This window comes from Sphingobacterium endophyticum (assembly GCF_009733535.1).
In the GTDB taxonomy this organism is placed as follows: Bacteria; Bacteroidota; Bacteroidia; order Sphingobacteriales; family Sphingobacteriaceae; genus Sphingobacterium; species Sphingobacterium endophyticum.
The window spans coordinates 1-52,374 of record NZ_SMMI01000022.1; the positions used below are offsets into that span (position 1 = coordinate 1).

Below are 52,374 nucleotides of genomic sequence, written 5' to 3' on the forward strand. Positions count from 1 at the left end.
ACTCCTTCAGGAATGATAAGCGGCATTAAAGCTTTAAATGAATCGTGCATCTCTATATAAGTTCAAAGCACAAATATCTAATTATTTTTTATCCCCTCCACAACTTTTGTACATGATCCCCGCTACGCGGTTTTGTTGCCTTTGGACATCGTTTCAGGACCCTTCGGGCCCTGCTATAGACATATCACCGCTAGGCGGTTGAGGGTATGGTTCCGCTGGGTAGTTAACTATATAGTTCCGTTAGGTGTTTGATGGAATCCTTCCGGATATGGAAATATTATGCCTCGTCTAGCGCTTTTATAGTACTAAGGAACATCATTTCAGGCCTCTTCCGATATTCCATACAATTTCATCCTTTGTGATCCTAATGCACTTATAATTCTGCCATTCACCTTTCACATAGGCAATATACATTAAACAACTTTTCCTTATCAATTATACATTAAACAACTTTCACGGCTCTAATGTCTTATGTCTCATGTCTTTTGTCTAACTACTAACTACTAACTACTCCCTACTTTTTCCTATCTTTGCATTTACAATGGGTACACAACTTGACAATGGTATTAAGCCTTATAATCACTATGGGGCTTATTTGAAGGATAAATATGATGGACAAAGGGTATTTAAGGTTATCGTTGATGGTAACTTTACATGTCCTAACCGGGATGGGAGCAAAGGCTATGGCGGTTGTACCTATTGTAATGTGGATTCATTTACTCCGGATACGGCAAGAAAGATTCCATCCATTAAGGAGCAAGTTGAAAACGGAATTGCGCGTGCTAGAAATAGTTATGCAGCGGAGAAGTTCATTATTTATTTCCAGCCGAATACCAATACATACGCCCCGACACATTTATTGAAAATGATGTATGATGAAGCGTTAAGTATCTGTCCTGAGCATACTTTGGGATTATCAGTCGGTACGCGTCCTGATTGTTTGGATTTTGAGAAGATTGCTCTATTGGAAAGTTATACGGATCGGTATGATGTGGATCTTGAAATGGGAATGGAATCCATTTATAATGATACATTGGAGCAGATCAACCGTGGATGTTCGCATGATGAATTTATTTCAGCGATGAAAATGTTGGAGAATACTTCTTTAGATCTATGTGTACATACGATTTTTGGTTTTCCTTGGGAAACGGAGGAAATGATGCTGAAGTACGCGGATGAAATTAATAAGCATCCCAAAATAAAGTTTGTGAAATTGCATCATCTTCATATTGTTGAAGGATCAATAATGGGAGTTAAATTTAAGCGTGAGCCATTCAAACTTTTTACTATCGAAGAATACACAGATTTCTTAGCAAAATTTATCCCCTTATTAAGGCCAGATATCATTATACAGCGAATCTTTGGTATTGCTGATAAAGAGCTATTGATAGCACCGAATTGGGGCTTTCCAAAATCTGGTATACAGACTCAAATCGATAAAGGATTGGAGGAAAGAGGAGTCAAACAAGGATCTGCCTATAGAATTGCAGATTTGTCGATATAAAAAAATAATCCCGGATTGAATTCAATCCGGGATTATTTTTTTTACTATCTCTCAACGATAGACTTGAGGTCAGCTGGAGAGTAATAAATTGATTTTAATGTTTTATCGTCGCCTTTTCTGAAAACCAGGAATTTACCATCAATTTCTTTGTAGTAAGATTCTACACCTTTGGCAAGATAATGGTCTTGTGTATCGATAGCTTCTTGTTCAGTTTTGCAAGCTTTACTCATATTAGAGCGTTGTACTTCATTGAATAGGTCATTGAATTTATCTGCCATTCCAAATTCCAAAATTGCACCGGATAGTACATATTGAATATCACATAGGGCATCTGCAATTTCTACTAGGTCTTTGTCATCGATTGCTTCTTGTAATTCTTTAAGTTCTTCAGCGATTAGAGAAACTCTTAGTTTGCAACGAGCTTCAGAAGGAATAGTAGGTTGATCTAAAATCGGGTGCTGAAATGTTGTGTGAAATTCGGCAACCGAAGTTAAACATTTAGGGTCTGTCATATCAATTGTAATTTTGATAAAAATACGAAAGAAGGGGCAAATAAAAAAGGCGCAATGTCTATTGCGCCTTGAATATTATTTCATCAAATGTTTAAGTTGGATGATTTCTTTTTCTTCTAGGAATCTCCAACGTCCGCGAGGAAGATCTTTTTTGGTAAGATTTGCATACACCACACGGTCTAGTTTTTCCACTTCATAACCTAGGGATTCAAATATACGTCTTACGACCCTATTTTTTCCGCTATGAATCTGAATACCTATTTCTCTTTTTGAAGCGCCTACAACGAAGCTAAGGTCGTCTGGTTTGATTAATCCATCTTCCAGTTCAACTCCGAATTGTATTTTATTGAAATCTCCTTGGGTTAAATTCTTGTTTAACTCCACTTGATAGATTTTTGAAATGTTGTTTCTTGGGTGAGATAATTTCTCCGCAAGATTGCCATCATTGGTTAACAATAACAAACCAGTTGTATTTCTGTCAAGACGGCCAACAGGATAAATCCTTTCTCTAGTAGCTTTAGCAACTAAATGCATAACTGTCTTGCGTTCTTGTGGATCATCTGTTGTGGTGATATAATCTTTAGGTTTGTTCAAAAGAACATACACCATTTTCTCACGCTTTAAACGCTCGTCATTATATCTGATTTCATCCTTTGCAGGATCTACTTTTGAACCTAATTCTGTAACAACTACACCATTTACAGAAATTACACCTGCTTCAATAAGCTCGTCAGCCTTTCTACGAGAACAAATTCCTGAATTAGAAATATAACGGTTTAAGCGAATTAAGCCGTCATCCTCCGGATCATAGTTTCTTTCTGGTTTTGATTTCTTGAAATTATCTTTACGGAAATCTCTGTCAGAACGATCATCACGATCACGGTCTGAACGTCTATTTCCGAAATCTTTACCTTTTCCATCAAACTTTTTATAAGGTCTGTCCGAATTATATGATTTTTCAAACTTCCCGTCTTTATTGAATTTGGAATCTCTATCGCCTCTAGAGTCTCTACCAAATTTGGAATCTCTATCGCCTCTAGAGTCTCTACCAAATTTGGAATCTCTATCGCCTCTAGAGTCTCTACCAAATTTAGAATCTCTATCACCTCTGGAGTCTCTACCAAATTTAGAATCTCTATCACCTCTGGAGTCTCTACTGAATTTAGAATCTCTATCGCCTCTGGAGTCTCTACCAAATTTAGAATTTCTATCACCTCTGGAGTCGCCTCCAAATTTAGAATCTCTATCACCTCTGGAGTCGCCTCCAAATTTAGAATCTCTATCACCTCTAGAATCTCTTCCAAATTTAGAATCTCTATCCGGTCTAGAGTCTCTTCCAAACTTCGAGTCTCTGTCTGGTCTAGAATCTTTATTAAATTTAGAGTCTCTAGCAAATTTAGAATCTTTGTTGAATTTAGAATCTCTACCGAATTTTGAGTCTTTATTAAAACTACGTTTGTCGGAATTAGAATCGCGGTTAAATTTGTCTGAATTGCTTGTTCTCGAAGAGTCGAAGGATGATTTATCATCCTTTTTATTGTTTCTGAAGCCGTCTGAATTGCTTCTTGATTTTCTGGAGTTGTCGTCTCGACTGTTCCTTTTGCTATTGAATGGCATAATTCGAAAAAATGAGCCACAAAGATAGGTAAAATTTTCAGTGCTTTATTAAATAAATAACTATTGTATGATAAATATTAGAAAACTTCGACAAAGAACACGGTTTGGAATCATCATAATCCCTTTTTTATGTAAATAGTTAATAATAAAGGGATTATTAATATAGGTTCAGTTTTAATAAATGTTATGAACATTCAATATTAAATTGTGTTAAAATCTGATTTATTAGTTATTAAATTGACAATATATGTATATCTAAATTTGAACAGGCAGAGATTATGCTTATAAATGTTACAATTTTGGTGATCAAAATAAATCATTGTTTAAAGTATAATTAACGTTGAAAATTAAGGGTTTTAACTTTAATTAACTTTCTTGATTAATACTATTATTTGTGTCTTAAGATTATATGCCGTACTTTTGGAGCTTGATTTTTCACCAAGCTACTTTTTGATCGGATTTCACAAGTTCCGTGGATAGAGTAGCAGTAAGGGAATGCATGGTTAAAAAAAGAGTCTTATGTAGTAGTGCACTTTTGATGTTGATGTTAATGTCAAACTTGTACTCGAAACCCCAACCAGAGATGGCTGATCCTTTTAGAAAGGCGTTGGACCACTCGATGAAAGCCAATGTAGCGGAAACTATAGCGGCGAAAAAAGAGGCTGATCCTTACGGACATCTATCTTTTGCAGAAACTGAAATTCCATTGAAGGAAGTTACTGTACAAAAAAAACTAGACAAGTACCTGAGTAGGTTTGCTTATCTAAAAAAGCCCACTCATCACATTCACAAAAAAGCGGATCAATTACTTCCCCGCATTGCAAAAATCCTGAAAAGTTACGGCGTTCCAGAAGACTTCAAATACATCGCAGTAGTTGAAAGCAGTCTGAATCCAAAAACTACTTCTCATAAAGGAGCTGGTGGTTATTGGCAATTTATGCCTGCAACGGCGAGATTATATGGATTAAAGGTGAATGGGAGTGTGGATGAGCGATTAGACTTAATTAAGTCTACCCACGCCGCTGCTAAATATTTAAAATCACTTCATGATGAATTTGGTGATTGGACACTTGCAGCAGCAGCATATAATGTAGGTGGTGGAAGTTTAAGAGCTTCCTTAAGAAGACAGAAGAAAGACAATTATTATGACTTGAAATTGAATTCTGAAACAGCCGCATACGTTTATAAGATAATTTCCATGAAAGCAGTATTGGAAACTACTTAAGCTCAAAGCCTAATTTTATGAACAATACCAAATCAGGAAACCCACAGGTTTCCTTTTTTTATTTCTGAAAAGATCAACTTTATTAAAAATTTTAAATCCCTTTTAGTAATTTGATGTTTAACAATTAGAATTGATTCAGGAATATGAATTATGATGAAAGAGTTCTAATTGAATGTTAGTTTTTTTTGATTATCAATAAGTAAGCAAAAAAGCAAATCATCTACATGACCTAAGACTAAATTATGAGAAACCAAAAGCTTTATACGTTTTAGCTATACCCAATTAAAATTATTTAAAAAAGTGATTGAAATCACATTTTCTTGCTTCTCATTATCATTAGAATGTCATGGTTAGACTGGTAATTTTGAATCGTTAACTTAATATATAAGAATAATGCAGGTAGAGCAATTTAATTATGACAACAAGATTGTCAGAGATTTTGGAATCGCAACTGTAATCTGGGGGATCGTCGGGATGACTGTCGGGCTAATAGCAGCCTTGCAGTTAGTATGGCCAGAGATGAACTTTGGTCTTCAATATTCCACATTCGGACGTATCAGACCATTACACACCAATGCAGTAATCTTTGCCTTTGTAGGAAACGCCATTTTTATGGGGGCATACTATTCGATGCAGCGGGTGTTAAAGGCCAGGATGTTTAGCGATTTATTTAGTAAGATCCACTTCTGGGGATGGCAATTAATCATTGTAGCCTCAGCAATTACCCTTCCATTAGGGCTTACCAGTTCGCATGAATATGCTGAAATGGAATGGCCAATTGACTTAGCGATTACCATCATCTGGGTGGTTTTTGGTATTAACATGTTTGGTACAATCATCAAACGTAGAGAAAGACACATGTATGTTGCCGTATGGTTCTATATTGCTACTTTCGTTACGGTTGCTGTACTCCACATCGTTAACTCCATCCAAATGCCAGTAAGTTTATGGAAAAGTTATTATGTTTATTCAGGTGTTCAAGATGCATTAGTTCAATGGTGGTATGGTCATAATGCAGTTGCATTCTTTTTAACGACTCCATTCTTAGGTATGATGTATTACTTCTTACCAAAAATGGCTAACCGTCCTGTTTATTCCTATAAATTAAGTATTCTTCACTTCTGGTCCTTGATCTTTATCTATATCTGGGCTGGACCTCACCACTTATTATATACCTCGCTTCCTAGTTGGGTTCAATCTTTAGGGGTTGTATTTTCCATTATGCTTATTGCGCCAAGTTGGGGTGGTATGATCAATGGTCTATTAACTTTACGTGGTGCTTGGGATAAAGTAAGAACAGAACCTGTTCTTAAATTTATGGTCGTTGCCTTAACGTGTTATGGTATGGCCACATTCGAAGGTCCGATGCTATCCTTGAAACAAGTTAATGCAATCGCGCACTTTACGGACTGGATCGTTGCTCACGTACACGTAGGTGCTTTGGGTTGGAACGGTTTCATGACCTTTGCCATTCTTTATTGGTTAATTCCTAGAATTTATAAAACGCAATTGTACTCTAAGAAATTGGCTAATACCCACTTCTGGATTGGTACATTAGGTATTTTATTCTACGCTATTCCAATGTATTGGGCAGCAGTAGTGCAAGGATTAATGTGGAAAGATTTTACACCTGAAGGTGTATTAAAATATCCAAACTTCCTTGCTACAACATTAGAGATTCTTCCAATGCACATGATGCGTGCAGTAGGTGGTGTCTTGTATTTGTCAGGAGTAATCTTGATGACTTATAACTTGATTAAAACGGTTAAATCAGGCACATTACAGGCAAACGAACCAGCTGAAGCACCGGCATTGAAACCAATTGAAAAAGCTGAACCATCAGCACACCGTCGTCTAGAGCGCAAACCAATCCTATTTATGGTGTTGTCTTTGATCGCTATCCTGATTGGTGGTATCGTTGAAATGATTCCAACCTTTACGGTTGCGAACAATGTTCCGAAGATTGCTTCAGTGAAACCATATACAGCGCTGGAATTAACAGGACGTGATTTATATATCCGAGAAGGCTGTGTAAACTGTCACTCACAAACCATTCGTCCATTCCGTTCCGAAACGGCCCGTTATGGTGAATATAGTAAAGCTGGTGAGTTCGTATATGACCATCCATTCCTTTGGGGTTCAAAACGTACAGGACCAGATCTTCACCGTATTGGAGGAAAATATCCACACAAATGGCATTATGACCACATGTTGGATCCTACGATTACCTCTCCAGGAAGTATCATGCCGCCATATCCTTGGTTAATTGAACAAGATATTGACTTTAAATATCTAACTGGTAAAATGAACGTGATGAAGAAATTGGGTGTGCCATATTCAGATGCAGAGATTAATAATGCTTTAGCAGATGCAGAAGCGCAGGCACAAGCCATTGTTAAAGACTTGGCAGCAAATGATGTTGAGGTAGAGCCGAACAAGGAGATTGTAGCGATGATTGCTTACCTACAACGAATGGGTACAGATATTAAAGCTGAGCCTAAAAAAGCAGATGAAGCTGAAAAGGCAGCAGGAACAAATTAATGTAATACAAAAAAGAAAGAGCTATGTGGAAGCAAATCACAAACTTACATGGAGATGAGATCTATTTGATCATCTCGATGTTAATCTTCTTAACCTTCTTTATTATGGTGGGCATCATGATATTTACCATGAAAAAAAGCTTTGTGGATTACATGAAAGGATTGCCATTTGAAGAGTCTGAAAAACAGAATGATAATTTATCTGAATCTGAACGTATATGAATTTAGTATTAATAATAAGCAATGCAGTATCAGGGACGCTAGTAGCGATTGGTACAGGCAATTTATATAACGATCTCTTCTACCTGGCCGTATTTATCGTTCTGTTAGGAGTACTGGCGGCAGCCATCACGATCAACAAGGCATTAAGGTCCATGTTGAAAGTGACTATGCCAGAAGCAGTAAAAGAAGAAGAAAGACTTGCAGCTGAGAAAAAAGTTGCTAGAAAGAACTATTGGAAAAGCGCATGGAATTATTTCATGGGATTAAAACCAATTGAACAAGAAAAGGACTTAGTTATCAAAAACCATGAATATGATGGAATTGAAGAGTTAAATAATCCAATTCCAGTGTGGTTTAATGCATTGTTTTATTCGACGGTCGTATTCTCGGTAGTTTATTTATTGGTCTACCAGGTAACGGGAATTGGCTTAAACCAAGATCAAGAGTATGAACAAGAGATGGCCAAGGCAGAAGTTGCAAAGCAAGAGTTTTTAGCACAATCCGCAAACCTTTTTGATGAGAATAGTATTGAAGTGGATGAGACTGGAACCTTAGCTGCGAATGGAAAGGCTTTATTTACTACGAACTGTGCAGCATGTCATGGTGCTACGGGTGAGGGAACAATTGGGCCCAACCTGACCGATAGATTTTGGTTACACGGTGGTGAGATAAAAGATATTTTCAAAACCGTAAAATACGGTGTTCCAGATAAAGGAATGGTTCCATGGGAACAAACCTTAACTCCTGCACAAATTGCAGAGGTAAGTAACTTCATTATCACTTTAAGGGATACAAAACCTGCAAACCCTAAAGGTGCTGAAGGAGCTGAAGTGGTGAAGTATGAAAGTGAAGGAGGAGCTGGCGATGCTGCAGCGGAACCTGCTGCTGCGGATAGTACAGCAAATCAATAAACAATAAAAAATCATGGGAATAGTAGTAAATGACACAATCCAACCAAACCAACCTGATAACTCGAAAAGAAAATGGATTTACGCTAAAAAACCTAGCGGGAAGCTGTATAATTATCGACAGGTTGTTGGATACGGTTTACTACTATTCTTCTTTTTAGGTCCTATCCTAAAAATAAATGGAAACCCTTTTTTGATGTTCAACGTCATAGAAAGGAAGTTTTCCATCTTTGGAAATATCTTCTATCCTCAAGATTTTCATATTTTCCTTTTTGGAATGTTGATTGTCATGGTCTGTATCGTATTATTTACGGCGGTCTATGGCCGAATATGGTGTGGATGGACATGTCCGCAGACTATCTTTATGGAACTCATATTCAGAAGAATAGAGTACTTAATCGAAGGGGATTGGACACAACAGAAAAAGCTTAACGAAGGCCCAGATACAGATGCCAAAGCATGGAAGAAAGTTTTAAAGCATGGGATCTTTCTATTGATCTCGTTCATTATTTCAAATCTTTTTCTTTCCTATATTATTGGTTTTGATGCACTCGTTAAGATTGCAACAGACCCAATAGATCAGCATTTGGTTGGCTTTGTTTCAATCTTGGTTTTTACCCTAGTGTTCTATTTTGTTTTTGCTTATGTCAGGGATATCGTATGTACAAAGATTTGTCCATATGGTCGACTGCAAGGGGTATTGTTGGATGAAAATTCAGTAACCGTAGCCTATAATGTTGCTCGTGGAGAACCAAGAGGAAAACTGAAAAAGGGTGAAGTTGAAAATAAAAAAGGAGATTGTATTGATTGTCACCTATGTGTGCATGTTTGTCCAACAGGGATTGATATCCGTGATGGTATTCAGTTAGAATGTGTTTCCTGTACAGCATGTATTGATGCATGTGATGCAGTTATGGAAAAAATCAATAAGCCAAAAAGGCTGATTGGATTTTATTCCTCTGCAGAGGCTGAAGGAAAAGAAACAGAAAAAATTGGAAAGCAAAGAAACACTCGTGCCATTGTCTATACAGGAATTTTAGTGGTTCTAATGGCGATTTTTGGATTTATGATCTTTAGCCGTTCAGATGTTGATGGAAGGCTTTTAAGAGCAAAAGGTAGCAGCTACCAGAAACGAGATGATGGAACGGTTACCAACCTTTACACTCTAGAAGTCCTTAATAAAACCAACAAGGATTTGGATTTTGATCTTGTGAGTGCTACAGAAGGGATAAAAATTCAGGTTGTAAACCCAATTTCTCATTTGGCAAGAGAAGGAAGTGCTAAAATTAGTCTATTTTTGATTTCAGATTTGAAGTCCATTAAAAAATATAAGACGGACGTGAAGGTTGATATTAAAGTGGGGGACAAAGTTTTGGAAACTATGGAGACGACATTCATTGCGCCTCCAGCAAAAAAATAGAATGAACTGGGGATATAAAATAGTTTTTGGTTTAGGAGCATTTATGCTTTTTATCATAGGAGCAGGGATTTACATGGTAAGTCATGATTCAGATACATTGGTTGAATCCGACTATTATGAAAAGGGATTGAATTATGATGAAACCTTTCATAAAAAAGAAAACCTTTTGAATGACGATGCTAAGCCTAAGATTCAAATGTTAAAGGATACCTTGCTGATTAAATTTTCAGCAGAAGGAAACAAGGGCAGTTTGAATTTTAAGCGTCTGGATGATAAAACCCATGATCAGCAAATCCCATTTTTCACCAAGGATAATCAATTTAAATTACCAGTAAGCAGTTTTAAAAAGGGCAATTGGAATTTGGAGATTGACTGGGTGAATGCTGATAAATCCTATATATCAGATCACGCAGTATTTATTCAATAAGATGACGTATCATTATTTAGCGTTTTTTATGGGTCTATTGGGCAGTATTCACTGTGCAGTCATGTGCGGTCCACTATTGCTTGCAGTTCAAGCGGGGCAGCAGATCTCATGGAAAACAACGCTAAATAAGTTAATCTATCAATTAGGCAGAATCTTAACTTATGGTTTCCTAGGTTTAATTTTAGGGGCGTTAGGAAATGTTGCGGCTATTCAGGGCTGGCAACAAGGCTTTAGCTTAGTTACCGGAGTAATTTTGTTTGGTATTGGTTTATTTTACATTTTTGGTAAAAGTTCTTCGAGCTTAGCAAACATTCAAACAAAAGCAATTCAGCCTTTTGCAAAGTTTATGAGTAAATGGCTATACCGTCCAGGTGGAAGTTTTGTTGCAGGTGTTCTTAATGGAGTTTTACCATGCGGCATGGTTTATATGGCTTTAGCCTCTGCTGTAAATGCAGATTCCTTGGAAAATAGCTTTTTATTTATGGTGCTATTTGGTCTTGGTACCTTGCCTTTGCTGTTGTTGTTTTCGTTCGCGGGTAATTTTCCGAAAAGAGTATTTAAAAAAGGTTTCAGCACAGTACTTCCAATTTTGTTTATCCTCATGGGAGTATGGTTTATTTTGCGTGGGGCAAATTTAGATATCCCATATCTAAGCCCATTATTGCATGTTGAAGGTGCTATGAATTGTGCATAATCAAAGATTTTAGCTTCTTGAGTTTATTAATTGATTTTCTTTGCTATCTTGTATTGAAAGTTTATTGGCATGCACTAAAACATTGCCATTAAATATTGGTTATTCAGTGAAAGACCATCTATGCAGGAACACATTCAGGCTGTCATAAAATTCCTAGAGCTTTGGGGCTGGATCCCACTGACCATTATGTATGTGGGTGTAATCATTACCATTCTGATCGAAAATCGTAATCCAACTAAAACTATTTCCTGGGTATTAGTCATCGTATTTATCCCATTTGTTGGTTTAATTCTCTATTATCTTTTTGGGCAGAAGTTCTCAAAGGTCAAGAAATTGAAACGGATTAATCAAGAGCAGACGCTGAGATTAAAAAAGGAATTTCAAAGGTTGGAACCTTTGATGCAATGGTCGATCCGAAATATTCAAAGCAAAATCGGAGACTTGTCACGGGTTTATGCTTATCTAAAGAATGAAAAGCTATCTACACCGACGCTTAATAATGAAGTGACCTTATTGGTTAATGGGGAGCAGATGTTTCCATCATTACTTGAGGCATTGGCATCTGCAAAACACTCCATCCATATGGAGTTTTACATTTTCGAGGTGGATAATATTGGGATGGAAGTACTTAATCTGTTGGAGCGTAAAGCCTCAGAAGGAATTATCGTCCGACTGATTGTTGATAGTTTTGGTTCTCCTCAATTAGTGCGTTACATGCGTAAGAGAAAAAAGGAAACCAAGATAGAATTTGAAGTGTTTTTACCTGTTACCTTTACTTCTTTAGCCAACAGCAATTACCGAAATCACCGTAAGATAGCGGTAATTGATGGATTCACCTGTTTTATTGGAGGAATTAATATATCAGACAGATATAGGAATCCCAATGACTTTGGTCTTTATTGGCGTGATACCTCGGTTAAGATTGTTGGAAATGTTGGTACGATGTTTCAGATCAGTTTCTGGAATCAATGGAACCAAACAGATGGTAAGTCTTTCAAATTGGATGATGGATATCTTCGAGAAACGCCCGTTGTTACCGATCAGTTATCTGCAGTTGCTATCGCTTCCAGTGATCCGGGTTCATTAGGGCCATTTAATATGGAAGCCTTATTGATTAGTATCGGTGAAGCTAGCCACAGCATTAAATTATGTACTCCCTATTTTATACCTTCAGAAGAATTATCAACAGCATTAAAAACAGCCGCTGCAGCCGGTGTTGAAGTAGAGTTAATGATTCCGAAAGAAGGTGATTCTTGGTTTGTTCAGCATGCGACTTATTCATATCTTAAACCTTTACTCGAACGTGGGGTTAAAGTGTTTCTTTATGAAAAGGGTTTCTTGCATGCAAAAACTTCTGTGATTGATGGAAAAATAGCTTATGTAGGGACTGTTAACTTGGATTTCCGAAGCTTTTACATCAATTATGAGGTAGCTGCAGTTATTTCCAATAAAGATTTCTGCCAAGAAATGGAAAAACAGTTTGAAATAGATAAACAAAACTCTGAACTGATTTCTATCAAGGATTGGAAAAAAAGAAAAGCCTGGAAGCGTGGATTTGATTCGCTATGCCGATTGCTTGCTCCTTTGCTATAAGTATCTGTTAAATTTCCCTAACTGCATACCTTGTTCCCTAAAAATTCAATATATTTAGCTTTTTCAAAACTGAATATTGATGAATTTAATAAATCGTATACTTTTAGCCGTAGTACTATTTACCTCTATACTCCATATTGCTGAAGCTCAAGTAAAACCCACCATTCCAATCAATACTGCTGTTGAAAATGCTCAAAAATACTTTTCAATCTATCCGGTAGAGAAAGTGCATTTACATTTTGATAAGCCTTATTATGCTGTTGGAGATACATTATGGTTTAAAACTTATCTGAATACCAATCTTTTCAATTACGATCCTAGTAAAATTGTCTATGTAGATGTCATTAACAGTAAGGATTCTTTGATTCAAACCTTAAGGGTTCCGATGAAAGAGGGAGCTGGCAAAGGACAGTTAGTATTGGATCCTCAATTTTGGTCACAGGATAACTACCGTTTCCGTGCTTACAGCAAATGGATGATGAACTTTGATATGGGTTATTTCTATAATAAAGTTGTTCCAATCGGGGATGCAATCAACAAGAAATTGGGTGCCATAATTACTTATCAACAAGATGGTAGCAAAACTAAGGCAACTATCCAATTCAGAGGAAAAGAAGGACAATTACTAGGAAGGAAAAAATTGAATTGGGAAGCCAATGATGGTTGGGATGCCTTTGATAAAGGAAAGGCTGAGACAGATGATCTTGGACGAATATCCATCAACTTAAATCATAAAGAAAAAGATAAATTTAAAAACGGACGTTTGGTCATTCAGTTAGATGATACGGAAACTTTAGTAGGTCAATATTCCTTATCGAATGCATATCAGGACGTTGATATTCAATTTTTTCCGGAAGGAGGAGATTTGATCTCTGGCTTAGCGAAAAAAGTAGCTTTCAAAGCGATGGCATCTGGGGGTGCAGGTGTAGGAGTTAAAGGAAAGGTGATCGATAGTAAAAAGAAGGAAGTCGCAACTTTTGAGGATTTAGGACTGGGAATGGGGACTTTTAATTTAGTACCAACTTCAGGAGAGTCCTATAAAGCAGTAGTGACATTTGCTGATGGTCAAGAGAAAACTGTTGACCTTCCTGCAGTGCAGGATGATAAAATAAATGTGGTTGTTGGATCTGTTGATAAGGAGTTTATCAATGTAGGTTTAATGATGAATGACACTTATTTTAATACCATCCAAAATAAGCCGTATTATGTATTTGGACAGCTTAACGGACATTTAATCTATGCAGCTCAAGCTTCTATAAAAAGTGCTTCAGTTTCTGTAAAGATTCCTTTGAAAGAATTACCTAATGGTGTCGTACAGATAACTTTAATGACTCCTGATGGTCAACCCGTATCAGAAAGATTGGTTTATATTCAACCTCAAGAACTTATTGGAATTCAGGTTTCAACTGACAAAACGGATTATGCAAGAAAAGATCTCGTAAAAATGAAGTTGAATTTGAACACGAATATCGATAGCCTACCTGGAAACTTTTCAGTCGCTGTTATTGATGAAACCAAAGTTCCAAATAATGATGATAATGATAAAGGCATTGTCAGCAATATGCTGGTAGCTTCTGATTTGAAAGGATATATCGAAAAGCCTAATTATTACTTTAATCCTAAAAATGAAAATAGGGCAGAGGCGCTTGATGCCTTGATGATGACTCAAGGATTTAGAAGATTTGATTATAAAGATTTAGTACAGGCAAAACTGCCGCAGGTAAAATTTATGCCTGAGCAAGGAATTACCATCTCAGGAATATTACGTCAAAATACAGGTCGTACGCAGCCCAATGGTGGACTATTGCTAAATATTCCAGGTGCTGCTGTTAAGAAAGATGCTTACACCGATAATTCAGGTCGATATGTTTTTGAAAATTTGGTGTTTACTGATTCCTTGAAAGCAACTTTAAATGCAAGAGGAAATGATAACTTTAGAAGTTTGGTTATTACGTTAGATCCTACATTATTCCCGGAAATTGATCCGAATAATCCAAATAAAGCTGGGGCGGTACAGAATATTGACCAAAACTTAGAAGCCTATTTGGACAATAGCAAAAAAGAATTCAGGACCCACAATCTAATTGAGGAAGTTGTTGTGACGGCGACTCAAGAGAAAAAGCAGACGAGTAAGGATTTTTCTGCATTGACAGGTTTATCTATGCCTGAACATCGAATTGAAGGAAGTAGGTTCAACGGTTGTAATGTGTTGAGCATGTGTATGAATACCATGTTGACTGGGATAACCTTTGATGTAAACACACAAAAGTATTACATCACAAGAAATTATAATCAAGGGAGTAGAGTGCCGGTTCAGTTCTTCCTGAACGGTATGCCTATTGATGAGCCTTCTATTAATTCCATTCAGGTTGCTGAGATTGAAGCGATTGAGATCTTTATGCGTGATGATTTAGGAACAGTAAGAAATCTGTATAACAATGATGGTGTTGTTTCGATCATTACGAAAAAGGAGAAAAAACAACCAAGGATGACGATGTCTCAAATTGAAGCCATGTTACCTAAATCAAATGTGATTGATTTCTATCCATTAGGCTATGTAAAAGAGCGTAAATTTTATGAGCCTAAGTATGCAACTCCGGCTACTAAAAATACGAATGACTTTAGAACAACAATTTATTGGAATCCAGATATCCGAGTAGATTCAAAAGGTGAAATTAACCTAGAATTCTATAATGCAGATGGTGTTGGAAAATACAAAGTAGTCGTAGAAGGAAATGACCTACAAGGTAATGTAGGTAGACAGATTTACTATTATAATGTGAAATAATAGCAGAGTTTTCTATATAAAGACAATAATTGAAAAGGTCAGGATGATTCCTGGCCTTTTTTTATTGATGATGTAGTTTTAACTTTCATGTTCAATAGAATAGCCAAAATAATCAAGACAATTCCAAGGATAGAATAGATGTTGTAGGATTCATCAAAAAGCAGGTAGCCAAATCCTAATGCATAAACTACACCTAAATAAGTCAAGCTTGCAACTTTTGATAGATTAGCAGTTTGATAGGACAGGGTCATATAATATTGAGCTAATTGAGTTAGAATCCCAACTAACAGCAGATAGAACCAATCCATACCTTGGGGCATTTGCCAATGAAATATACTATATATGCCTACAAATGGAATAGTGATTAATGGAAAATAGAAGATGATGACCAAGGGATGTTCCGAGGTTTTGATCTTAGCGATAATGTTATAGGCTATCGCTGCGAACAAGGCAGCTAACAATCCGATGATCAGATCCAGATTGGATATTCTTGTATCGAATCCTTTTAACATAAGCACTCCTGCGATTGCCAAACTAAAGAATAGAAATTGAATTGGTCTTACAGGCTGCTTGACAATAAAGATTCCTAAGACAGCGGTGAATAGGGGTGCAGTATAATTAATTGTAACAGCAGAGGCTAATGGAATGTTCTGAAGGGTATAGAAGGATCCAATAAGTCCCAAACATCCTGCAATTCCCCTTGCAATCAGGAGTTTTTTATTGGTTCCAAGTAAGGGTATTCGCTTTTGTTTAAGAATGAGATAGGTAGCGACTAAACTTATGACAGATCGAAATAATACTACCTCTAATGTAGGCAAATGGGAAACAAACTTGACACAGACATTCATCAAAGCAAAGAAGAAGCCTGCCAATAACATATATTGGATGCTTTTGTTGTCCTCCACTATTGTACTTCTTGATCAGTATGTTTTTTGACTACTTCTCGGATGCCTGTTTCTGGATCAATTTCAAGTTCGGTTTGTTTGACGAGAACGGCAAATGAAGCCGGCTGAATGCCCTTGCCATATTTAACCGCATATTCCTTTGTGAACTCCGCCCCAAAGTAAAGTATGGCTGAAGAGTAGTAAACCCATGCCAAGAGAATAATAATGGATCCAGCAGCTCCGTATGAGCTTGCTGTAATGTTTTGAGATAGGTAAAGGGAGATTAAATATTTTCCTAACATAAATAAGAGGGCCGTGAAAATTGCTCCTCCTAAAATATCCTTAAAGCGTACTTTCGCATCAGGAAGAAAGGCATAGATAATTCCAAAAAGAGATGAAATCACCAAGAAAGTAATTGCTGTATTAACCCAATCTATTAAGTTGATATCCCAATTGTCCATAAATTGGTTAAAGTAACTGGTCATTACACCAATTAAGCTTGAGATAATCAGAGAGGCTAATAAAAGGAACACTAAACCTAAAATCATTGAGAAAGAGATCAGTCTATTGATAATCATCTTTAACCAGCCCTTTTTAGGTTTAGGTTTTACTTTCCAAATAGAATTGATGGAATTTTGAATATCAATGAAGATTGTTGTCGAGGTAAACATTAAAGTACCAGCACCTACTATGATACCAATATTAGATCTACTCGATAAAGAGAGGTTGTGAACGGTGGATTCAAGTAAAGTGGCAATTTCCTTTCCAAACAATTGGTTCAGTTCATCGATTACTTGTTCCCTTGCTCCCTCGGTGCCATCCAGGGCACTTCCATAGAAAAATCCGAGTGTCCATGTAAGAATCATGAGGAGCGGACCAATTGAAAATACTGTATAATACGCTAATGAAGCACTTAATTTCATGCAATTATCATCAATAAAAGCATTACCTGCATTCATAAGTAATCCCCAGAATTCTTTGATCTTTACCCAGATTCTATTTAACATAAAAAAAATTATTCAGAATAGATTGTTTTGATAATGTCTTCATTTTTCTGCAAGATTACTTTACGTTTAAGGCTTAATTTTGGAGTAAGCTCGCCAGCGTCGATGCTCCATTCCTTTGGTAAAAGCTTAAATTTCTTAATCTGCTCCCAATGGCCAAAGTTAGCCATAGATTGGGAAATTATCTGTTCATATTTTGATAATATATCTTCGTTCTTGATTAAATCCTCTTTCGATTGAAAAGATATGCCCTTGTGGTTTGCATATTTTTCGAGTTCTTCAAAAGCAGGGACGATCAATGCGGCAGGAAATCTTTGGTTTTCACCAATGACCATAACCTGTGCGATTAGGGTAGATTCCATGAGCTTATTTTCCAATACTTGCGGAGCCACATATTTACCACCGGCAGTTTTGAACATCTCTTTTTTACGGTCTGTAATTCTTAAGAATCCATCTGGAGTTAATTCTCCAATATCACCTGTATGAAGATATCCATCTTCTGTAAAAGCTTCCTTGGTTGCCTCTTCGTTCTTATAATATCCACTTGTAACACTAGGCCCTTTAACGAGAATTTCCCCATCCTGAGCTATCTTAACATCCAGATTACTCAATACACGACCTACAGTTCCAAATTTTACATCATCTTCTTTCCATGAATTAACAGCAATAACAGGTGAGGTTTCTGTTAGACCATATCCTTCAAGTACTTTGATTCCAGCTGCCCAAAAAACGCGCGCAAGCCTCTCTTGAAGTGCTGCTCCACCAGAAATAATAAGCTTAATGTTTCCACCTAAAGCTTCTTTCCATTTTGAGAAAATCAACTTACGGGCAATCCCGAGTTGAAAATTATAGAATGCGGAATTCTTTTTAGGTTCTTGATAGCGTAGACCTAGATTTAATGCCCAAAAAAACAAAGACTTTTTAATTCCAGTTAGATTTTTTCCTTTTTCTACAACTTTATCATAAACCTTTTCAAGAACACGAGGAACGGTAGTGAAAAGATCAGGTTTGACTTCATTGATGTCAACAACAATATTGTCCAGGTTTTCAGCATAATAAATTTGAATTCCTTTGGAAAAATATAGATAAACGACCATTCTTTCGAAGATATGGCATAATGGTAGAAAACTTAGTGATTTCTTATACTCATCCGTAACCAAATGATTGCTTGCTTCAACATTGGCAAGAATATTTCCATGGGAAAGATAAACTCCCTTTGGCTTACCAGTCGTTCCAGAAGTATAGATCAAGGTTAATAAATCATCCAACTGAACGGCCTCTCGGAAGGCAAAAAGATCCTCGTTATTTTGTTTTCCAAGTTCAATAACCTCATGGAAGTTCTTTCTTCCAGATATATCATCGAATGTAAACATCTCCAATTGAAGATTATTTTCTTGAAGTGCATGCTCTGCTTTTTTCGCAAGATCCTCATTGCTTACAAATAAAAGTTTTGCTTCCGCATCATTTAAAATATAGATAAGATCTTGATTGGATAAAGTAGGGTACAAGGGTACGGTTGCTACTCCCAACTGATTACATGCAAAGTCTATAAAGTTCCATTCCGGACGGTTTCCAGACATCAAGGCAACACGGTCACCCTTTTTTATTCCTTTTGCCAATAAACCCTTGCTGATATTATCTACGATCTCTACAAATTCATTTGTGGAATAGGTCTTCCAACCCGTCTTTGAGCGCCCAGCAACCATGATATCTTTAGCAAATTCCTTCTGATAGTTACTGATTAAATCACTTAATCTTTTATAATTGCTCATAATAATGTTTCTCCCCTTAAAAATACAAAAATTGGTTATATATACTGTTGGTCTTGACTAATATATCATTTTTTAAAGAAAAACTATGCTTGCAGAATAATTTTTGACTTTAAACATACCTAAAATCAGTTTTTACCGTTAGGAAATAAAATAGTAAATTTGAACGGATAGAAATAAATTTTCATGAAAAAAATCTTACAATTAACATTAGTTTTTATTGCCTTTATCGCATCTACAAATCTTGCAAATGCACAACTTCAAACACAACATGCCATTGGTGCTCGTTTCGGATCAGCAACAGGGATAACCTATCGCTATACAATGGCTCCAGAGCGTGCAATTGAAGGTATTTTAAGTATTCAAGGTAACTCTGAATACAGTAGATTCCGATTAGTTGGATTGTATGAAAATCACAGACCATTGTACAATGATTTTACTTGGTTCTGGGGTTTTGGTGGTAGTGTTGGTTCTTATACAAGCAAAGCTTTTACCAATAAAGAAGGTCAGCGCTTTGATAAATATTCTGAAATGGCATTGAGTATTGACGGTATCGTTGGTGTGGAATATAAAATTCCTGAAGCTCCTATCGCCTTGTCATTAGATGCTAAACCTTATTTTGACTTTCTTCAAGAAAGTGGATTTAGAATTTGGGATGGCGTGGGATTCTCTATCCGTTATACATTCTAGAGGATAGACTATAGATATTGAAAAGCGCCATTTTGAAATGGCGCTTTTTGTTTTTTTATTATTTGTTAGGGTCTACTGCTTCTTCGGTATCTACAGAATTGTTCTCTCTATATATTTTTTCACCAATTACACCTTCATCCCCCAAAGCCCGTCCTTTAATTAGCCAGGAAACTCCAAATAGCAATAAAGCTAAGGCTTCAAACAACAGCGTGGAATAGGGAAATAGTTTAAAGGGAACTAAGATAATACATAACAAGATTCCGTAGCCACAGAATCTATATATCTTATTTTCATTAAACATACTGACAGGTATGTCGGTATTTGGCTGCTGACCGATGGTAAATACATTGATCGAAAGAAGAGCGAAAATAAAAAAGAGAACTGCGGCAAAGCCATAGTGTAGCCAGGTTAGGCTAAAGTTAATGAGCGTACATTTAAGACAGGAATCGGAAATTGGATCTGTTGGAATAAACGCTACTCCAAAAGCCATAAAACCTGCAATGTTGGTAAGAATATTGTCGTTTTTTAAGATTGACTTATTTCCATTGCCTTTATAGCAAATCAAAAATAAACCTACCGCACATAAGGTACCTGTAAATATTTCGCGAAGGTTCGTGTAATAATAATGACTTATGGAAGGTTGAATATTGGTTGAGAAAAATTTAATTAAGGAAAGTAAGACAAGAATTGAAGGAAGGAAGATTCCCAAGTAACCAATCGCCCTGCGAAGTCGCCGGTAGGCAAATAGATTATAGTGTTGTATATTTTTCATAATATTATGGTTAATCTAAACCTTTAAGGATTAAAGGTTTATAGTTTGTTAGTTTACCATTAAAATTAAGAAAAAATATATTTAATTGGAATATGGATGATTGGGGAAGGTGATTGGATTAGTAAAGAAAAAACACTTTAATATATATGTTATACTGCATATATATTAAAGGTTTTTATTAATGAATTATAGGGACAGCCAGAGATCTCCTAAAGCACTTTGTTCTTCCGTCCTATTTGGATTTCTTTCAATTACGTAGGAAACTTTATCACTAGCTTTTAGGTGTACTGTAATTTCACGAATTAAGCCATCTCTGGAAACAAGAATATTTATAGGATCTCCTACTTTGCTAATCGCAATAGCTTGATCCAATTCTCTACCCTGTGGATCCAATCGATTTCCATTTACTGCAATGATTTCATCATCAACATTTAATCCATCAACCCATGCTGCAGAATTTCTGTCAACATTTTTGATAATTGTGCGTGTATCTTGATGAGATACTTTAATTCCCAAACTTGGGGTTACCGTTTCTCTGTTAATGTCAATGAATTGAAATCCTATGGCATTGAAATATGCATTATAGTCAATTTCTTCTGTTGTATAGACAGCATCAAAGATTTCTTTTAAAGATATCCCCGAAACTTCTTCGGCTAGATCTAAAAATTCTTTTTCAGTTACTCCTCGGTTTTCAATTAAGTAGAATTTATTATAAGCAGCCTTTAAAACATCATCCAATCTTTTTTTGCCTTGAGTTTTTGCAATGATACTGATGTCAATCATGGTCGCCAACATGGCTCCCTTGTTATAATATGAAATGCTGACATTGGCTGAGTTTTCATCTGGGCGATACTGTTTGATCCAAGTGTCAAAGCTTGATAATCCAACGGATTGTATTTTGTGGCCAGGACGGTTTAAGACCATATTGAATTCAGAAACTAATTCATTCAAATATTCCTGTTCGTTTCTGAAACCACATCTACGCGTAATTAAGTTGTCGTAATAGGCAGTAAATCCTTCGAAAATCCAAAGAAGAGGGGTGTAGTTTTCTTCTTCGTAATTGAATGGTCCCAAGTTAGCAGGTCTTAGACGTTTAACATTCCAAAGGTGGAAATATTCATGAGCAACCAAACTCAAGAAATTATTATAGCCAATATTGCTGATATACGATGACCTGGAAGCCGCAAGAACAGTGGAGTTCAAATGTTCTAGGCCACCATGGGAATTCTGGTAGTTATGCGTGATAAAGACATAACGATCATTAGGGTTAGAACCCCAAATATCAGTCTCTACTTCCACAATCTTTGTGATATCTGCCGCTAAGCGGTCTTTATCATATACTGCTGTTCCAACCATAGCAAATTCATGGGGAATGCCAGCAGCATTGAAAGTCCATACATCCTGGTTTCCAATTTCTAAAGGAGAATCAAATAAAATGTCGAAATTTTCGGCGAAGAATAAATTGACCTTGCCTTCTACGAGCTCTAAACCAGTAGAGATTTTGGTCCATATAGAAGGAAGTTCCACTTGAACAGTAGAAGAATGGTCAAGGTAGCCATCTACATATAGAAAAGTTCCAGCAGGGCTGATGAAAGCATGCTGATCATCAACAAGGTTTGTCCTGACTGATCTTTCAAAACTGTAAACGCGATAACTGATCTTTACTTGAGCACCTTTGGAATTTAACCTCCAGGTATTTTTGTTCGTTTTATGAATGACGATTTCATTTCCTTGTGCATCTTCAGCTTTAACCTGTTCGATGTTTTTGGCAAATTCTCGGATTAAATAGGAGCCAGGTGTCCAAACTGGCATCTTCAGATCAAGATAATCTTGATCAATTCCGTCAATAATCATTTTAACCTCAACATAGTGTGCTTGAGGTTCTATAAAAGACAATTGGAAATGAATGTTACTATTACCCATAATTATTTAAATGTAAAAAGGGAAACCATGTTTGGTTACCCTTATTTTCTTTTATATACTTCAAATGTATAATCGAATTTATGCTTGTCGTCCTTACTGTGTTTATCTTGACTTTCCAATATCCATTCAGATTCCGGTAAGTCAGGAAAGAATGCATCTGCTCCTTCAATTTGTGTATGGACTCTGGTCAATAAGATTTCTTTTGCCAAGGGGAAAGATTGTTTGAAAATTTCCGCTCCTCCAATGATAAAAATTTCTTTTTCATCACGGCAATAATTTAATACATCTTGAATACTATTCGCAACATCAACATCTTCAGCTTTGAAATCATTCTGTCTTGTAATGATGATGTTTCTTCTTCCCGGTAAGGCTTTTCCTATAGAGTCAAATGTTTTTCTGCCCATTACAATGGTATGGTCCATTGTTTTAGCTTTAAAATATTTGAAATCATTAGGTAAATGCCATGGCATTTGATTGCCCTTGCCTATGGCGTTATTTTCGGATGCTGCAACAATAAATGTAACTTTTGGTAAACTCATTTATAGGAATTGAATATTGAAATTTAAACGGCAACTGGTGCTTTAATATGTGGATGATGCTCGTAGTTTTTCAGCTCGAAGTCTTCAAACTTAAAGTCGAATATATCCTTTACCTCAGGGTTTATTTCCATTTGGGGAAGAGCTTTAGGTTCACGGGAGAGCTGCAATTCGGTTTGTTCATAGTGATTGCTGTAGATGTGCGCATCACCAAGCGTATGCACAAAATCTGCGGCTTCCATATCACAAACCTGGGCAACCATCATCGTTAATAATGCATAAGAAGCAATGTTGAATGGTACTCCAAGGAAAATATCTGCGCTACGTTGGTAAAGCTGACAGGAGAGTTGTGGTTTCAGGATTCCTTTTTCAGGTTGAGCAGGAGCCACATAAAATTGAAAGAATGCATGGCAAGGTGGTAATGCCATGTTTTCGATTTCAGCAACATTCCATGCCGAAACAATGATGCGTCTGGAATCTGGTGTATTCTTAAGCTGATTGACTACCTGTGTGATTTGGTCGATATGACGGCCATCAGGAGTTGGCCAAGAACGCCATTGAGAACCATAAACTGGCCCTAAGTTACCTTCTTGGTCTGCCCATTCATCCCAAATACTAACACCATTCTCTTTTAAATATTGGATATTGGTTTCACCTTTCAAAAACCAGATTAATTCATGAATAATTGATCTTAAGTGAAGTTTTTTGGTGGTGACCATCGGAAAACCTTCCTTTAAATTGAAACGCATTTGATACCCGAAAACACTTTTTGTCCCTGTTCCAGTTCTGTCAGTTTTTTCAACACCATGATTGTAAACATGCTCGAGTAGATCTAAATACTGTCTCATATAGGTTTTTCCTTATTTTGTAATCTTACGAAGATACCCTTTTTTAAATCATCAAAATATCACAATTTTTCAACAACTAACAATTTGCCGCATTTTGTGTATTTTTGCAAAATATCATGGGAAAAAAAGTTGCTTTCTATACGTTGGGTTGTAAGCTGAATTTTTCAGAAACTTCCTCTATAGGTCGTATCTTTAAGGATGCGGGTTATGAATCTACGCCTTTTAACAGTGCTGCAGATGTTTATGTGATCAATACATGTTCGGTAACCGACCATGCAGACCGTAAGTGCCGAAAGGTGGTAAAGGAAGCTCTTAAGCATTCTCCAAATGCTTATATTACCATTGTAGGGTGTTATGCGCAGCTAAAACCTAAGGAGATTTCTGAAATTCCAGGAGTCGATATGGTCTTAGGTGCTGCTGAAAAGTTCAATATTATTGAACACATCAATGATCTTACAAAAAATGAAAAGGCCGTTGTCCATAATGCGCCAATTGACGAAACCAATCAATTTGTTTCCGCATTCTCCATTGGAGATAGAACACGTACCTTTCTAAAAGTTCAGGATGGATGTGACTATTCCTGTACTTTCTGTACGATTCCTTTGGCAAGAGGGGCAAGTCGCTCAGGTAAAATAGAAGATATAGTACGTCAAGCTGAAGAAATTGCAGCTTCTGGTGTGAAGGAAATTGTATTGACAGGGGTTAATATTGGTGACTATGGTATCCGAGATGGGAAGCGTCAGGATCGTTTTGTCGATTTGGTTAAAGCATTGGATGAGGTTCAAGGGATTGATAGAATACGTATTTCAAGTATAGAACCAAACCTATTAACCAATGAGGTTATTGAGTTTGTTGCTCAATCTAAAAGATTTGTGCCCCATTTTCATATGCCCTTGCAGTCTGGGAACAATAAGGTACTAGCACAGATGCGTCGCCGCTACAAACGTGAACTTTACTGGGAACGTGTGGCTAAAATTAAATCCCTTATGCCAAACTGTTGTATTGGAGTGGATGTCATTGTTGGTTTTCCAGGAGAAACGCGTGAAGATTTTATCGATACCTATAATTTCTTAAATGAAATGGATATTTCTTATTTACATGTCTTCACTTATTCTGAACGTGAGAATACCATTGCTGCCCAAATGGAAGGTGCAGTACCTGGTGCTCAACGTAGTGATCGCAGTAAAATGCTACATATTCTATCTGAAAAGAAACGTCGTGCTTTCTATGAATCGCAATTGGGAAGCGTGGATGAAGTATTGTTTGAAGGCGATATTAAAGATGGATTTATGCACGGGTTCTCCAAGAATTATGTCAAAGTCCGTACAGCATATGACCCTTTACTTGTAAATGAGGTAGTTCCTGTTAAGTATATGAATATCTCTGAAAATGGAGATGTAGATATAGAAGAATTGCCAGAAGTTTTGGCACATTAATGAATTAACGAAATAAAAAAATAAGGCTGATCAAGTGATCAGCCTTATTTTTTTATGCATTTCTTCTTCTGAAACTATCAAATTCTTTATGTAGTCGCATCAACTTAAAGGTTGAGCTTATCAATTCATTGGTTTCAAGGAGAATTGAGAAATATAATCTGCTATTTTTAGGACTGTTTTCTGAAGTCCGGATACGATCAATCTGTTTGTCCAAAAGGTTGTTGATATATTCTTGAATATCTTCACGCTCTTTGATGATTTCGTCAATTTTCGAGAAGTCTAGACGCTTATAGGTCATGTTTATTTTAGAGAACCATTCAGATATACGCTCCACCACATATTTCAAATCTTTCGATTGACTGAATCGCAAAGGTTTATGATTGTTGTCTACATGAGAAAGGGCATTGGAATTAATAACTGCAACATTCTCAACCATATCCTGTAAATATCCCAGCGATATTATGTAATAGCGACTACCTTTGACCGAAGTATCATCGAGGTTTCGGATATAGTCATACATCGAATTATTCGTTGAATTAAGTTCGTTCTGAAGCTTTTTGACTAACTTTTTATTGTTCATTAAAGCGTCTAGATCCTCTTTAATTAAAGAATCAATTGCTTCTTTAAAGAAAAGATTGGTTTTAGAAAATGTCTCACTAATCTGTTGAGCACTGGTTTCTATAACTTGTTGAAGACCTATAATATCGCTTTTTTCAAGGTTAAGTTCTTGTAGGGCTTTAGCTTTGATCTTGCGGTCATGGCTTTTTGCGTTTCTATATAGCAAAAGAGCCAATACAATTAAGGAAATAACAAAGGTTACAATCCCGCCTATTTTTAAGAAGAAGGCAAATATAACGGCTCCAGCGAACGCACAACCGGCAGTAACAAACCAACCTCCAATAACATGAAACACGCCAGATACACGATAAACTGCACTCTCACGTCCCCAAGCCCGATCGGCAAAAGCAGTACCCATGGCCACCATAAAGGTCACATAAGTGGTGGAAAGCGGAAGTTTCATGGATGTTCCCAATGCAATCAGACTACTGGCAACCATCAAGTTTACCGATGCACGGATCATGTCGAACATTGGTTCATCCTGTGATTTCTTTTTCTTTCTGTGCGCATTCAGCATAGGATTTTCAAATTTCTTATCCAAACTTGCCTGCAGTGTCCGGGGCATCAAATATGTTAATCCCGTTCCAAGTTTGATAAATCCCCTTACTATGCTTCTCGATAGCATATTGGATTTGAATTTTTCAGCACCATCACCTTGGTTTGTCAAGCTCATTTCCGTTTCAATAACCGTCTTTGCCTTTTTAGAGGTCCAAAGGGTAATGACCATCACGATACCTGCACAAAGAAGAATCCAAGTTGGAGCGACAATATCACTTGATGCTAGAGCATCCATGGTATAGGTGTCAGGGTTTGCTCCCGGTATGGATTGGAAAATCTCTACGGATTGAGCTGCTGCAACAGGAACGCCGATAAAGTTTACCAAGTCATTCCCTGCAAATGAAAGTGCTAAAGCAAAAGTTCCGATTCCAATGATGACTTTTAAGATATTATATCCTAATAGATTGATGATATAACTTAATAAAGAGAATAGGACAAAAGAACCTGCAAGTAATAATAATTCATGCGCTTGAACCCAATCTTTAACATCATCGCCAATAAATGAAACACCCTTAAGTCCTTTTATCAGAATAAAATAGGAAATGGATGCCATTGCAATACCTCCAAAAATAACCCCAATGGTTTTTAGCTTTTTCTCAAATTGAAATGTAAAAAGAACCCGGGATATATACTGAACCGCCATACCGACGGTAAAGGAAATGACAACGGATAGGAGAATGCTATAAACGATTTCCGAGGCTTTTTCTGTGTTGATATATGATGATAATGTGGACCAGTCTCCATCTTTAATAGCAATATTATATACAGCTAAACAGAGTGCTGCCCCTAGAAGTTCAAATACGATAGAAACCGTCGTAGATGTCGGTAATCCAAAATAATTAAAAATATCAAGCAAAATGATATCTGTAATCATGACGGCCAAAAATATGGTTATGACATCGTCAAAAGAGAACATGCTTGGCACATAGATACCACTTCTGGCAATTTCCATCATGCCGCTTGAAAAGATCGAGCCAAAGAGGATACCCAAGCTCGCAATAATCATGATGCTCTTAAATGGGATTGCTTTTGAACCTATAGCTGAATTGAGAAAGTTAACTGCATCATTACTTACGCCGACCATCAAGTCTATTATGGCTAAAACAGCCAAGGTAATGAGTACGAGAAATAGGTAATTCTCCATATTGAATTTGTGTTAATCTTGATTTTTATGGGTGATCAGACTAAACCTGAAAAATATTCGTAAAACTGCAAGTATAGGGTAAAAACCTTAAAAACTAGCTATTTGTTTTCAATTTGTTCTTCCAAAAAATGGTCAATAATATAAAAAGTACACCTAGCCATTTTAACCAACTTACCGATTCATGAAGAACCAGATAGGACATGCAAACAGCAACGGGTAGTTCAACAGCACTGAGGACAGCCCCTAAAGAGTAGCCGGTTTTTGGCATACCATAAGCAAATAACAAGGGTGGAAGTACTGTACCGAATAATGAAAGCAATAATCCATAAGGTAAAATGCCTATAAAAGTCTCTGTTGAAAATAGCGATAATGGCCTAAGGGTAATCAAAATTAAAACGAGCGCTCCAGTAATCATAATGGCACTTTTCTGAACTGGCGGATAGTCATTCCCAACCCGCCCATTGACAATCATAAAGATTGAATAAGCGGTAGCAGCTAATAATCCATAGCCAATTCCTACCAATGAAAAAGAGTTTAACGGCTCCTCAATCAGACCTGTAGCCAGTAAGGTTCCAGCAAGAATACAGATTATGACAATTATTTGGCTCATTTGGGGTCTTACATTGAAGAAAATTAATTCTATGATCTGACCTATCCAAATGTATTGCATGAGCAGGACAATTGCCAGAGAGGCAGGAACGAGTTCAACACATTTATAGTAGAGAATGCTGACCATCCCCGTGCTGATTCCGCTTAGAAATATCTTCCATTTAGGACTTTTCGGTCTAGATAGGGTAGAAGATTGTTTGTTTCTGATAATCAACCAGGTGAGCCATAAAAATATAACTCCTAATAAGGCTTGGATGCCTGTAACTTCACCTAGCGTATAACCTTGTTCATAGGCTTTTTTTACAAATGTTGAAAGGATTCCGAAGCTGGCAGCGCCTATAAATACGGCTATTGCCCCCTTAGTTTTGTTCATGGGGCAAAAGTAATTCAAAAAATATCCATTCGTCCAAGAATAATTGTTGATGACAATTAAAAGACATTTAATTTTTCAAACCTTAAGGGAGTTGTACAGTCAAACTTTTTATCAGCATTTAACCTTATTGTATGGGCATAATAAAAAAGTAAATCACATTTGTGGAAAAAAACGACTTGTATATTGGTTGCTTAGCTTGATATTTTTGAAATTGGAGGTTTAGATGAAAATTAAATACAGTTTATTATTATTTCTAGTTGCAGCGGTTGTGTTGAGTTCTTGTGGGGCCAAACGAAAAACGTCGTCTAAATATACCTATGACAGCGTCAATCCGAAAAAAGGAGCTCCGATCTCTGATGCAAGTGATGCACGAAATAAGGAATATTCCAATAATAAATTGGATAATTATGCAGAGTTATTGGGTGTAAAAACCAAAGAGTTGGATAATAAAAACCTCTATTTCATGATTGATGAGTGGATGGGTACTCCGCATCGATTAGGTGGAATGGATAAAAGAGGTGTAGATTGTTCGGGTTTTGTGACCTTGCTATACGATAAGATTTATGGAAAGGAACTTCCAAGGACCTCTCGAGATATGGCCGATCATGTGAAAAAGAAATATGAGAATCAATTAAAAGAAGGGGATTTAGTGTTTTTTTCCTTTGGTGGGAGGAATATTGATCATGTAGGGATCTACCTTCATAATGGAAAGTTCGTACATGTGTCCACTAGGAAAGGGGTTATAATTTCTAATCTCAGTGATAGTTGGTATTATAAATATTTTAAAAGAAGCGGAACGCCTAAAAGTTAATTCCTACGATTCAATCCTGAATTTTGACAGTATTATGTCGTATATCGGCTGATATTCTCAAATTAGCCAAATAAAATGTCTACAAATCCCTATTTTTGTGCACATTTTATAATATATCATGTCAGAAAAAACAAAAAAGATTTTCTTAGGACTTTGTGTTGTGGTGCCCTTTTTAATATACTGTGTGTATTATTATTCGGGAATGGTTAAAAATGCTCCGTACCGTTATTCGGATTTTGAATCTATAGAGCTTACTTATGGATATCCGGATTCGATGTTGAATTATTATAATTCTAAAACACATGAATACAATTACCTTACTAAGGAGAACAAATTAATTAAAGATACGCTAAAGCTTAGGGACAATGATTTATTATACCTACATAGAAAAGCGCAGGAGTTAGGATTTTGGAATTTGCCAGATGACATGACTGTAGATTTAAGTAAAAGAGCGGCGGGAGAGCGCAAGCCAAGGTATAAACTGACATACGCATACAAGGAAAAAACGAAAACAGTTACTTTCGATCCGGACTTTCAAGGACCGACTAAAATGGTGGAAGCAGCAAGAACAACCATTGATGAAGTGGTTCGAATGTTGGCAACTGCTAAGGCTCGATAAGGAGAATTTATTATTTAATTTTCTCTTAACAGTAACTTTAACCGATAGCCATACCTTTGAGTCAAGTAATTTGTTTCAATAAATTGTTTGGTGATTTAAAGGTTATTAGGTAAACAATTAAAGAAAAAGGGTCGATGTGATATCGGTCCTTTTTTATTTCCTTTCATTCTAAATACAAACCTCCGTTTGTTTTATTTCCTCTTATTTTTTTATTAATCAATTGAATACGTGTTCGATACGTAATTTATTTGTTGATTCTTAATAAATATTTGATTTAATTTATAAAGCAAATATTAATATTAATTATTAATTTGTGTTCAAATAATAAATTATGGAAACAAGAACATTATCTAAATTTATTGCTGAACTAATTGGAACTTTTGGTTTGGTATTGTTTGGTTGTGGGGCTGCGGCAATTGCCGGTGCTGACACACTTGCCCATACATCAGGCTTGGGGCTATTGGGGATTTCATTGGCTTTTGGTTTGTCCGTTGTGGTATTTGCTTATGCGATAGGCGGAATTTCCGGTTGTCATATTAACCCAGCTGTAACCTTGGGGGTATTGGTGTCAGGAAAGATCTCACTTAAAGATGCTTTAGTATATATCGCGGCACAAATCATCGGTGCAATATTAGGTGCTTTCGTACTAAAGACCATTCTTGCAGGCCAACTAGCTGGCTTTAATGCCGGTGAATGGGCTTACGGATCCAATGGTTGGGGAGCAGGTTATCAAAATGAATACAATATGATGGCTGCCTTCATTACAGAAACTGTGTTAACTGCAGTTTTTCTTTTCGTTATTCTGGCTACAACATCCAAAGTAGGAAATGGTACGATGGCAGGATTAGCAATTGGATTTACGCTTGTTTTAATACACTTGGTTGCTATCCCGATTACAGGTACTTCAGTTAACCCAGCAAGAAGCTTAGGTCCTGCAATATTTGCTGGAGGTAATGCTATTTCTCAAGTATGGCTTTTCATTGTAGCTCCTTTGGTTGGTGCGGTTATCGGTGCTGTTATTTGGAAATTGACCTATTCGGAGCCAAAGACTGCAGAATAAAAGAATACTCAACTATAATATCCCACCCGAGCTGCCGAAAGGCAGCTTTTTTTATGCGAAATGCACTCATAAAATCACCGTAAACAATCCTGGCACTTGTGCTAAACTTGGAAAATGATTATCTTCGTGCATGGATAATTTTATTGTTTCTGCGCGTAAGTATAGACCGGTTACCTTTGACTCGGTTGTCGGCCAGCAACACATCACCGGAACACTCAAAAACGCCATTCATAACAATCAGTTAGCTCAAGCATTTTTGTTCTGTGGACCCCGTGGAGTTGGAAAGACGACTTGTGCTAGAATACTTGCAAAAACAATAAACTGTGAGCATATCACAGAATCTAACGAAGCTTGCGGTCAATGCGACAGCTGTAAATCATTTCAAAACGGGAATTCATTCAGTATTCATGAATTGGATGCGGCATCCAACAATTCAGTGGATGACATCCGTTCATTGATCGATCAAGTAAGAATCCCACCTCAAACTGGTAAATACAAGATTTATATCATCGATGAGGTTCATATGTTATCACAGCAAGCTTTCAACGCTTTCTTGAAGACATTGGAAGAACCGCCTTCCTATGCTATTTTTATCCTTGCAACAACTGAAAAACATAAAATACTCCCTACCATACTTTCAAGATGTCAGATTTTTGACTTCAATAGAATTAAGGTCGAGGATATGGCTAACCACCTTGCTTCCATCGCACAGAAAGAGGGAGTGACTTTTGAAGCCGATGGACTGCATGTTATTGCTCAGAAAGCCGATGGCGGTCTCCGAGATGCTTTATCTATGTTTGACCAGATCGTTAGTTTCTCAAACAAGAATCTTACTTATCAAGCCGTAATTAATAATCTTAATATTTTAGATTATGATTATTATTTCCAGCTTATGGATGCTCTTGCAAAACAGGACGCTGCAACTGCTTTATTAATCTTTGATAAGGTATTAAACAATGGCTTTGATGGCGGTCATTTCATAGCTGGTCTGTCATCACATATCCGGAATTTGTTGGTAAGCAAAGAACCTAGTACCCTGAAGCTATTAGAGGTAAGTGAGAACGTAAAGAAAAGATACCTTGAACAATCGCAAGCTTTATCGAGCGGTTTGCTGCTATCTGCTCTAAATATTGCCAATCAATGTGAGGTAAACTACAGAAGCAGCAAGAATCAACGTTTGCAGGTTGAGCTTTCACTTTTGAAGATGTGCCATATAGCCAGTGCCATAGCTCTAGGAGCAGAAGGGTTGCCAGCTTTAGCTGAATTAAAAAAAAAACTCCCTGAGTCAGCAGTAGGTTCTAAAGCTCCTGCACAAAATCCCATTCCTGCCAGCAAAGCTAGTTCATCAGCTATTTCGACATCAGAACCAGTAAGGTCTCCGATAGCAGCAGTGACTGATTCCAAACCGGCAGTAACCTATCCTTCAAGCCCTAGCCCTTCGCAATCTTCAGCTTCTGATGCAAAACCTGCAGCAAAAGGTTGGGGAAGCATTAAAACTTCGGTTGCTATTCCAAACTTAAATACCATATTTGAAGATAAAAAAGCCTCTTCCGAAGAAGAAAATGAACTTGTAGAGGGTAATGAATTCAATGAGGTAACACAAAATTCCTTCTTAAGTAAATGGAATGAATTTGCTGAATTATTGAGGAAAGAAAGCAAAATTACACTCTATACGATTATGACTTCAAATGCGCCTACTTTGGAGGGTACCACGATCAAGATCGAGGTAGAGAATGGGGTGCAGATGGAAGAGCTTAAATTGGGCAAAATAGACATGTTGAATTATCTCCGTGTTCAACTTCGCAACTTTGCTTTGGATATAGATGGCGTAATGGTTGAAAAATCTAAAGATAGAAAACCATACACTTCACAAGAGAAATATCAGGCCATGGTCGCCAAGAATCCATTGCTCGACGAGTTAAGAAAAACATTTGATTTGGGTTTAAGCTAATCATTTTTCTTTTCTACCTTTGTACGAATTATTTGAGGGTGAAATTCCCTTTTATCTATAATAAAAACACATGCAAAATTTTCAACGTAGGGACAGACCCGAGAAACGCGAAACCAATCAGATGGTCTTTGGTATCCGTGCTGTCATGGAAGCTATCGATAGCGGCAAAGAAATTGAATCCTTATTTGTTCAACGTGGCTTGTCAGGACCTTTGTTTGCTGAATTCAAAGCTTTGGTGAAAGAGCATAATATCGCATTTCAACAAGTTCCTATTGAAAAACTAAACCGCATAACTCGCAAGAACCACCAAGGTATCATTGCTATTATTTCTCCAATCACTTATCAGGATATCGAAGATCTATTGCCTGTCATTTACGAGAAAGGTGAAACTCCATTATTGCTTATGCTGGATGGTGTTACAGACGTTCGTAACATGGGAGCAATCGCTCGTACTGCTGAATGTGCCGGTGTGCATGCGATTATCGTTCCGAAAAAAGGGTCGGCAGAAATAAATCCAGATGCTATCAAAACTTCAGCTGGTGCATTATATAAAATCCCGGTTTGTCGACAAGACTCTCTGAACAAAGTGGCTAAATACCTAATTGATTCGGGCGTTCAACTGGTTGTAAGTACCGAGAAAACAAAAGAATCCATTTATGATGTGGATTATACTTCACCGAGCTGTATCATCATGGGGGCTGAGGATGTAGGGGTGTCAGATGAGTTGATCCGTATCTCGGACAAATTGGCGAAGATTCCTATGTTCGGAGAAATTGAATCCTTAAATGTTTCGGTGTCTGCTGCGGTTGTTATCTATGAAGCAATCAGACAACGTAATATTTCTTAATATTTGTGAAAAAGTTCCGAAGATCAGTACATAGGCAATTCAGGTTGTACCGATATGTAATGTATCGGGAAACCTTAGTCGACTATAAGGAACATTTTTGGTCATTTCTAGGAGCTTTTATTGGAATAGGCCTAATCGCCTATCTCCAATCCTTACAATTACCTCCTCTAGAGAATGTTTTTTTAATAGGTTCCTTTGGCGCATCTGCCGTCTTGGTCTATGGTGCAATCCAGAGTCCTTTGGCGCAACCCAGAAATTTGATTGGTGGTCATGTCGTATCTGCGCTGGTAGGAGTGACCGTAGCTAAGATATTACCCGATATCATTTGGTTAACTGCACCATTGGCTGTAGCAACTTCCATTGTTGCAATGCAGGTGACACGAAGCTTACATCCTCCAGGAGGTGCAACAGCGCTGATTGCTGTAAGCGGGGGCACTAAAATAGCTGAATTAGGATATCTATATGTGCTTACTCCTGTATTTTCAGGTGCCTTAATCCTTTTGGGCGTCGCGTTAGTTTTTAATAATATCACCAAGAAAAGACATTATCCAGTTAAATATTCTCGTCTAAGACGGTCACGTCGAAAACAGCTTAAACGAAGATTTGATGTAAAATAGACCAATAGGCGAATATTGGTCTTTTATTTTATTAGGCCATGCATGTTTGTGCGTTTTTTATTTTGAAATTCAGAATAAACGAATAACTTTACGGTAATCTACCGAACATCTAAATGAAATACCAATCCATTATCCATGGCTTAACCTATTTTGCCTTATCGCTTGGCTCTTTTCAATTTGCCCATGCACAATCATCCCTTCAGATTGAGGATGCTATTCTAAAAGAACAGCAGAACTTTTACTTTGTTGATTTTAAAAGCTACCCCAAAAAATTAAACGAATTGCCAATCGGGGTGTTTGACTCCGGAACTGGCGGATTGACGGTGTTGGATGCTTTAGTGAATTTTGATGAGCACGATAACCGAACTAAATCCCCTAAAAAAGATGGCCAATTGGATTTCCGAAAGGAAAATTTTATTTATCTGGCAGATCAGGCAAATATGCCTTATGGAAATTATCATGCCGTACAAAAGGATAATTTGCTGAAAGAGCATATCATCAAGGATTTCCAATTCCTCTTGTCAGACAAATATTATCCTTCTCATGCAGATGCAAAACATAGGGCAGACAAGGAAAAGGTTAAAGCAATTGTAATTGCTTGCAATACTGCGACAGCTTATGGCTACCAAGATGCAGAAGCTTTTATGAAAAGAACCGGTTTGGATATTCCGGTCATTGGTGTGATTAATGCAGCAGCGAGGGGAACTTTAGCCCTTTTTGATAAAGAAGAGTCCGGAAGCATTGCAGTCTTTGCAACAGTTGGAACGATTGCGTCAGGAGGTTATGAAAGAACAATTCGTGATCAGATTAAACAGTTGGGATATACTGGAGATTTGCAGATATTCAATCAAGGGGGACATGGGGTTGCAGAAGCCGTAGATGAAGAACCTGATTTCATCAATGTCAAAGCATCGACTCCAAGAGCTGATTATAGAGGCCCTTCCTTAGAAAATAAAGAATATATAATCGACCGTACCTTATTGGATATCTATAATTTTAATTTTGATAGAAATCAAATGTTATGTGACAGTAAGGATGTTGAAGATTGCAGTTTGATGCAAATTAACTCCTCTGAGAATTATATTAGATATCATCTGGTGAGCCTGTTGGAGCAAATGCGCAAAGCGAACAAGCCGCAGCCTCTCAAGTCTTTAATTTTAGGATGTACTCATTATCCTTATTTAGTAAAGGAAATCAATCAAGTACTCGCTGAATTGAAGAATTATAAGGGGAATGATGGTGAATATAAATATCGCGCATTAATTGCCGAAAAAGTAGATATCATTGATCCCTCAGTATTTGTTGCTCGGGAATTATTTGAAGCCCTGGAAAAGAAGGAATTATTTAATTCAAAAGGAGATATGCTAAAAGGTTCAGAATTTTATATTTCTGTTCCGAACCAAGATAATAAGGCAGTAGTATTAGAAGGTGAAGAAGCTAGATTTACGTATGCTTACAAATATGGCAGAAAGGAGAATGAGATTCAGGAGTATGTAAAGGTTGTTCCTTTTGATCGCGGTAATGTTTCTGATTTAACTTTACAACGGTTTAAGAATGTGATACCAAACACCTATGAATTGATTAGAAACTTTTCGCAGAATAATGCCAAGCTGAGCGGGCACTCGCCAGCACTAAAGATTAATTAAAAAAAATAAGCTCCGAATTTAGGAGCTTATTTTTTTAGTATCTATTTTTAGATTCTCTATCTCTACGTTTTCCTGAGAAGTCACGGAAACCAGATCCAGAACCAGATCCAGAACGTTCTCTATCTCTGCCGCCTCTTGAGCTACCACCGCGAGATCCGCCTCTGTCACCTCTGTCTCTACGGTCACCACCACCACCGCCAGAACGACGTCTTCCGCCTCTGTCTGATGAAGGTTTGTCGCCAGAAACTTCGATTCTAACATTTCTTCCATTGAAATCAACACCGTTAAAGCCTTGGAATACACTGTCAACATCAGCATCTAATACTTCGAAGAAAGTGAATACCCCTTTAAGGTCAATTTTACCAACAGATTTACCTGAAATCTTACCCTTGTTACAGATGTAAGAAAGCATGTCTCCACGGCTGAACTCGTCAACAGATCCAAGGTTGATAAACAAACGTGTATATCCTTTAGATCCTGTACGGCGATCGCCTCTTTCACCTCTTTCGCCACGTTCACCTCTCGCTTCACGTGCTTCCATGTTAAGGTCTGGAGCATCTTGGTAATAATTCAAGAATCTGTTGAATTCTAAGGAAGCAAATTTCTTGATTACCTCTTCTTTGCTTAAGTCTTGAAGACTTTCTAAGATTTGTGGTAAGAAAGCATTGATTTGTTCCTCATGTACTTCAACATTATGAACTTTATCAACGATAGCGAATAATTGTTTTTCACAAACCTCAGTACCTTGAGGAACTTGTTTGCGAATAAATTCTTTACCGATGATTTTTTCGATGTGACGGATTTTACTCATTTCTTTCGCATTGATCAATGAGATCGAAATACCAGTTTTTCCTGCACGTGCAGTACGTCCTGAGCGGTGAGTATAGTTTTCCGTTTCATCAGGTAAAGAGTAGTTAATAACGTGTGTTACGTCATTAACGTCGATACCACGAGCTGCAACGTCAGTAGCAATTAAAAGCTGCAAGTTACGCTCACGGTAACGTTTCATTACCTTATCACGTTGCTGTTGCGATAAATCCCCATGAAGAGAATCAGCATTGTAGCCATCTTTAATTAAGGCTTCAGCAATTTCCTGAGTTTCAATTTTTGTACGGCAGAATACAATACCAAAGATTTCAGGATAGTAATCGACGATACGTTTAAATGCAGCGTATTTGTCTTTTGCTCTGATCATGAAATATTGGTGCTCAATATTCTCATTACCCGTATTTTTAGTTCCTACTGTTAACTCTTGTGGGTTAGTCATGTAGTTTTGTGCAATACGGCGCACTTCTCTTGGCATTGTTGCTGAGAACAACCAAGTTTTTTTGTCGTCCGGTGTTTCCGAAAGGATATTGTTAATATCTTCTTGGAATCCCATGTTCAACATTTCGTCAGCTTCGTCAAGAACTACATAACGAACGTTAGAGAAATCAATAGCTTTACGGCCAATGATATCCAACATCCTTCCTGGAGTTGCAACAACGATTTGAACGCCACGACGAATCTGGCGCAATTGATCGCTAATGTTTGCACCGCCATAAACGGCAACAACATGAACGTTATCAATGTACTTGGCAAATTTTTCTAGGTCTCTTGCGATTTGCAAACATAGCTCACGCGTTGGACATAGAACCAATGCTTGAGGTTGTTTTGATGAAAAGTCTAGTTGTTCTAATAGTGGAAGACCAAATGCCGCTGTCTTCCCTGTACCTGTTTGGGCTAATCCGACAAAATCGTCGTTACCAGTCAGTAATACAGGAATGGCTTTTTCCTGGATGGGAGAAGGTTTCTCGAAACCTAACTCAGTGATGGCATTAACAATCTCATGACGGATTCCCAGTTCTAAAAATGGGTTCATGAAATAAAATATACAATAGGCACAATTGCCTAAGGCGGTGCAAAGGTAGATATTAGTTTTGATAAAACCTAATTTTCAAGTGGTTATAATTTGAAAATGTTGAAAATAATTTCGTTTTATAACTAATCACCTTTTGTAATCAATAAAACCTATTCATTGCCATTACTTTATAAATTGCAAATCCTCCGTAATAATTAATTTCTAAAGAGATATTATCCTCCTTTTTAACCTTATTTATTGAAATTTTTAATGAAATGATCGCCAACTTAATTTTCAAATTTTGAATTGATTGGTTTTAGCCAAAAATTATTTTGAAATTTTATATTTAGAAAGAACATTTACAAATAAACAAGGTTATTAAAGGTCATTTCGAAGAGTTTTGTCCTATTATGTAATGAATTTATAATGATTCGTTGTATTTTTTAATTTTTTTGTAGGTTTGGTTCTTGAATTATTCATCTAAATTTATGTGGTATAAAAAATCAATCACCAAATTAATTTCTGAAGCTGAACAGAGTGGTGAGGGTACGTTGAAGCGTACGCTTTCCAGTACTGGGTTAATTGCTTTGGGAATTGGAGCCATCATTGGTGCCGGACTGTTCTCACTGACCGGTATTGCAGCTGCAGACCATGCCGGTCCTGCAGTTATGATTTCTTTTATTATTGCAGCTGTTGGCTGTGCTTTTGCAGGCCTATGCTATGCGGAATTCGCATCCATGATTCCTGTTGCCGGTAGTGCCTATACTTATTCCTACGCAACCATGGGGGAATTTATGGCTTGGATTATCGGATGGGACTTAGTCCTGGAGTATGCATTGGCTGCCGCTACTGTTGCAGTAAGCTGGTCGCAATATGTAAATGAACTCTTCCTACTCGTCGGAATACATCTCCCCCAAGAAGTCCTCTCAGGGCCATTTGAAGGCGGTGTAATCAATCTGCCAGCTATCATTATTGTCTGCCTACTTTCCTTATTATTGATGCGTGGAACACAAGAGTCATCTTTTGTTAACAATATCCTTGTGGTATTAAAAGTTGCAGTTGTTATTTTGTTCATCGTTTTAGGGTGGCAATTCATTGATCCTGCTAACCATACACCATTAATTCCTGTGAATGAAGGGGAGGAAATGGTAAAACAAGGCAAGATGGGATTCTGGGAATTCTGGAGTAGTGATTATCGGGGACACTACGGCTGGACAGGAATTTTGCAGGCTGCCGGTGTTGTATTCTTTGCATTTATCGGATTTGATGCGGTAAGTACAGCTGCGCAGGAAGCAAAGGATCCTAAAAAAGGTATGCCAATCGGTATCATCGGATCATTGATCGTTTGTACCATTCTATACGTTCTATTTGCTTATGTAATGACTGGTCTAGCGCCTTATACTGTTTTCAGCGGCGATGCAAAACCTGTTGCTACAGCTTTTGAGAAAACTGGATATCATTTCTTAAATACAGCCATGATCGTAACGATTATCGCTGGTTATACCTCAGTTATCTTAGTGATGCTTTTGGGCCAAAGTCGTGTATTCTATTCAATGAGTAAAGACGGTCTATTGCCGAAATTATTCTCAGATCTTTCGAAACGTCAAACACCATGGAAAACTAACTTAATCTTCATGATTTTCGTGAGTTTATTCGCAGGGTTTGTACCTGTTTCTGATCTTGGGCATATGGTAAGTATAGGTACCTTGTTTGCATTTACCCTAGTTTGTATTGGTGTATTGGTATTGCGTAAAACCAATCCGAATATCGAACGTCCATTTAAAACTCCTTTAGTGCCTTTAGTTCCTATCTTGGGTATATTGGTTTGTGTGTTGATGATGGCTGGACTTCCTATTGAAAGTTGGGAGCGTTTAGGAATCTGGATGGCTATCGGTGTAGCTTTCTATTTCCTATACGGATATAAGAACTCGAAGATTAGAAAAGAAAAAGAAGCTGAAGCCGCTGCTGGCCGAACTTCTGAATAGAATATTAATCCTTATCAAAAGGGTGGGTTCAAATGAATCCACCTTTTTTTATAACATCCAATTAGGATTTTCTTACAAGCAAAGCATTTTAATTAGTTCTGTATAGATCATAAAATTTGTATGCTTCAGTCTGTACAGCAGACTTAGTCAATTACCTGGGTCAAAATAACGCATAGATCATAGACCTTAAATCTTATTTAGGGATAGTTTTTGATTGAGTAGTTCAAGGTATTTTAAACAGTAAATTCATGTACAAAAAAGGGCCCAGTGAAACTGGACCCAATTGTTGTTGTATGTTGTTTAGCGATTTGCTCAATGATTACTAAAATAAAGTAAACTCAACACGTCTGTTTAATTGACGGCCTTCAGGTGTGCTGTTTGTAGCAATAGGTTGGTTTGGACCATATCCTGTTGCTTCAATGCGTGAAGCATTTGCACCTTTTGAAACTAAATAAGCTTTAACAGATTCCGCACGTTCTTTTGATAAACGTAAGTTCAATTGTAAAGAACCAGTGTTATCTGTGTGACCTGCTAATTTCAAGCTGAAGTTTTTCTCAATCAATAAAGCCGCAACTCTATTTAATGATGCATAAGATGTAGGGCGGATAGTTGCTTTGCTTAAATCGAACTCAAGGTTTTTAATAGCTTCGTCAACTACTTTTTTGTCTTCTTCCGTAATTACGATTTTTTCAACCACCTTAGTTTCATGTTTCGCTTCTGGAAGTGGACATCCTGAACCGTCAACCTTTGTTCCTGCAGGAGTATCTGGACATTTGTCGAATTTATTCGCAACACCGTCTCCGTCGTTATCTTCCAATCCAGCATTGATTTCATCCATGTTAGACTGTAATTTTTCATTTGCAGCAACTAATGCATCGCGCTCAGCTTTCAATTCATCGTAACGAGCAGCCATTGTAGCTACAGGGTTAGAGTTTCCTAGGTAAGGTTTGTTTCCATCTCCCAATGCAACCTCAAGACCCGCATGTGCGTATGAGAACAAGTCGTTTTTGTATTGACCACCACGAACTCCATCGAAGTTTTGGTTAGCCCAGTTCAATTGGTAACCTAAATCGATATTGATTCCTTTGGCAACTGCAAATTTAAATCCTGCATCTACTGGTACGAAAAGTTTAGTTTGTGAATCTGCCGTAGTTGATGTTTCACCAACTGTAGTTGTAGTTTCCGAGTTCAAAGCACCCACACCAACCGCGAAGTAAGGTTTGATGATGCTGTTGAAGAATCTCCAGTTTGTGTTTGCTAATGTAAACTCTCCAGACAATGCTGCTGACCATGGAGTCTTAGCTTCAAATTCTACACCGTCAGTTTCGTTTACTCCACCAACTTTACCACCCATATACTGAGCTTTAAGACCGAATGAAGGAGAGATTTGCTTTTTCACATAGGCACTGTATCCTACATTGTGATTTAATTTATCGAATCCAGCTCTGTTAAAGCCGAAAATATTGGATTGGTTAAGTACTCCCGCATTAACACCGATAGACCATGTTCTGTATTGTGAAGAAGGACCTAAGGTCGTTGTTCCCTCTACAGTAGCCGTATTAGTTTGTGCGAAAGTAGCAGAAGAGATTAAAATAGCAGCAGCTAATGCGCTAGCTTTTTTAAAGTAAAGTGTTTTCATGTTATTATATGCTTATATGCCATGCTTGGCAAATTTGTTGCCAAAACAATCTGTTTTGGCAACTCAGCCTAAAATATCATGATTTTGTAGTTATTTAACTATAAGAACGCGAGCAAAAAATGTAGGAATTTGAATGTTAAATGCCATCTTCTTAATCACATTTGTTTCCGTTAATTGCCTAAAAACGCTCTTTTTACTCTTTGTAAGAATCAAGATGTCCACTTGTTCATCCAATAGGACAGAAGTGATTGCCTGCGCTACAGTTTCTTTCTGGCGCATGAATAAAGTTTGTGGTTTGATGATATAGGAAATATCAGAAATCCCCAATTCAGATTCAATTCTATTGATCCACTCCTTAAATTGATGATCGATATCTTTAATCGGTTTATCGTCCGTATTAACGTGAATCAAGATCAGTCTATAGTCGTTTTTAAATAATGGTGCTGCTTGCTGCAATGCTGTTAATTCAGCTTCCTTAAAATTACATAATAAGCCAATATTATCTTTTTTAAAGTTTTTTGCTGTATTTGGAACCGCTAGAACTGGTGTGGTTGTGTTTAGAATGGTGTCATAAGTGTTGCTACCAATGAAAACAGCTTCTAGGCCTGAAGCTCCTTCTGTACCCATAACGACGGCATCATAAGCGGTAGCATTTGTCACTGCTTTTATCTCATCGTATAAATTACCTTCTTTAAAGATGCTGTTCACTTTGACAGAAGGAAATTCCTGTTGTACCTGGGCAATGGTTTCTACCATGCTCTGTTTCGCCTCTGGGACCCTTGGGTCATTGAGTGGAGTTTCCCCTTTTACATTCGCATAAGTATTAGAATGCGAAGAGAAAACGTGAATTAGATCGATCTCTTGACCACTCTCTTGTGCAACCTGACACGCATAGTGAATCGCATTATCAGAGTTCTCAGAAAAATCTATAGGAATTAGTAGTTTGCTCATGGGTATCGTATAATTTATATTTTGTCAAAAAAAGCAGGTTTGCTAAGTTCCAAGGCAATTTCCTTAGAAACTGAGCTTCTAAACAACCTTTCAAAAAATGTTTTTCTACTCGGTGTAATCAATACAATCTGAGGATTTGCTTCCGCAATCACTTTGGCAACAACCTCAGGAACTGAATCCAGCTCAACATCTTCTTTGTTTATAGCCTCAGTAATCGTTCTCACTTGGTTGATGGAACCCATTTCACGAATATTATAGGCCCAGGAATCCAAATCTTCTTTTACATTTTCAGGTTTTTGGTTCTCTTTATAAACGTGAATTAAAGTGAGGTCATTCGGGATGGCAATTATCTCCTGGAATTCCTTTAAGGTATCCAATTCTTCCGATTTGAAGTTCGTTAACAAGGCAACATGATCAATTTTAAATGAAAATGATTGATTCGGAATGACAATAACTGGAACCTCAGATTTTGAAGCTACAGCAACCGTTGTACTGCCATAATACAGAGGTTGTAATTTGCTTGCGCCAGAGGCTCCCATGACAATCAATGCATATTTACCCGATTGCGACAATTCAGTGAGTTTGTCAATAATCAAGCTTCTCGAACATTCAATGCTGATATGAAGGTCTGGATGTGATTTTAGTAATTGTGTTTGCAATTCTTGTATCTTCTGATCTGCCAAAAGTGTAGGGTTATTTGTTCCTTCGCCTTTGTTTTCACCGATTGAACTTGAGGTGTAGCAATGCAATAAATGAATGTTATGACCTTTGGATTCAGCTAGTTCGCAGGCATAATTAGCTGCAAACCTTGCGTTTTCAGAAAAATCAGTAGGGACAATAATTGTCATCTTTTTGAATTATTTTGAGTGTATGTTTTTACTGAGATAAATTTAGTAAAAATATGCGTCATATTAATAAAAATTGGCTTAATGGGCCGATTTAATCATCAAATTTAAGTAAGTTTGCAATTAATTTATACACGAATTAGATGACTAGTAGAGATATACGTCAAGCCTTTTTAGATTTTTTCAAAAGTAAAGGACATCAAATTGTTCCATCTGCACCCGTAGTAGTGAAAAACGACCCTACATTGATGTTTACCAATGCAGGTATGAACCAGTTCAAAGAATTGTTTTTAGGTGAAGCAGTCGCCAAATTCCCTCGAGTTGCTGATACCCAACGTTGCCTTCGTGTTTCTGGTAAACATAATGACCTGGAAGAAGTCGGTATCGATACATACCACCATACCTTGTTCGAAATGTTGGGAAATTGGTCCTTTGGTGACTATTTTAAGAAAGAAGCTATTGAATGGGCTTGGGAGTTATTGACCGAAGTCCTCAAATTAGATAAAGACCGTCTTTATGTTACCATCTTTGAAGGGGATGCTACCGAAGGTCTTCTTAATGATGAAGAAGCATTCAACCTTTGGAAAGCATTGATTCCAGAAGATCGAATTCTTTTAGGTAATAAAAAGGACAACTTTTGGGAAATGGGGGATACTGGTCCTTGTGGTCCTTGTTCTGAAATTCATTACGATATGCGCTCTGATGCGGAACGTGCTGAAGTCAAAGGTCAGGATCTAGTGAATATGGACGACCCGCAGGTGATCGAAATCTGGAACCTCGTATTTATGCAGTTCAATAGATTGAAAGATGGCAGCCTGGTTTCTCTTCCTGCTAAACATGTGGATACTGGAATGGGCTTCGAACGCCTAGTTCGTGCAATCCAAGGAAAATCATCAAACTATGACACGGACGTTTTCCAACCCCTAATCCAATTTATCGCTCAAAAATCAGGTATTGCCTATGGGACGGATGAAAAAACCGATATCGCCATGCGTGTACTTTCTGACCATATCAGGGCAGTTAGTTTCGCTATCGCTGATGGACAGTTACCGTCAAATAATAAAGCTGGCTATGTAATCCGACGAATCTTAAGAAGAGCGGTAAGATATGCATATACCTTCCTTCATTTTAAAGCTCCATTTATCCACGAATTAGTTCCTGTTTTGGCTGAACAGTTCAAAGGGGTATTCGATGAATTATACCAACAACAAGACTTTGTGGAGAAAGTGATCTTGGAAGAGGAAGTTTCCTTCTTAAGGACCCTTACTCAGGGTATACAACGTTTTGAATCTTATTCATCCGATACCGATGTTATCGATGGTGATTTCGCTTTCGAATTGTTCGATACTTTCGGATTCCCGATCGACTTGACCGAACTTCTTGCGAGAGAAAAAGGAATGACTGTTGATATGCATGGCTTTCAACAGGCATTATTAGCACAGAAAGAAAGATCCAGAGCGGCAACAGCGATTGATACAGGGGACTGGGTGTTGGTTAATGAAGACCAGGAAAGTGCTTTTGTGGGTTACGATACATTAACATCGAATACTGAAATTCTAAAATATAGAAAAGTCTCCAGCAAGGGAAAAGACCAATATCAATTGGTACTTTCAGAAACCCCTTTCTATGCTGAAGGTGGTGGCCAGGTAGGGGATAAAGGTTATATCCGCTCACTGGAAACCAATGAAAAAATCAGTATCCTAGATACTAAAAAAGAAAATGGACTTTTCATCCATTATATCAACCAACTTCCAAATGTTCTTGAAGGAGATTTTGAGGCGGTTGTGGATGTGAAGAAACGAAAAGATACCGAGGCGAACCACTCTGCGACACACTTATTACATGCCGCTTTGAAACAAGTGTTAGGTGAGCATGTGAATCAAAAAGGATCATTGGTGTCTCCGGATGTATTGCGCTTTGACTTCTCTCATTTTTCAAAATTGACTTACGAAGAAATCAAACAGATCGAAGATATTGTAAACGCAAAGATCCGTCAGGATATCTCTTTGAAGGAAGAGCGAAACGTTCCTTTCCAAAAAGCGATTGATTCAGGCGTTACAGCATTGTTTGGCGAGAAATATGGTGACCATGTTCGCGTAATTACCTTCGATGATGCTTATTCTAAGGAATTATGTGGTGGAACTCACGTAGCGGCTACCGGACAGATAGGATTCTTTAAGATCTTGTCAGAATCAGCTGTTGCTGCCGGGGTAAGACGTATCGAAGCAATTACGGGAACTCGTTCTGAACAAGTTATCCGTGAGCATTTTGAGCTGTTCGATAATATTAAAGAGCTTTTGAACAATCCAAAAGACTTTGTCTCCGCTGTAACTAAAGTTATCGATGAAAACAATGCCTTGAAAAAGGAAATTGAGAATTATATCCGGGAGAAATCGCAAGGTTTGAAAGACGATATCGAGAAGAAATTAGAAAAAGTTGGAGATATCAACTATGTAGCGACGATAGTCGACCTGCCTAATGTCGATTCGGTTAAGACCTTAGCTTATACGCTAAAAGGAGCAATCAATAACTTGTATGCTGTATTAGGAGCAGTTGTTGATGGAAAACCAAGTATTACGGTTATGATCTCTGATGAACTGGCAAAAGAGAAAGGTTTACATGCTGGAAACATCGTGAGAGACTTAGCGAAGGAAATACAAGGTGGAGGCGGTGGTCAACCGTTCTTTGCGACCGCTGGTGGAAAAGATGCTTCAGGATTAGAACGAGCAATTGCTAAATCAAGGGATTATATAAAATAAAAGAATGAAAAAGTTTGCTGTACATATTGGGTTAGTAGGGTTGATGGCCTTGGCGTTTTCTTCATGTTCCAATGAAGAAACGATTCAGGTGAAGGGTGTAGTGGAGAATCCAGGTAATGTGAAAGTCGTAAGTTTTTATGAGGGTGACCGAAAATTGGACTCTACTTTTATTGCAGATGGCAATCGATTCAAATTTGAAAGACCAGCAACTCAAGAACGATTACTGACCATTGAGGTTGGCAAAAACAGGTTTCCTGTCATTCTGGAGCCAGGCAAGGAGATGGAGTTTAATATCAATCTACAACAGCCTGATCAATACGAGGTTAAAGGGTCTGAGCTTTCTCAGAAACTGAAAGACTTTGCCGCGCAAAAAGCAAGGATTGATTTTGTAAGAGATTCTCTCCAACAATCATTTTCTGCATCAACTTCGGAAATGGATGCCAATGGAATCCAGAATTTACGTTCTGAAATGCTCATGAAATTTGAGCCATTTTTCAAGAATTATATTGCGAAAGCTGTTGAGTTCGCAAACCAAAATAAAGATCTTTCAGGATTCTATGTCATGAGTACGCTTGATCCTGAAATGGCGGAGGCGGAATTAATCGCCTATGCTGACCAAATCAAAGATGAATTCCCTAACAATCGTTATGTTTCTGAATTCAAGGCTGAAGTCGATAAACTTAGAAAATTAGCTGTTGGCCAAAAAGCCCCTGAGATTCAAGCCTATACCCCCGATAATAAAACTGTAAAGCTATCTGATTTTAAAGGTAAAGTTGTTTTAGTTGATTTTTGGGCATCTTGGTGTATGCCTTGTCGGGAGGAAAACCCGAATATTGTCAAACAATTCAATACTTTTAAAGACGACAATTTCACTGTTTTAGGGGTGTCATTAGACAATAACCCAGGTTCATGGATGCGTGCGATTCAAGATGATAAATTAACCTGGACGAATATTTCAGACCTACAAGCATGGAGCTCTCCATTGATTATTGATTATTCTATTAAAGGAATACCGGCATCCTATGTTTTGGATGAACAAGGTGTGATCATTGCTAAGAATTTAAGAGGTAAGCAATTAGAAGATTTCTTAACGAAAACCTTAAAAAAATAAGAATGCATTGTTAAGCCTATTTTAAGGCTTAACAATTTCATAACTTTTAGGTAACTTTATTTTATAATTAAGTATATACCTTAGCAAAAAAACAGCGTTTATGGCCAATAATCAAAAGATTCTTGTGGTTGATGATGAGTCGGATATCGTAGAACTCATTTCTTATAATTTAACCAAAGAAGGGTACCAAGTATATACAGCTTCTAACGGTAAGGAAGCTATTAAAGTTGCCAAAGAGGTTTTCCCAGATTTAATTATCCTTGATGTTATGATGCCTGAGATGGACGGAATTGAAGCTTGTCGTTTGATGCGCTCGATGCCGGAATTTAAACAGGTCTTCATGGTTTTCTTAACAGCAAGAAGTGAGGAATACTCTGAAATAGCAGGTTTCCATGTTGGTGCAGATGACTATATTGCTAAACCTATCAAACCAAGAGCATTAATGAGCCGAATTAATGCGATCCTAAGAAGAAATACAACAGAAGTTATTGATGATCAAGTGTCTGATAAACTAGAGATCGCCGACTTGATTATCGATAGGGATTCCTTTTTAGTGTACAGGGGCGATGAGAAGTTTGTCCTTGCTAAGAAAGAGTTCGAATTACTTTATCTTTTGGCATCCAAACCGAATAAAGTGTTCACCCGAGAACAGATCCTAAAAGCTATATGGGAAGATTCAGTTGTCGTCACCAATAGGACAATCGATGTACATATCCGAAAGCTCAGGGAAAAAATAGGCGAAAGTTATGTCACTACGGTTAAGGGCGTTGGATATAAGTTTGAACTAGAATAAAAATATAAAATACGAAACCGGACCAAATTGGTTCGGTTTTTGTTTTTCAGTGCGCGCAAACGATTGCATTGATAAAATTTATATATTTATTAAAAATATTAACACTTAAATTAAACGAGAAACAGTATGTGTGGAATTGTCGGTTATACCGGAAGACGTCAAGCTTATCCCATAGTGATTGATGGCTTGAAAAAATTAGAATATAGAGGTTATGACAGTGCAGGAATTGCACTTCAACAAGGAGACTCCCTAAAGGTCTATAAAAAAGCAGGTAAAGTTGCAGCTCTTGAAGAGTTCGTAGGCGATCAATCCACCGCTGGCACTACCGGAATTGGTCATACTCGCTGGGCTACCCACGGTGAACCTTCCGACCGAAATGCTCACCCCCATGTTTCCAGGTCTGGAAAATTAGCCATGATTCACAATGGGATCATTGAGAATTATGCACAATTAAAAAATGAACTTATCAAAGACGGTTACGAGTTTAAGTCCGATACTGATTCTGAAGTTCTTCTGAACTTTATCGAAGATATACAAGCTCAAAACGAATGTAGCCTGGAAGAAGCGATTCGTATTGCCTTGAAGCGGGTAACCGGTGCTTATGTTATCTTATTAATCGCTGCTGACCAGCCTGATACCATTATCGCTGCGCGTAAAGGAAGTCCTTTGGTGATTGGTATCGGAAAAAATGAACACTTCTTGGGTTCTGATGCTTCTCCAATGTTAGCTTATACCAAAGAAGTTGTGTATATCAACGATTATGAACTGGCAATCGTTAAGCCTGATGAACTTATCCTGAAAAACTTAGGGAATGAAATTATTACCCCTTATGTTCAAAAGCTTGACCTGGAATTGGCAGCTATTGAAAAAGGTGGTTATGACCATTTTATGCTTAAGGAAATCTTTGAACAGCCAACAACCATTGCAGATTCTTTGAGAGGTCGTCTGGTATTAAATGAACACCGTATTATTTTAAGTGGTGTGGATGCTATTCAAGATAAACTGGCAAATGCAAGAAGGATTATTATCGTTGCCTGTGGAACAAGTTGGCATGCTGGTTTAGTGGCAGAATACGTCATTGAAGAATTATGCCGCGTCAATGTAGAGGTTGAATATGCTTCTGAATTTAGATATAGAAATCCAGTTATCTCGTCGGACGATGTAATTATTGCCATCTCCCAAAGTGGGGAAACTGCGGATACCTTGGTAGCTTTGGAGCGTGCTAAGGAGCAAGGTGCGACAATTTTCGGTATTGTAAACGTAGTGGGTTCTTCCATTGCAAGGATTTCTCATGCCGGCTGTTATACCCATGCAGGTCCTGAAATTGGTGTTGCTAGTACGAAAGCTTATACCGCTCAATTAGCTGTCTTGATGCTGTTCGCTTTGAAACTCGCTAAAGCGAAAGGGACAATCTCGGATGAACGTTTTGATGAACTTTGCCAAGAATTAAACGCTATTCCTGAAAAGGTACAGTGGGTTTTGGATAATGAAGTGGATAATATTAAGGCTATTGCCTATAAATATAAAGACGCAAGGGATGTGCTTTACCTAGGTCGTGGTTATAATTTCCCTACGGCTTTGGAAGGTGCGTTAAAATTAAAGGAAATATCCTATATCCATGCCGAAGGTTATCCAGCCGCAGAAATGAAGCATGGACCTATCGCATTGGTAGACGAAGAATTACCTGTGGTATTTATCGCAAGTAAAGATGCCTACCATGAAAAAATTGTAAGTAATATCCAAGAAATCAAAGCTAGAAAAGGTATGGTAATCTCCGTGATGACAGAAGGAGATGGTGTAACACCGACCATTTCAAACGACGTGATGGTTGTTCCGGAGGCTGATGAAGTTGTTGCTCCTTTGTTGACCGTAGTGCCTTTGCAACTACTTTCTTATTACATTGGAGTGTACCGTGGTTTAGATGTTGACAAACCAAGGAACTTAGCTAAATCAGTAACTGTGGAATAATAACAAATGGGATATATAATAAAGATACCATTAAATCGGATCGGGTATGATTTCATACCCGCCGAATACCTTCCTGAAGGAAAAGACGAATACTACCTTCGTTTTCAACAGAATAAGTCCAATAAGAACTACAGAAACCTTACCGAAGAAGAGATTCGTATTTTGGAATTAAACCATAACGAATCTACCAATTGGAACGATGTCCTGGTAACCGATAAATTCCTGCCAAAGCAAATCAAACGCTCCAAATTCTTTGGTCTCGTAAGGATTGGCGATATGGAAGAGGTATATCTTGAATACCGCGATATACGCCTACCTGTAGGAATCTATAATTCACAGATTATTTCCTCTGACCTTGGGGATTGCGTTGCATTGCACCAGGTCCGTTATATGGCCCACTTTATTGTAGGGAATGAAGTCATATTGCTCAATGTCAATGAAATGGAAACCAGTTCCAATGCAAAATTTGGAAATGGAATTCTGAAGGATGGCGACCAAGAGAAAAGCAGGATCTTCTTAGAATTATGTAATGAAAATGGAGGTCGTTCGGTTTTGCCTTTTGATGGAATGCAGGCTGCCGATGTCTATTTGTGGACCCGTAACCGTCAAGACAAGGAATTGCAGCAGCGCTTCTTTGATATCACCAATGATCGCTTCGATGATATTCGTGGATACTATAGCGAAATTGGTGACCGTACCGTCATCAAAAACTCGCATACCTTCAAAAATGTAAAGATCGGTTCAGATGCTTACATCAAAGGAGTAAGTAAATTAAAGAATGTAACCATTAATTCCACTTCGGAAGCATATACTCAAATCGGAGAAGGCTGTGAATTGGTTAACGGGATCATCGGATACGGCTGTCGTGTATTTTACGGAGTGAAGGCAGTTAGGTTTATTTTGTCTTCCTATTCACAGCTTAAATACGGCGCCAGATTGATCAACTCTTTCTTAGGGGATAATTCTACCATCTCTTGCTGTGAGGTTCTTAATTCGCTTATTTTCCCTGCCCATGAGCAACATCATAACAACTCGTTTTTATGTGCTGCATTAATTAAGGGACAGAGTAATATGGCAGCAGGAGCAACTGTAGGTTCAAACCATAACTCCAGAGGTGCAGATGGTGAAATCATCGCTGGACGTGGTTTCTGGCCGGGTCTATGCGTCAGCTTAAAGCATAACTCCAGATTTTCTTCCTATACGCTCATTGTTAAAGGCGATTTCTTACATGAATTGGATATCAAATTTCCTTTCTCATTAGTCAGCAACGATGTGACTCACGACCGATTGATCATCGTCCCTGGATATTGGTTTATGTACAATATGTACGCTTTAATGCGAAATACCAATAAATTCATCAGCAGGGATAAGCGATCGTTTAAAAACCAATATTTTGAATATGATATCTTAGCTCCTGATACGGTCAATGAAATCTTTACAGGAATTGAGGAAATCAAAAAGGCGGTGGCTAAATCATTGGATACATCCACTGCATTAGATTGGCTGAATAATACAGAAAAAGCTAATGAAGAGATATTCTTGGATAATGCGGAATTTTCCAAAAGAAAAGTAGTTCTATTAAAGCCTAAGGAATCATTTCATCTCTTTAAAAAATTAGTTCGCTATTATGCAGTCTGCCAAGTGCTAGAGCATGTCAGCCCGGATACATTCTCGGATTCGATCAATCAAATTATTGCAGATGGCCTTCAGCGTGAAGAATTTGAAAATGTGGGTTCTCAATTGGTTCCTGTTAGCAAGTTAGATACGCTATTGCAAGATCTGAAGGATAAGAAAATCAATTCTTGGGACGAAATGCATAGCAACTACCATCAGTTGAGCAATGATTACATTCAGGACAAATTGAAGCATGCACTTGCTTCCTTGCAAGAAATTACCGAAACAGATACGTCTAATTGGGATGGAGCATTTTGGAATGGACTGTTTGAGGAAGCCTTGGCAACCAAGAAATGGATCTGCGATGAAATTTATAATTCAAGAAGCAAGGATTACCATAATCCTTTCCGTTTGATGGTCTATGAATCGGAAGCAGAAATGAACGAAGTTGTTGGACGATTGGAAGATAATAGTTTCATCAACCAACAGGCTTCAGAATTTGCAAACTTCCAAAATCAAATCAAAGCATTCAAATCTCAATTATAATTCAAATCTCAATTATAAAAAGAAATAGGCCCGATCAGGCTAGTCATGGTCGGAAGAAATTCCGACCATTTTTTATGTTTTAAAACCTTTACCTGGGTCGCCTCCTGCAAATATGATTAGAATAGCAGTTATCATATCCCGGAGCTCCATGGCTATTC

Annotated in this window: 40 protein-coding genes; 25 read left to right on the plus strand and 15 right to left on the minus strand. The window is 37.5% G+C overall.

Annotated elements, in window-relative coordinates; translation table 11 throughout:
* Positions 1-541: 541 nt before the first annotated feature.
* On the plus strand, positions 542-1,504 hold the full coding sequence (locus tag E0Y80_RS18690) for a tRNA modification radical SAM protein MnmL/YtqA (protein ID WP_156309180.1): 963 nt from the start codon (positions 542-544) through the stop codon (positions 1,502-1,504).
* 44 nt (positions 1,505-1,548) lie between these two features.
* On the opposite strand, the gene E0Y80_RS18695 is transcribed toward E0Y80_RS18690, so the two are convergent.
* Positions 1,549-2,016 (minus strand): pyrophosphohydrolase domain-containing protein, encoded by a 468-nt coding sequence (locus tag E0Y80_RS18695; protein ID WP_156309181.1) that lies wholly within the window; start codon positions 2,014-2,016, stop codon positions 1,549-1,551.
* 75 nt (positions 2,017-2,091) lie between these two features.
* Positions 2,092-3,633, minus strand: a complete 1,542-nt coding sequence (locus E0Y80_RS18700) for a pseudouridine synthase (protein ID WP_156309182.1) — start codon at positions 3,631-3,633, stop codon at positions 2,092-2,094.
* 550 nt (positions 3,634-4,183) lie between these two features.
* Between E0Y80_RS18700 and E0Y80_RS18705 the strand changes: the two genes are divergently transcribed.
* From E0Y80_RS18705 to E0Y80_RS18745, 9 genes are all read left to right on the plus strand, one after another.
* Positions 4,184-4,858 (plus strand): lytic transglycosylase domain-containing protein, encoded by a 675-nt coding sequence (locus E0Y80_RS18705; RefSeq protein WP_197091680.1) that lies wholly within the window; start codon positions 4,184-4,186, stop codon positions 4,856-4,858.
* A gap of 393 nt (positions 4,859-5,251) precedes the next feature.
* A complete protein-coding gene (ccoN, locus tag E0Y80_RS18710) occupies positions 5,252-7,399 on the plus strand; it encodes a cytochrome-c oxidase, cbb3-type subunit I (protein WP_156309184.1) in 2,148 nt (715 codons plus the stop codon).
* Between the two features lie 23 nt (positions 7,400-7,422).
* Complete coding sequence (locus E0Y80_RS18715; protein WP_156309185.1) at positions 7,423-7,620, plus strand: hypothetical protein; 198 nt, start codon at positions 7,423-7,425, stop codon at positions 7,618-7,620.
* On the plus strand, positions 7,617-8,531 hold the full coding sequence (locus E0Y80_RS18720; protein WP_156309186.1) for a cbb3-type cytochrome c oxidase N-terminal domain-containing protein: 915 nt from the start codon (positions 7,617-7,619) through the stop codon (positions 8,529-8,531). The genes E0Y80_RS18715 and E0Y80_RS18720 overlap by 4 nt, the downstream gene beginning before the upstream one ends.
* Before the next feature lie 13 nt (positions 8,532-8,544).
* Positions 8,545-9,948, plus strand: coding sequence for a cytochrome c oxidase accessory protein CcoG (ccoG, locus tag E0Y80_RS18725; RefSeq protein ID WP_156309187.1), 1,404 nt, complete (start codon positions 8,545-8,547; stop codon positions 9,946-9,948).
* A gap of 1 nt (position 9,949) precedes the next feature.
* Entirely contained in the window at positions 9,950-10,375 is a 426-nt protein-coding gene (locus E0Y80_RS18730; protein ID WP_156309188.1) for a FixH family protein, read from the plus strand.
* 1 nt (position 10,376) lies between these two features.
* On the plus strand, positions 10,377-11,069 hold the full coding sequence (locus E0Y80_RS18735; RefSeq protein ID WP_156309189.1) for a sulfite exporter TauE/SafE family protein: 693 nt from the start codon (positions 10,377-10,379) through the stop codon (positions 11,067-11,069).
* Between the two features lie 120 nt (positions 11,070-11,189).
* Positions 11,190-12,662: a cardiolipin synthase gene (gene cls / locus E0Y80_RS18740; RefSeq protein ID WP_156309190.1), complete on the plus strand. Its 1,473-nt coding sequence runs from the start codon at positions 11,190-11,192 to the stop codon at positions 12,660-12,662.
* A gap of 79 nt (positions 12,663-12,741) precedes the next feature.
* Complete coding sequence (locus E0Y80_RS18745; protein WP_156309191.1) at positions 12,742-15,450, plus strand: carboxypeptidase regulatory-like domain-containing protein; 2,709 nt, start codon at positions 12,742-12,744, stop codon at positions 15,448-15,450.
* A 38-nt stretch (positions 15,451-15,488) separates the two neighbouring features.
* On the opposite strand, the gene E0Y80_RS18750 is transcribed toward E0Y80_RS18745, so the two are convergent.
* From E0Y80_RS18750 to E0Y80_RS18760, 3 genes are read right to left on the minus strand one after another with little or no spacing between them, the layout of a single operon-like run.
* Positions 15,489-16,355 (minus strand): DMT family transporter, encoded by an 867-nt coding sequence (locus E0Y80_RS18750; protein WP_197091681.1) that lies wholly within the window; start codon positions 16,353-16,355, stop codon positions 15,489-15,491.
* Positions 16,355-17,341 (minus strand): YihY/virulence factor BrkB family protein, encoded by a 987-nt coding sequence (locus E0Y80_RS18755; protein WP_156309192.1) that lies wholly within the window; start codon positions 17,339-17,341, stop codon positions 16,355-16,357. Before E0Y80_RS18755 ends, E0Y80_RS18750 begins: the two co-directional genes overlap by 1 nt.
* A gap of 8 nt (positions 17,342-17,349) precedes the next feature.
* Positions 17,350-19,110: an AMP-dependent synthetase/ligase gene (locus E0Y80_RS18760; protein ID WP_156309193.1), complete on the minus strand. Its 1,761-nt coding sequence runs from the start codon at positions 19,108-19,110 to the stop codon at positions 17,350-17,352.
* Between the two features lie 183 nt (positions 19,111-19,293).
* Between E0Y80_RS18760 and E0Y80_RS18765 the strand changes: the two genes are divergently transcribed.
* Positions 19,294-19,797, plus strand: coding sequence for a hypothetical protein (locus E0Y80_RS18765; protein WP_156309194.1), 504 nt, complete (start codon positions 19,294-19,296; stop codon positions 19,795-19,797).
* Between the two features lie 58 nt (positions 19,798-19,855).
* On the opposite strand, the gene E0Y80_RS18770 is transcribed toward E0Y80_RS18765, so the two are convergent.
* From E0Y80_RS18770 to E0Y80_RS18785, 4 genes are all read right to left on the minus strand, one after another.
* Positions 19,856-20,569 carry a hypothetical protein gene (locus E0Y80_RS18770; protein ID WP_156309195.1) on the minus strand — a complete coding sequence of 238 codons (714 nt, stop codon included), beginning with the start codon at positions 20,567-20,569 and terminating at the stop codon, positions 19,856-19,858.
* A 186-nt stretch (positions 20,570-20,755) separates the two neighbouring features.
* Entirely contained in the window at positions 20,756-22,492 is a 1,737-nt protein-coding gene (locus E0Y80_RS18775; protein WP_156309196.1) for a M61 family metallopeptidase, read from the minus strand.
* Positions 22,493-22,533: 41 nt separating this feature from the next.
* A complete protein-coding gene (locus tag E0Y80_RS18780) occupies positions 22,534-23,031 on the minus strand; it encodes a dihydrofolate reductase (RefSeq protein ID WP_156309197.1) in 498 nt (165 codons plus the stop codon).
* 23 nt (positions 23,032-23,054) lie between these two features.
* Positions 23,055-23,876 (minus strand): thymidylate synthase, encoded by an 822-nt coding sequence (locus tag E0Y80_RS18785; RefSeq protein ID WP_156309198.1) that lies wholly within the window; start codon positions 23,874-23,876, stop codon positions 23,055-23,057.
* A gap of 116 nt (positions 23,877-23,992) precedes the next feature.
* Between E0Y80_RS18785 and mtaB the strand changes: the two genes are divergently transcribed.
* On the plus strand, positions 23,993-25,312 hold the full coding sequence (mtaB, locus tag E0Y80_RS18790; protein ID WP_156309199.1) for a tRNA (N(6)-L-threonylcarbamoyladenosine(37)-C(2))-methylthiotransferase MtaB: 1,320 nt from the start codon (positions 23,993-23,995) through the stop codon (positions 25,310-25,312).
* A 52-nt stretch (positions 25,313-25,364) separates the two neighbouring features.
* On the opposite strand, the gene E0Y80_RS18795 is transcribed toward mtaB, so the two are convergent.
* Positions 25,365-27,632 carry an inorganic phosphate transporter gene (locus tag E0Y80_RS18795; RefSeq protein ID WP_156309200.1) on the minus strand — a complete coding sequence of 756 codons (2,268 nt, stop codon included), beginning with the start codon at positions 27,630-27,632 and terminating at the stop codon, positions 25,365-25,367.
* A gap of 94 nt (positions 27,633-27,726) precedes the next feature.
* Entirely contained in the window at positions 27,727-28,614 is an 888-nt protein-coding gene (locus E0Y80_RS18800; protein WP_156309201.1) for an EamA family transporter, read from the minus strand.
* A 223-nt stretch (positions 28,615-28,837) separates the two neighbouring features.
* On the opposite strand from E0Y80_RS18800, the gene E0Y80_RS18805 reads away from it, so the two are divergent.
* The 7 genes from E0Y80_RS18805 (at position 28,838) to E0Y80_RS18835 (ending at position 36,165) form a co-directional block, all read left to right on the plus strand.
* Complete coding sequence (locus E0Y80_RS18805; protein ID WP_156309202.1) at positions 28,838-29,425, plus strand: C40 family peptidase; 588 nt, start codon at positions 28,838-28,840, stop codon at positions 29,423-29,425.
* 118 nt (positions 29,426-29,543) lie between these two features.
* The gene (locus E0Y80_RS18810) at positions 29,544-30,044 is read left to right on the plus strand and encodes a hypothetical protein (protein ID WP_231596104.1); all 501 of its coding nucleotides are present in this window, start codon (positions 29,544-29,546) and stop codon (positions 30,042-30,044) included.
* 331 nt (positions 30,045-30,375) lie between these two features.
* The gene (locus E0Y80_RS18815; RefSeq protein WP_156309203.1) at positions 30,376-31,104 is read left to right on the plus strand and encodes an MIP family channel protein; all 729 of its coding nucleotides are present in this window, start codon (positions 30,376-30,378) and stop codon (positions 31,102-31,104) included.
* Between the two features lie 130 nt (positions 31,105-31,234).
* Positions 31,235-33,055 (plus strand): DNA polymerase III subunit gamma/tau, encoded by a 1,821-nt coding sequence (locus E0Y80_RS18820; RefSeq protein WP_156309204.1) that lies wholly within the window; start codon positions 31,235-31,237, stop codon positions 33,053-33,055.
* 70 nt (positions 33,056-33,125) lie between these two features.
* Positions 33,126-33,902, plus strand: coding sequence for a 23S rRNA (guanosine(2251)-2'-O)-methyltransferase RlmB (gene rlmB / locus E0Y80_RS18825; RefSeq protein ID WP_156309205.1), 777 nt, complete (start codon positions 33,126-33,128; stop codon positions 33,900-33,902).
* 5 nt (positions 33,903-33,907) lie between these two features.
* Positions 33,908-34,519, plus strand: a complete 612-nt coding sequence (locus E0Y80_RS18830; protein WP_231596105.1) for an HPP family protein — start codon at positions 33,908-33,910, stop codon at positions 34,517-34,519.
* A gap of 113 nt (positions 34,520-34,632) precedes the next feature.
* Positions 34,633-36,165 carry a glutamate racemase gene (locus E0Y80_RS18835; RefSeq protein WP_156309206.1) on the plus strand — a complete coding sequence of 511 codons (1,533 nt, stop codon included), beginning with the start codon at positions 34,633-34,635 and terminating at the stop codon, positions 36,163-36,165.
* A gap of 34 nt (positions 36,166-36,199) precedes the next feature.
* Here the strand turns inward: E0Y80_RS18835 and E0Y80_RS18840 are convergent, their stop codons facing one another.
* Complete coding sequence (locus E0Y80_RS18840; protein WP_156309207.1) at positions 36,200-38,026, minus strand: DEAD/DEAH box helicase; 1,827 nt, start codon at positions 38,024-38,026, stop codon at positions 36,200-36,202.
* Positions 38,027-38,493: 467 nt separating this feature from the next.
* On the opposite strand from E0Y80_RS18840, the gene E0Y80_RS18845 reads away from it, so the two are divergent.
* Positions 38,494-39,990, plus strand: coding sequence for an amino acid permease (locus E0Y80_RS18845; protein ID WP_156309208.1), 1,497 nt, complete (start codon positions 38,494-38,496; stop codon positions 39,988-39,990).
* 322 nt (positions 39,991-40,312) lie between these two features.
* On the opposite strand, the gene E0Y80_RS18850 is transcribed toward E0Y80_RS18845, so the two are convergent.
* The 3 genes from E0Y80_RS18850 to E0Y80_RS18860 form a co-directional block, all read right to left on the minus strand.
* A complete protein-coding gene (locus tag E0Y80_RS18850; protein ID WP_156309209.1) occupies positions 40,313-41,629 on the minus strand; it encodes an OmpA family protein in 1,317 nt (438 codons plus the stop codon).
* A gap of 90 nt (positions 41,630-41,719) precedes the next feature.
* A complete protein-coding gene (locus E0Y80_RS18855) occupies positions 41,720-42,580 on the minus strand; it encodes a universal stress protein (protein ID WP_156309210.1) in 861 nt (286 codons plus the stop codon).
* A 14-nt stretch (positions 42,581-42,594) separates the two neighbouring features.
* Positions 42,595-43,428: a universal stress protein gene (locus tag E0Y80_RS18860; protein WP_156309211.1), complete on the minus strand. Its 834-nt coding sequence runs from the start codon at positions 43,426-43,428 to the stop codon at positions 42,595-42,597.
* 140 nt (positions 43,429-43,568) lie between these two features.
* Here E0Y80_RS18860 and alaS point away from each other — a divergent pair, with 140 nt between their 5' ends.
* The 5 genes from alaS to E0Y80_RS18885 all read left to right on the plus strand — a co-directional run bounded on the left by alaS (position 43,569) and on the right by E0Y80_RS18885 (position 52,216).
* Positions 43,569-46,184 (plus strand): alanine--tRNA ligase, encoded by a 2,616-nt coding sequence (gene alaS / locus E0Y80_RS18865; RefSeq protein ID WP_156309212.1) that lies wholly within the window; start codon positions 43,569-43,571, stop codon positions 46,182-46,184.
* A 4-nt stretch (positions 46,185-46,188) separates the two neighbouring features.
* Positions 46,189-47,295, plus strand: coding sequence for a TlpA disulfide reductase family protein (locus tag E0Y80_RS18870; protein ID WP_156309213.1), 1,107 nt, complete (start codon positions 46,189-46,191; stop codon positions 47,293-47,295).
* A 100-nt stretch (positions 47,296-47,395) separates the two neighbouring features.
* Positions 47,396-48,088 carry a response regulator transcription factor gene (locus E0Y80_RS18875; protein ID WP_156309214.1) on the plus strand — a complete coding sequence of 231 codons (693 nt, stop codon included), beginning with the start codon at positions 47,396-47,398 and terminating at the stop codon, positions 48,086-48,088.
* A gap of 126 nt (positions 48,089-48,214) precedes the next feature.
* Positions 48,215-50,056 carry a glutamine--fructose-6-phosphate transaminase (isomerizing) gene (gene glmS / locus E0Y80_RS18880; RefSeq protein WP_156309215.1) on the plus strand — a complete coding sequence of 614 codons (1,842 nt, stop codon included), beginning with the start codon at positions 48,215-48,217 and terminating at the stop codon, positions 50,054-50,056.
* Positions 50,057-50,062: 6 nt separating this feature from the next.
* Positions 50,063-52,216: a DUF4954 family protein gene (locus tag E0Y80_RS18885; protein ID WP_156309216.1), complete on the plus strand. Its 2,154-nt coding sequence runs from the start codon at positions 50,063-50,065 to the stop codon at positions 52,214-52,216.
* Positions 52,217-52,374 lie beyond the last annotated feature (158 nt).

What these genes read in the sequence shown, in the direction of transcription:
- E0Y80_RS18835 (WP_156309206.1), top strand. Translation starts at nt 34,633, where the DNA reads ATGAAATACCAATCCATTATCCATGGCTTAACCTATTTTGCCTTATCG.
- E0Y80_RS18820 (WP_156309204.1), top strand. Translation starts at nt 31,235, where the DNA reads ATGGATAATTTTATTGTTTCTGCGCGTAAGTATAGACCGGTTACCTTT.
- E0Y80_RS18815 (WP_156309203.1), top strand. Translation starts at nt 30,376, where the DNA reads ATGGAAACAAGAACATTATCTAAATTTATTGCTGAACTAATTGGAACT.
- E0Y80_RS18730 (WP_156309188.1), top strand. Translation starts at nt 9,950, where the DNA reads ATGAACTGGGGATATAAAATAGTTTTTGGTTTAGGAGCATTTATGCTT.
- E0Y80_RS18695 (WP_156309181.1), bottom strand. Translation starts at nt 2,016, where the DNA reads ATGACAGACCCTAAATGTTTAACTTCGGTTGCCGAATTTCACACAACA.
- E0Y80_RS18855 (WP_156309210.1), bottom strand. Translation starts at nt 42,580, where the DNA reads ATGAGCAAACTACTAATTCCTATAGATTTTTCTGAGAACTCTGATAAT.
- rlmB (WP_156309205.1), top strand. Translation starts at nt 33,126, where the DNA reads ATGCAAAATTTTCAACGTAGGGACAGACCCGAGAAACGCGAAACCAAT.
- E0Y80_RS18785 (WP_156309198.1), bottom strand. Translation starts at nt 23,876, where the DNA reads ATGAGACAGTATTTAGATCTACTCGAGCATGTTTACAATCATGGTGTT.
- E0Y80_RS18760 (WP_156309193.1), bottom strand. Translation starts at nt 19,110, where the DNA reads ATGAGCAATTATAAAAGATTAAGTGATTTAATCAGTAACTATCAGAAG.
- E0Y80_RS18705 (WP_197091680.1), top strand. Translation starts at nt 4,184, where the DNA reads ATGTCAAACTTGTACTCGAAACCCCAACCAGAGATGGCTGATCCTTTT.
- glmS (WP_156309215.1), top strand. Translation starts at nt 48,215, where the DNA reads ATGTGTGGAATTGTCGGTTATACCGGAAGACGTCAAGCTTATCCCATA.
- mtaB (WP_156309199.1), top strand. Translation starts at nt 23,993, where the DNA reads ATGGGAAAAAAAGTTGCTTTCTATACGTTGGGTTGTAAGCTGAATTTT.
- E0Y80_RS18800 (WP_156309201.1), bottom strand. Translation starts at nt 28,614, where the DNA reads ATGAACAAAACTAAGGGGGCAATAGCCGTATTTATAGGCGCTGCCAGC.
- E0Y80_RS18805 (WP_156309202.1), top strand. Translation starts at nt 28,838, where the DNA reads ATGAAAATTAAATACAGTTTATTATTATTTCTAGTTGCAGCGGTTGTG.
- E0Y80_RS18850 (WP_156309209.1), bottom strand. Translation starts at nt 41,629, where the DNA reads ATGAAAACACTTTACTTTAAAAAAGCTAGCGCATTAGCTGCTGCTATT.
- E0Y80_RS18840 (WP_156309207.1), bottom strand. Translation starts at nt 38,026, where the DNA reads ATGAACCCATTTTTAGAACTGGGAATCCGTCATGAGATTGTTAATGCC.
- E0Y80_RS18720 (WP_156309186.1), top strand. Translation starts at nt 7,617, where the DNA reads ATGAATTTAGTATTAATAATAAGCAATGCAGTATCAGGGACGCTAGTA.
- E0Y80_RS18715 (WP_156309185.1), top strand. Translation starts at nt 7,423, where the DNA reads ATGTGGAAGCAAATCACAAACTTACATGGAGATGAGATCTATTTGATC.
- E0Y80_RS18870 (WP_156309213.1), top strand. Translation starts at nt 46,189, where the DNA reads ATGAAAAAGTTTGCTGTACATATTGGGTTAGTAGGGTTGATGGCCTTG.
- E0Y80_RS18745 (WP_156309191.1), top strand. Translation starts at nt 12,742, where the DNA reads ATGAATTTAATAAATCGTATACTTTTAGCCGTAGTACTATTTACCTCT.
- E0Y80_RS18735 (WP_156309189.1), top strand. Translation starts at nt 10,377, where the DNA reads ATGACGTATCATTATTTAGCGTTTTTTATGGGTCTATTGGGCAGTATT.
- E0Y80_RS18795 (WP_156309200.1), bottom strand. Translation starts at nt 27,632, where the DNA reads ATGGAGAATTACCTATTTCTCGTACTCATTACCTTGGCTGTTTTAGCC.
- E0Y80_RS18810 (WP_231596104.1), top strand. Translation starts at nt 29,544, where the DNA reads ATGTCAGAAAAAACAAAAAAGATTTTCTTAGGACTTTGTGTTGTGGTG.
- E0Y80_RS18700 (WP_156309182.1), bottom strand. Translation starts at nt 3,633, where the DNA reads ATGCCATTCAATAGCAAAAGGAACAGTCGAGACGACAACTCCAGAAAA.
- E0Y80_RS18690 (WP_156309180.1), top strand. Translation starts at nt 542, where the DNA reads ATGGGTACACAACTTGACAATGGTATTAAGCCTTATAATCACTATGGG.
- E0Y80_RS18845 (WP_156309208.1), top strand. Translation starts at nt 38,494, where the DNA reads ATGTGGTATAAAAAATCAATCACCAAATTAATTTCTGAAGCTGAACAG.
- E0Y80_RS18755 (WP_156309192.1), bottom strand. Translation starts at nt 17,341, where the DNA reads ATGTTAAATAGAATCTGGGTAAAGATCAAAGAATTCTGGGGATTACTT.
- cls (WP_156309190.1), top strand. Translation starts at nt 11,190, where the DNA reads ATGCAGGAACACATTCAGGCTGTCATAAAATTCCTAGAGCTTTGGGGC.
- E0Y80_RS18885 (WP_156309216.1), top strand. Translation starts at nt 50,063, where the DNA reads ATGGGATATATAATAAAGATACCATTAAATCGGATCGGGTATGATTTC.
- E0Y80_RS18770 (WP_156309195.1), bottom strand. Translation starts at nt 20,569, where the DNA reads ATGAAAAATATACAACACTATAATCTATTTGCCTACCGGCGACTTCGC.
- E0Y80_RS18860 (WP_156309211.1), bottom strand. Translation starts at nt 43,428, where the DNA reads ATGACAATTATTGTCCCTACTGATTTTTCTGAAAACGCAAGGTTTGCA.
- E0Y80_RS18775 (WP_156309196.1), bottom strand. Translation starts at nt 22,492, where the DNA reads ATGGGTAATAGTAACATTCATTTCCAATTGTCTTTTATAGAACCTCAA.
- alaS (WP_156309212.1), top strand. Translation starts at nt 43,569, where the DNA reads ATGACTAGTAGAGATATACGTCAAGCCTTTTTAGATTTTTTCAAAAGT.
- E0Y80_RS18765 (WP_156309194.1), top strand. Translation starts at nt 19,294, where the DNA reads ATGAAAAAAATCTTACAATTAACATTAGTTTTTATTGCCTTTATCGCA.
- ccoG (WP_156309187.1), top strand. Translation starts at nt 8,545, where the DNA reads ATGGGAATAGTAGTAAATGACACAATCCAACCAAACCAACCTGATAAC.
- ccoN (WP_156309184.1), top strand. Translation starts at nt 5,252, where the DNA reads ATGCAGGTAGAGCAATTTAATTATGACAACAAGATTGTCAGAGATTTT.
- E0Y80_RS18780 (WP_156309197.1), bottom strand. Translation starts at nt 23,031, where the DNA reads ATGAGTTTACCAAAAGTTACATTTATTGTTGCAGCATCCGAAAATAAC.
- E0Y80_RS18875 (WP_156309214.1), top strand. Translation starts at nt 47,396, where the DNA reads ATGGCCAATAATCAAAAGATTCTTGTGGTTGATGATGAGTCGGATATC.